Genomic DNA, 57,671 nt, shown 5'->3' with positions numbered 1-57,671 from the left:
TCCTTTAAGTATTATTTTCTTTTTTATATTTAAAATAACATTCTCCGCATAAAGACTGATATTGAACATTATCAACTTCATCTATAGCAATTTGTTCGCCTTTAAATACAAATTTACCATTCACTTTTCTTCCATTAAATATAGCTTTTTTCCCACATGTACATATTGTCTTCATCTCTTCAATTGAATGAGCTATAAGTAGAAGTCTTTCACTTCCTTCAAATCCATTCATTAAAAAGTCTGTCCTTAAACCATAGCATATAACTGGAATATTCATTCCTACTGCTACATCAAACAATTCATCAATATGATTTTTATTTAAAAACTGTACTTCATCTACTAATATACAATCTATTTTAGTATTATTCTCTCTAAGTTCTGAGATCAATACTAAAATATTATCTTCATCACTAATAAGTAAATCTACTTTTCTTTCTACCCCTAATCGTGAAATCAACTTTTCTCCTGCCTTCTTATCTTTTGAAGGCTTAATTATAAGTACTTCCATTCCTCTTTCCTCATAATTAAATGCAACCTGCATAAGATTTGTTGATTTACCTGAATTCATTGCACCATATCTAAAATAAAGCTTACTCATTGTTACTCTTCCCCTCATTTCTTCTGTTCAATTCGATTATAACATACCTTATGTCATTATAAAAATATAATTTTATTGACAAAAATACCTCAAAGTGATATATTCTAATAGTTACATTTGGTTACGTGTTACAATTAGTAAAATTGTATATATATGAAAGAGGTGAATTCGATGAGAGAAGGCATACATCCAGAATACAGCCATGAAGCAGTTGTTAAGTGTGCATGTGGAAATACTTTTACAACAGGTTCTGTTAAATCAGAATTAAAAGTAGAAATATGTTCAAAATGCCACCCATTCTTCACTGGAAAACAAAAGATTGTTGACGTTGGTGGAAGAGTTGATAAGTTCAATAAGAGATTCAATATTAACAAGTAATTTATATTATGGGAAAGACATTTGTCTTTCCCATTTTTCTTTTAACATATTAGGAAATATAGATTTTAATAAATACTAAATCTCAATATAATGCAAAAATCATATTACATGACATTGTCCAACTCTTAGTTGAAACTACTAAGAGCTTAACTGTGCCATGTAAATTCTTTGATGAATTATAACTATATACTTAATTTTCTATTAATTAATTTAGATATTTATTTACAATATATGAAAAAATGTTAAACTATAATATAGAAATCTTACTAAAAAGGCAAAGCGAGTGAATTAAATGAAAAAGGTTTTAATTTTAACAGCATCCACAGGGCAAGGTCATAACCAAGCAGCTAATTCTCTTAAAACGGTTTTTGAAAAGAAAGGCTGGAAAGTTGATAAATATGACTTTTTGAAGAAAAACTCTAATTTCCTAAACGCAGCAATAGTTGGAGGTTATGAATTTGCAGCTTCTAAAATCCCTTGGATATACGGCTGGTTTTATCACCTGACAGATAAGAAAATAACAAACAAACTTTTAAACATAGTTTTCTTTAATACTCAAAGAAAGTTTTTACGTTATATCGAAAATGAAAATCCCGATATAATAATAGGTACACACCCTATGTCTGTTAACTTGGTGACAACACTTAAAAGCCAAAATAAGATAAACATTCCTTTCATATCAATTGTCACTGATTTCAAGGTTCATTATGCATATATTAATAAATTTACAGATGCATATATTACTGCAAGTGATTATACAAAGGATTACTTAATTACAAGAGGAATTCCTGGAGAAATTATTTTTCCATATGGAATACCTATAAACCCTATATTTTTTGAAAATGATAAAGAAGTTAGTGCAACAAAAGATGATGATTATTTCAACATACTTCTTATGGGTGGAAGTATGGGACTTGAAAATATTTCTCATGTCCTAAAAAAATTAATCACAAACAAACATTTGCTACGCATAACTGTTGTATGTGGAAACAACGAAAATTTAAAAATGAGGTTACTTTCTGAATACTCGGCACCAATTCCAAATAAAAAACTTCACATTTTAGGTTTTACTAAAGATATATCTGCAATAATGGATTATTCAGATATAATAATCTCTAAACCAGGTGGGCTAACCGTTAGTGAATCAATAGCTAAAAAACTTCCAATAATAATCCCATTTGCCATTCCTGGTCAAGAATATGAAAATGTAGAATTTCTTACACAGGTAGGTTGTGCTAAGTATGTTGATCATATGGATGATATAAACTACATTGTAGATTCACTAATCTCAAACCCTTCTGAAATTGATACTATGAAGGATAACTTAGATAAACTTAGGAATAATTATTCAATAAATAAAATTTATGATTTATCAGAAAAACTTTCGACTGAAAATGCAATTATATCCAATTTCTCAATGGAGAATAAAAATGAACATATATAAAAAAAGGTATACCAGATTCAACTTTCTGGTATACCTTTTAATTTTTTTCCGTCTATTTATCAATTTCTGCTTTTGGGAATGCGTCAATAAATTCTTTATTATTTTTTGTTTTAGATAGTAAGTTTATTAGTTTTTCTGCTATGTTTTCGATATTACCATCTCTATACATTACTCTTCTTATTGCAAAGGCAACTTCTTTTTCTTCATTACTTAATAGTAAATCTTCTTTTCTTGTTCCTGATTTATATATATCAATTGCAGGGAATATTCTTCTTTCTTGAAGTCTTCTATCTAAATGAACTTCCATATTTCCTGTTCCCTTAAACTCTTCAAATATCATATCATCCATTCTACTTCCAGTTTCTATTAACGCAGTAGCTAGAATGGTAAGACTTCCACCTTCTTCAATCTTTCTTGCAGCTCCAAAAAATTTCTTAGGCATTATTAAAGCACCTGGATCTAGTCCACCCGAAAGTGTTCTTCCAGTAGGTGTAACAGTTAAATTATACGCTCTAGCTAATCTAGTTATACTATCAAGAAGAATAACCACATCTTTTCCTTGCTCAACCATTCTCTTAGCTCTTTCAAGTACCATTTGTGATACTTTCGCATGATTTTGTGGTTCTTCATCAAATGTAGAATATATAACTTCTCCATTGATACTTCTTTGCATATCTGTAACCTCTTCAGGTCTTTCATCAATTAAAAGCACAATAAGAGTAACTTCAGGATAATTTGCTGATATATTCTGAGCAACCTTTTTTAATAATGTTGTTTTTCCTGCTTTTGGAGGAGCAACAATTATACCTCTTTGTCCTTTTCCAATAGGTGAAATTAAATCCATTAGTCTAGAGCTTAAATCTCTAGAATTATTGGTTTCTAATCTTAATCTTTCTTGTGGATATATTGGTGTAAGTGTTTCAAATGATTTTCTCCCAACTGCTTTCTCAGGGTGATCACCATTAACTTTTTCAACATATATTAATGCTTTAAATTTTTCGCCTTCCTTAGCTTCTCTAACTTTTCCTTCAACTTCATCACCAGTTCTCAAATTAAATCTTCTTATTTGGGATGGTGATACATATACATCATCTTCACCTGTAAGATAGTTTTTACATCTCAAAAATCCGAAGTTATTATTCTCTAATATTTCAAGTACTCCTCTTGAAGATGTTGCTTCATTTATATTATCCTTTGTTCTTACAGTTCTTCTTTCTGATACATATGATTCTTTATTTAAAGATAAATTTTCAGTAGTTTCTTTAGATACATCGTTGTTTTTATCCTGTTCAACTATTCTTTCTGATGCATTCACCTTAGGAGTTATTTTTTCTCTTAAAAAAACTCCATCTTTTTCTATTGTATTTGGGGAACTTGCAATAATTTCTTCAATAATTTCCCCCTTCTTTTTCTTTGATAAGTTCTTTATCCCTAAATCTTTTGCTACTTCTTTCAACTCATTCAAAGTCATTTGTAAATATTTTTCTTTCGACAAAATCGGGCACCTCCGGATATTTTAAACTGCAATATAACTTAGTAACCTTAATTCATTCTATAAATTCAAACTTAGTATACAATGGAATACCTTAATTATACGCTTTAATATTTATATAATTTTTTAATACATTTCAATTTGGGAATTTTAAAGGTAAGATTAAACGAAATATTATAAAATGAAAATAGGATATGTTATAATTCATTCTCATTCTATTATTATAACACTTTTTTAAAAAAGTAAACATGATTTTTACTAATTATGGTACTATATCTTGTTTCGTCATCCCAGATCCCTTAAGAAACTTTTACACTGTTATAAATTAAATAGAACCTAGTATATCGTTGATATTCTAGGTTCTAAGTTTACTATTTATTAAGTGATGCTTTTATAAAATCTCTAAATAATGGATGTGGTCTATTAGGTCTTGATTTCAATTCTGGATGGAATTGAACTGCTACAAACCATGGATGATCTTTAACTTCAACCACTTCTACAAGTCTACCATCTGGACTTGTGCCTGTTATATTCATTCCCGCATCTATTATTGCTTTTCTATATTCATTATTAAATTCATATCTATGTCTATGTCTTTCATAAATTAATGAAGATTCATAAGCAGCTTTTGTAAATGTACCCTCTTCTACTTTACATGGATACAATCCTAATCTCATTGTTCCACCCATGTCTTCTACATCTTTTTGTTCTGGCATTAAATCAATTACTGGATATTCAGTTTCAGGATTAATTTCTGATGAATTAGCATCAGTGTAGCCTAACACATTTCTTGCAAATTCTATTACTGCACATTGCATTCCTAAACAAATTCCTAAGAAAGGTTTTTTGTTTTCTCTAGCCCATCTAATTGCTTCAATTTTTCCTTCAATTCCTCTATCACCAAATCCACCAGGAACTAAAACTCCATCTACACCAGCTAAAGCTTTATCAACATTATCCTTATTAATATCAACAGCATTTATCCACTCTATTTCAATATTGGCATCATTAAAATATCCACCATGATTAAGTGCTTCAACAACTGAAATATATGCATCATGTAATTCAACATATTTTCCTACTAATCCGATTTTAACAGTCTTTGATAAATTCTTTATCTTATCGACCATTGAAACCCATTCATTGTTATTAATTTCTCCAGTTGGTAAATGTAGTTTTTCACATACTACTGTATCCAAACCTTCTTTATGTAATAAAAGTGGAACTTCATATAGATTCTCTGCATCTAAATTTTGAATTACGCTTTTTCCTTCAACATTACAGAATAAACCTATTTTATTTTTAATTTCAGTAGAAAGTTCTTTTTCTGATCTGCATACTATAACATCTGGTTGAATTCCTATGCTTCTTAAATCTTTAACAGAGTGTTGAGTAGGTTTTGTTTTAAGTTCTCCAGCTTTTCCTAAGTACGGAACAAGTGTTACATGTATAAAGCATACATTTTCAAATCCTACTTCATATTTAATTTGTCTAATAGACTCTAAAAATGGAAGAGATTCTATATCACCTATTGTTCCGCCAATTTCAGTAATAACTACATCAACTTCTCTTTCCTTTGCAACTCTATAAACTCTATTCTTAATTTCATTTGTGATATGAGGTATTACTTGTACTGTTCCTCCAAGATATTCCCCTTTTCTTTCTTTTGATATAACTGACCAGTATACCTTACCTGTAGTTACATTTGAATTTTTAGTAAGATTCTCATCTATGAATCTTTCATAGTGCCCTAAATCCAAATCCGTTTCTGCTCCATCATCAGTTACAAAAACCTCTCCATGTTGATATGGGCTCATAGTGCCTGGATCTACATTTAAATATGGGTCAAACTTTTGAATTACTACGTTTAATCCTCTATTCTTTAACAATCTACCTAATGAAGCTGCTGTTATTCCTTTTCCTAAAGAAGAAACTACTCCACCGGTTACAAATACATACTTAGTAGCCATAAAAAAATCCTCCTAAAAAAATTAAAAAAATATATTGACATACAATTAACTCGATGATAAAATAGAAATTACCCTTCAATATTATGATGGGGTAACTATTTAATAACATAGATTATATATTATCATAAACTGAGTTTCTAATCCAGTCTTTTTTATATGTTTTAAATAATTTTTTTTATCTTTTCGTCTATTCTAAAATACCTTTCCCTAAAACTACTATTTATAAGTATCTTTTCTTCAGCTTTTTTTAATGTTGAATTTATATTCTTATTATGTTCTCCTAAAATCTCTTTAACTCTTTTATCATGTAAAAAATGATAATCTTTCATAATCAATATAAGCATATAAAGATTTTCTTTCTTTCTTAAAAAATCAACCATATCTTCTAAACTCATTCCATTAACACCCAAAACAAATTCCAATAAATCATCTAAAACATCCTGTTTCATCAATCTACTCTCCTCAATAATTTTCATATTTAAGTATTAACGCTTCAAGTAATTTTTAATCAAAAATGGTGAAGTAAATTAATAATAATTTTCTTCACCATTTAATTATCGTTTTTTACAAGAAACTTAACTTATTCTTACATAAATAAGTTACTAGTTAAACTTAAAACCCTATATAATTATGCTTTTATTTTTATCTTTAATTGAGTTCCTTGAGGTGGTTGTCCAGCAATGCTTATATTGTAGTCTATCTGAACTTCTCCCCCATTCTCATCCATATCAATTTTCAAATCTTTAGTATCAATCTTTAATTCCAGCATTCCGTATGGAGTATTGTATAGGGTAACTGAATTATTATCCTTTTTAAAATCCATTTTTGTTGAAGTTGTACCTTCTCTATATAATGTAATTTCATCTTTATATATCTCTAATTTTGTAGTAGTTCCTTCCATACCTGATATTTCAGTTTCTTCATATATAGCTTCATAACTACTTGCATCTTTTATATGAAATTCTCCAGGTGTTACTACTTCAATAACATCATCATCTTCATAATTTTGGTTTGATATAACAGAAATTACAGCCTTTTTCTTCATAACTATTAACCTCTTCATCTTAAAATTTAAATTCACTGTATAGTTTATAGGTTTTGAATAATTTAATCAAGATTTTATTTTTTAATCCACTTTTGAATCAATTCAAATATTTTGAATTTAATTTTCACATCATTATTAACTTCATCATATTCATTATCACTTAGCACTCTCTTCATTTGCTTTTCTGTTTCTTTCTCAGATACTTGTCCCCTTGTTTCATCTACAAAACACAAGGGAGGAAACATTACGCACCACCAATTTTTCCCTTCACCTGATCCTATTATAACTCTATATGCCTCATACTCACCCTGAGGCAATGTTATATTACCATAGCTTTTATCCGGGAAATTCTCTCTTCCCATTGTTGACTTAACACTATAATTATAACCATTATTTTTAATGATACTCGATGCAAGTTTTAGTATATCATCATTACAAGATTTAAGTATCTTTCTTGATTCATCAATACTTGGAGAATCCTTAAGTTTTGGGAAAATATAACTTATTATTGCATCCTTCACTTTTATTTTTAATTGCTGATCATTATCAGAATCACTGTTTGCAATAACATGAAATCTAATCAACTTAGTACTTATCTCTTGCACCAGGTTGTCCCTAGATTTGTCAGAAGCACTTTGGCTATTAAAATATACAAATGTATTTATGACAAGCAAGATAATTACTAGTAGTGAAATTACTTTTTTCATTTTATCAACCCCCTATAGGAGTATTGTTGACAAAATAAAAAAATCTTATACACATCTTTTAAATTGTTCTTGTAATAAATACATCATTATATTGTTTTTTCATTCTATCATAACAGCTTTGTGCTTTAAGCATATCGTCAAAGAATCCAAAAACGGTAGGACCACTGCCACTCATCATAGCCCCTAGCGCATCCATCTTAATCATTTCCTCTTTAATATCAATAATTTTTCTATGTTTTCTTAATGTCACATTTTCCAAATGATTTTTCATATTTTTTGCTACAAAATCTAAATTATCACTTTCCATAGCATCCATTATTTCTTCAATTTTAACTTTTTTGTAGATTTTACTTATATCTAAATCACCATAAACCTCTTTAGTAGAAACACCAAAAGATGGTTTTACTAGAACTAATATTTTGTCTTTAAATTCCTTTAACGGTGTTACTTTCTCACCAATACCTTCACATAAAGCTGTCTTTCCTTTAATGCAATAAGGTACATCTGCGCCAAGTTTTAATCCCAACTCCATAAGTTCTTCATCCGAAGCCCCTATATTAAATATTGAATTCAATCCCATGAGCACAGCAGCTCCATCAGTGCTTCCTCCAGCTAATCCTGCTGCTACAGGAATATTCTTTCTAATATCTATATGTACTCCTTTATCTATGTTATAAGTATCCAAAAAGAGCCTTGCAGCTTTATAAGCTAAATTTCTTTCATCCCTAGGAACATATGGCTTATTACAAGTAATTTCTATTCCATTTATTTTTTCCTGTATTTCAATCAAATCATAAAGATCTATTCTCTGCATTATCATTCTTAGCAGATGATATCCATCATTTCTTTTTCCTACTACCTCTAAAGCAATATTAATCTTGCCATAAGCTTTAATCTTCATATAATCTTCCTCTCAAATAAATAATACTATTATATTATCATTTATTTAAAGGTATTTATGCAAGAATTAATTTATGTAAAATTCAAGTCGGGAAAAAATTCATAAGCTTAAAATAAACTTCTTTTTAATTCTTCACCCGACTTATACAATTAATTAAATTAATTTAAATTAATTAATCCTTCCTATATACTATTTAATTCTCTTTCCACCAATTCTCTTTCTTTAACATTATTAATATAATCTACTAGTGGTTTGAATTTTTCATAAAATACAATTACAATGTCACCGGAAAGAGCCATATCCAACGCTTCTTTCAACGCCTCTACTTCATCCAAAACAATTTTACTCTTTTTATTATCTTTTACTTTTTTAATTACACCTTTACTTATTCTATTGCAGATGTCTCCTTTTTCTCTTCCTCTTCTGTCTTTATCTTCTTTTATGAATACATAGTCTAAATTTTCTCCTGCAATCTCGCCTATCCTCTCTGCAACATCATCACTTCTATCACCTGGAATCCCTATAACTCCAATTAGCTTATTATATTCCATTGTTTTTAGGGATTCTAAAACAACTCTATACCCCTCAAGATTATGACCATAATCTAATATAACTCTAACTCCATTAATGTCATATTCGTTAAATCTTCCCTTATTTAGTTTTTCATTATTCTTAAATTCTTTTAACCCCTTAGCTATAATACAATAATCTACACCTTGAGATATTAACGCTGCTGTTGCTGCCATTGCATTAGCAATATTATACTTCAATATACCATTCATAGAAATTCCTATATCACTTACACTACAAATATTGTAATGTCTTCCATTATTAAATGCCATTAATCTATCTTCATCAATATAAACAGCCATATTATCTTTAAGAAAAGCATTTTTAATATATGGATTTTCTTTATCATATGAAAAGAATACAATTTTAGACTTAATTCTTGGTAATACTTTTAAAGACCATGGATCATCAGCATTAATAACAGCATACCCATTCTCTTTTACTTCTTCTGCAACAATAGATTTAACAAATGCCAATTCTTCCAAAGTATTTATTCCATCTAAACCTAAATGATCTTCCGTTATATTGGTAATTACCCCCACATCTGCTAAGTCATAAGCCAATCCTTTTTTTACAATACCACCTCTTGCTGTTTCTAGAACTGCAATATCAACATCCTTATTCATTAAGACTGTTTTCGCACTTTGAACTCCAGTATCATCACCAGAATGTATACACTTTTCACCTAGAAATATGCCATCAGTTGATGTCATTCCCACATTATATCCAATCAATGAATATATATAAGAAATCATTCTAGTAGTTGTAGTTTTTCCATTCGTTCCAGTAACTGAAATCAGCGGAATATTTCTCGGATTATTATTATATAGCATATTAACTATTTCTTTTCCAACATTCCTTGCATTACCTTCATAAGGATAACAATGCATTCTTATTCCAGGTGCAGTATTAACCTCCATAACAACCCCCTGAGACTCAAGAGGTTCCATAATATCACTAGTACATAAATCAATTCCACATATATCTAAACCTATGGTTTTAGCTACCCTAACACATAGTTCCTTATTTTCTTGAGATATGGTATCTGTACAATCTATAGCCACTCCACCAGTAGAAATATTGGCATTTTCCCTCAAATATATCTTTCTATCCTTTTCAAGAACTGATTCCAAACTTAAATCTTCCCTTGAAATACATGCCATTACTTCTTCATCAATTTTAACTTTTGTTAAAGGTTTTTCGTGATCATCACCTCTATTATTATCTGCATTAAGCTTCTTAATTAAATTAAGTATTGTATCTTCACCATTTCCTATAATATATGGTGGTATCCTTAGTGCAACTGCAATCACTTTATCCTTAACAACTAAAACTCTATAATCTTTTCCTTTTATAAATTCTTCTAAGATAACATCCTTATAGCTTTTCTTTATTTTGTTGAATGCTTCTATCAGCTGTTTTTCACTTTTAATATTTAAAATTACACCTTTCCCTTTGTTACCATATTGAGGCTTTAAAACTAGTGGGTAACCTAATTCCTTACTGTATTTTATGAGCTCGATGATATTATTAACTTTATATCCATCAGCCACAGGAATACACTGATATTTTAGTAATTTCTTTGTTAATAACTTATCACAGGATATATCTGCTGCTACACAAGATGTATTATTCCCTATGGTAGCTTCAATAACTCTTGCAGCCTTTCCATATCCAATCTGATAAATACCACTGTTACTATATTTAATTACAGGTAACCCCATTTCTTTTGCAGCATCAATAATGGCTCTAGTACTAGGACCATCAATTTCATATTTCAACATATCTTTAATTATTAGAATCCTCTCATCAAAATTTATACTCTTTTGACTTATCAATGAATTTATTAAATCTACCACTAAATCAACTATTCTTAATGCTGTTAGTTCATACTCATATTGAACTATTATATAATAGTGGTCATCTTTAACTTCCCTAGCCTTGCCATATGCAACTTCAATATCCAACATATTTTGAATCGCAATTATACAATGCTCACATATATGTGCCAGATATGTCCCTTCATTTAAGCGCTTTACAAATCCATGTTCTTCATCAATTCCACATCTATGTTTATATAGTTCTGGTAATATTCTAGTTAAATTAAAATTAAAGTTAGGTATATCTTTACTTGGAGTCTCACAATATCCTTCTAAGTCTAAATCTACCCTTAAGCATTTTTTATGGGAATAGATATTTTTACCTTCAAAGACTCGTTTACTTATTATTTTCATTTTTAGTATTTTCCTCCTCAAAAGGTGTTCTCTTTTGCAAATGAAATAAGTTACCATTTGTTAATACATGCATTTTAACATTGTACATACTCAATATTTCCTCTTGATGTTTTTCTGATACATTCGAAAAAGTTATTTGTTCTCCATCTAAAAAATATACCGCACCATTTCCAATTACTCTTATTACATTATTCTCCACAACTATTGCTGTATCTTCATCAATTCCTACCCCTAACATCTCTGGATTTTGTGCAATTCCAGCTAAAAGTCTTCCAATTCTTCCTCGTTGTGCAAAATGCTGATCAATGATTACATTTTTAATAAATCCAAATCCAGGAGCCATCTTCAAAGTACATTTTCTTGGAGATTCTTCATCATCTCCCTTTACTATCATTGTACTACTCATTACAGATGCTCCAGCAGATGTCCCTACTAATATGCATCCATTCATAAATACATTTCTTAGTTCTTGAAAAATAGGGGTACCTCCTACTAAACTAGTAATACGAAGTTGATCTCCTCCTGTAAAAAAAATTACTGATGACTTTTTAATAGTCTCTATACTTACAGGATTAAATGAATCTTTTCTTTCGCTTACGTCTAAAACATTCATTTTTTTAATACCTAGCCCTGAAAACACCTTCTTATACTTATCCCAAGCTGAACTAGGATATTCAGTTGCAATTGTTGCAATTGTTAATTCTCCATTATTTTTCATAGATTCTTCTGCAACATATTTAAGTATTTCTTTTTCTCCTTCTTTATCTTCAGCTCCTCCAATAATAATAAGTTTCCCTTTGCAACAGTTCTCCAAAATATCACCTCAAATCATGCATTTTTATTGTAACCATGATTTTACATAATTATTCATAAATTCGTCACAATTGATACTGAATAAATGCTAGTAAATACATATACTGCCAATGCAATATGTATGATTTCCCTCTCTTTAAATGGCTTAAAGTATTCTATAAAATGCAAAAGCTGTCTCATTATATTGTGAGACAGCTTTTAAAAAAATATTCTTACTAACTTTATTAACTTTTTGTAATACTTGGCATTTATTATTATTACATGATTCTTTTTAATTCAAATGACGAAAATTTATATAACCGCTCTTCCTGGAATCAATAATTTTGTTCCAACCTTCAAATTTTCATCTGCTTCAAGATTGTTTAACTTCACAAGTGCATCCATTGTTGTTGCATATTTTTTTGCTAAAGACCATATTGTATCACCTAATTGAACTACGTATATTATAATACTAGCTTTTTTGCCTTTTGCTTCACCTTCTTTTGTCTCTAAAGATGATACCCATTTCTTTAACGCATTTGATATTGATTTAACCTCAACTGAAACTATAGCTTTTATAGCTATTGTTGATCCTTCAATCACACCTTGAATACTTTCTATAATACTCTTTGCAATGCATTTCGCATCTTCCTCAGAATTAGGTAAATCTACTGTTACATTAAATGGAATTTCAGAATTCATTTTACCTACTTCTTTCTCTCCACCTTCAGCCATATAGATTACTTCAACATTTAACACTCCATCAATCAAAGCTTTGCCATACATTATTTTTTTCTCTATTATTGTTGCGTTACCTGTAGTCGATAGTATTTTACTTGGCATTGCTGAAGAATCCGTAACTTGTAAGTTTTCTTTAATAACTGCTTCTGCATTACCTTTATCATTAACAATTCCAACATTTGTATCTTGTTGTTTAACATCAATATTCATAGATGGCGAATATACATCATCTATGAAATCCATATGACTTTTATCCATAATCTTAAAATCTGATCTAGCTTGAACATCTATTTCTATCTTTCTAGCTTCTCCCAAGTCATCTTCTCTAACTTTCAAGTCATAATTTGTAAGGCAAAAGTTTCCTAGTGAAGTCATATTCGATGATACTCCTATAACTTCCTCATCCTTACTAATAAATATATCCTCTTCAGCAAGTATAACCTCCCTAGTTTCTGAAGCTCTATATAATAATTCTACCTTGCAGAAACATGAAACTGTAACTCTGTCCTCATTTAACTTAATATCCTCTTTATGAATATTCAATGATGTCTTTATTATCTTACCAACTTGAGGCTTATCCATACCAATAATAATTGTGCCAGTTCCACTGAAATCAATTTCCTTTTTAGCTACTAACTTGTCTATCATTTCAGGCTTTCTTAATACTTGAATGTCTTTTACTCCAACTATATCTTTCAAAAAATCAATTTGAGAATTTTTATAGCATTCAGTGCTTATATTTAATACCCCTTCAATTGATATTTTTCTTTCATTTATTATTTTTCCTTCAATATGTTCAATTTTTGCTAAAGCCTCACATGAGATCCTATGTTCTGCTTCTAACCCCTCAATATAGTTTGAGAACTTATCATTATAAGAAACACTATTAAGTACAAGACCTTCTTCTTCTCTTGCTAGATATAAAACAACGTATTCTATGTTTCCTTCAAGCAGTATTCTGTCGCCAAGACTTTCTTTTCTGGTAAGGTTGGTTCTACCACTAACCGAAATAATCTCCTGTACATCTGGATGAGTATCAGGTATCAAAAATTCACCTTTAAGCATTTGATCTATAGAATCTTCTCTCACAAGTTGTTGGTAATCAACAGACTCTTTTATAGTATCTATTTCTGGCATTATATCCCTCCTACAAAATTCTTATTACTATTTATACTCAATTTTTTATGGAATATGAACTAAAATCTAAGTTTTGTAGGAGTAAATTAACGCATTTTTCTACATCGTTACGATTTTTTTGTCGAAAAAGATAATTTTTTTTGATTTTACTGTTGACATTGTTTCTGAAATATCGTATTATAATATTGGTTATTGACCATATAACCTCTCATAAATTCTCAATACCCTTTTATACCATAGTTGAAAGATGGATACCCACCATCTTTCTTTTTTGTCGTCTAAGTAAACGTTTTTTTGAGGATTAAAAAAAACTTCGATGCATAATCGAAGTTTTATCCAGCAAAATGTAATTGTACTGTCTTTGTCAAAACATCTGAATAACTATATGTCACTGTCCTTTGGGTGTCACTCTCTAATCTAATAACAAATATACTTGGATATAAACTTTCAAGTATTCCATTATTAACGAGAATTTTCTTCCTGCCTCCGTTGGCCTTTAATGTTACTTTTTCACCAACATGGCCTTCAAGGTCTCTTTTTATGGAAGCTAATGTTCTATTTTTTTCCATATTAAACACCCTCTTTCCATTATATATTTTACCCTAAATACTTACATATGTCAAATTAAAAATTTAATTTTATCACTATTTGTTTTAACTTGTCAATGTAAATTTTTAATAACATAACTTTCATATACTTATTTTCCTTAAAAATAACTTTTTTATTCCTATTTTCTGAGGTTTTGTTTAATTTTTCTCAAATATTAAGAAAATACTTCTTTTTCTAAAGATATACTGACTTTGGATATCCCTCTCTATACTTTCCTCTTGTTTGCAATCCCCCAATTCCTTTTATTCCAGTTATTGTATTTTCTATTACATCTGTTATAGAAACAACTGTGTCTATTCTTGTATAGGCTATTTTCTCACATACAAATACTGGATCTAAACAATGAATTAGTACCCTATTGGGAGATGATGCAAAGTTAGCTCCTGCATCTAAAATCCCTTCATAGCATGACTGACAAGCTCCTGCAAAAATAACTAGTTCATCATAACTTGAATTGTAATCTCTTAATGCCTTAACTGCCTCAATATAGTATCTAGAATTCCTATAGCTATCTAAATTCAAAAAATCCTTGGCATTTTTATGAACGCCATCATGGCCTGTCAAAACGACGATATCCGGCTTTATTTCCTTAACCATATCTACAACCTTAAGAGGCTGCTCTCTTTCAATTACAGACCGTCCTACGGCCTCTATATTTAATTGTTTATATACCTTTAAGCAATTTTCCATATATACTTCATCACCATCAATATGAAGAACCTTACCTGGCCTTCCAAACATAAGCTCTTTTTCAGGAATTATTTTAGGCGATTTTGTAATTCTAGTATAGGTTCCCCCTCTTGAACTAATTGCATTTTTTATAGCTTGACTAACTCTTGCATTTAAAATCTTATCTTTTTCTGCTATAAACTCTTTGTTTACAAGTTCCAAATCATCTCTGCTCGAATCAGCAATTATACGGATACTTATTCCTTTTAAAATATATATTACCTCGCCATTGTCCTCTTTAACATCAATAATCTTGAAAGTAATGTCCTTCCCATATGATTTTCTTACAACCACGTCACCTATTCCCATACTTTCTCTCCTAAAAAATTATCTATTTCATGATATGCAATTTACAAGAACAATGTGCAAATCTTTTTTTGCAAATAATAATTATCACTACTAAATAAAAAGTGAGTTATACAAAATAAAATGCACATTTTACTTTGTAATAGCTCACTATGGATACAAAAATAGTTAATAAATTTTAAACCTGACGATATTACTCTAAACTCCATATTCTTTTCTAAATTCTTCGATAAATTTCAAAAATGCTTCTTGTTCCTGGACTAATCCATCCAATTTATTTGCAAAAGTCCCCTGTCCCCAATTAACTTCATTGTAGTAATATCTGTTAGCCAACCTCCAGTATCTTTGTGGAAATAATAAATATGCAAAAATCACATTATATTCTCCTTTTTGTAATGGAGATACTGAATTATATGCATCTAGTATATCAACTGCAGAGCTTATATCCCAATCTACTCTTTTTAATACTTTAGTCATAAAGTTTGCTATATCATAAGCTCTTACTTCTCTCTTACAATAGTCAAAATCTATAATATTAACATTATTATTTTCATCTAAAATAATATTATGATAAGTATAATCATGATGACAAAAACTCTTCTCTACTTCGGTACGTTCACATAGTTCATAATAACTTGAGTTCTTAAGAATATCTAATGCACGTCTTCCAAGATCCTTATAAAATTCAACTGTCTTAATATAGTTTAAATCAAATGTTCCTTTATTTGACTTTTTTCTTGACATATCTCTCATTTTGTCTAGAGACTTTATTCTCTTATCCATCAAGCTTGGCCATCTTCCTAGATCGCTTTTAAGCTTACTATTTTCTGGTGGATCATATCCTTTACTCATTTCATGAAGTACCGCTAATTCTTTTGCTGCTATTCTAACCTCTTCAGTTTTATGGAAGTCACACTCTCTACCTGGTATCCATTCTGAAAGTGTGTATATATCTTCATTAACTAATGCATAAGGTTCTCCTTCAATATTTAATGAATACTTGTCAACTCTTGAATATCCTTTTTCAATTAAGAATTCTTTTGCACCATATACAAATAATAGTTTTTGAATTCCATAACTTATCTTCTTCAAACATTTTTCTCCCTTGTTTGTTCTAAGATGATATACACCTTTATTTGGCTTTATGTTTTCAATAATAATATCAAATTGTCTTTCAATCTCTGATTCCCTCATCATCGTTATGCACCCCCTAAATATTTATATGTTGTTCGAGTAACAATTATTAACAAATCACAAAATAACTTAATATAATAAACTATAACTATATTTGAAAGGATTTATCATGCGTATAGGAATTGACGGCAGAGCATCAAAATGGTACAGAGGTACTGGTATTGGAACCTATACCTATGAACTTATATACAACCTTAACTTGATTGATACAATAAATGACTATCTTTTATTTTTACCTGAGAATTCAAGTTTTACATCATTAAACAGAAATTTTACCAATAAAAAAGTCGATGAGAATCCTAATGAAAATTTTTGGGAAAATGTTTCTTTGCCTAATATAATTAAGAATAATGATTTAGACTTATATCACATACCGCAAAACGGAGTCGGATTACCTACTGAGCTATCTTGTAAGTCAGTTATAACTCTTCACGATATAATACCTCTCAGAATGCCTGAAACAGTAAGTGAACGATATAAATACATTTTTCATAACAATATTCCAAAAATTATAGATAAAGTTAGCGGAATTATAACTGTATCTGAATTTTCAAAGGAAGATATATCTAAAGAATTTAATTATCCCAAAAGTAGGATATATGTCACTCCCTTAGCTGCGGAGAATATATATAAGCCTTTAGATAGAAGCATATGTAAGAGCCTCTTAAATAAATATTATTCTATAGATAAAAATTTTATTCTTTATGTGGGAGGATTTAGTCCTAGAAAAAATATTATTGGACTACTAGAGGCTTTTTCTAAATTAAAAGAAAAATATAAGCTTCCCCTAAATCTTGTGATAACAGGCAAGCATGGAATCTCCTATGAAATATATAAAAATAAAGCCATATCTCTAAATATTGATAAAGATGTATTATTCCCAGGATTTATTCCAATGGAACATATGCCAATATTTTATAATTCTGCTGAGATGTTAGTGTACCCGTCTTTCTATGAAGGATTTGGATTACCTCCATTAGAATCCATGGCATGTGGAACACCAGTTATAGCTTCTAATAGCACCTCTATACCTGAAATACTACAAGACTCTGCTATACTAATTAATCCCCAAAATATAAATGAAATCATCGATGCAATGTATAATTTTTTAATAAACAATGATCTTAAAAATCAGTATATAGTTAAAGGGTTCTCTAAAAGTAGAGAATATAACTGGAAAAATACCGCCCTCAAAACTCTAAAAGCATATACTGAAATATATAATTCATAATTAATAATTAAAGAACAGGTATTCCTGTTCTTTAATTATATACCACCAACCATATTTTTCCAACAAATTCTTTTATGTTAATTTGCATAAGAACACTTGTTCGTGTATAATTTAAATATAATGAATGGATGGTGAGTTTATTATGGATTTAAGAGAAAAATTAAAAATACTTTCTGATGCTGCTAAATATGATGTTTCTTGTTCCTCTTCAGGTTCTAATAGAAAAGGCAAAAAAGGTTTTCTTGGTAATGCTATTGAAAGTGGTATATGTCATAGCTTTACTCCTGACGGAAGATGCATTTCTCTTCTCAAGATACTTTTAACTAATTACTGCGTTTATGATTGTGCTTATTGTATTAATAGACGTTCTAATGATTCATTAAGGGCAGCATTTACGCCTGAAGAAGTTTGCGAAATTACAATAAACTTTTATAGAAGGAACTATATTGAAGGACTTTTTTTAAGTTCAGCAGTTTTTAGAAATCCAAATTACACAATGGAACTATTATTAAAAACGTTAAAATTGTTACGTGAAGTGCATAAGTTTAATGGATATATTCATGTAAAGGCTATTCCTGGTGCCGATAAAGCACTTATTGAAAAACTTGGTCTATATGCTGATAGAATGAGTGTAAATATAGAATTGCCTTCAGCAAATTCATTAAAACTCTTAGCCCCTGAAAAATCAAAAGATAATATTTTAGAACCAATGAAGGTAATAAAAGCAGGAATCCAAAGTTATTCTGAAAATAAAAAAGTAATTAGAAGTACTCCTATTTTTGTTCCAGGAGGTCAAAGTACTCAACTTATTGTAGGAGCAACTGGTGAAACAGACTTACAGATTTTAAATTTAAGTGAAGGTTTATATAATAAGTATGATTTGAAAAGAGTTTATTACTCGGCATATGTCCCTATAACTTCTAGTAACAAGTATCTTTCAAACATAATAACTCCACCTTTAACCCGCGAACATAGATTATATCAAGCAGATTGGCTCCTACGTTATTATGGATTTAAGGCAAAGGAGCTCTTAGATACATCTAAGCCAAACTTTAATTTAAAACTAGATCCTAAAACCTGTTGGGCAGTAAACAATATGCATCTTTTCCCAATTGAAATAAATAGAGCTCCATATGAAATGTTATTGCGAATTCCTGGCGTTGGAGTTAAATCAGCTCAGAAAATTATAAGAACTCGTAAAGTTCATATTTTAAGCTATAATGATTTGAAAACCTTAGGAATAGTTTTAAAGAGAGCTCAATATTTTATATTATGTAATGGAAAATATTTTGGAGATATTCCATTTGCTTCTTCTCTTATAGAGGATAGGCTATCTGATAATATTATTAATAAAGGTTTTAATTCCAATATTCATCAGATTAGTTTCTTTGATAAGTTAGCTCTCCCTTCTATGGAAGATAGAATCACATCCTTAACTGGCGAACTTTAGGAGGTATTAATGATGGATGTATTGATATTTGATGGTACTTTTACTGGATTATTAACTTCTATTTATGAAGCTTATTACTCATTTCCTAATACCAGACTTATTTTATCTGAGACTAATTACTGCGATAATTTTGTCTATTCGAAGAATCTAGTAATAACAGATTTAGAAAAAGCTGAAAAGGTGCAAACTGCAATAGTAAAAAAAACTGGAATTTCAACACTCGAAAATGCTTATCTAGCATATTTGTCTGATAACCCTGATGTATATACTAAGATATTAATATATATAAAGTTTGCCTTTTCAATTGGCTTCAAAGTAAATGAACATTTATATGATAAAAGAGTCAAAAATATTATTGATATAAAAAATAAAATTACAAGAGAAGCTCATAGCTTCATAGGTTTTATTCGATTTACGTTAATAGACAATAAGTTTTTATATTCTCCTATTGAGCCAGATAACAATATATTAGAGCTCTTGTCATCGCATTTTAAAGATAGATTTCCTACTGAAAATTTTATTATTCATGATATTAAAAGAGGTATTGCGTTAAGATATATTTCTGATAAAAATGAGATTGACTTCATTGAGATGAATCCAGATGAGTACAAATTTTTAAAGAATTATAAAGACGAGTTTGAGGATTTATGGAAAACATATTTCAAATATACAACTATACTAGAAAGGCAAAACACTTCTATTCAAAAGGCCAAAATGCCTAAAAGATATTGGAAGTATATTACCGAAGTAAAAAATAACATAAATTAAGTTCCTATGTAAGGTGTAGATAATTCTATCTACACTTATTACTATCTATACAATATTAATTTATAAATATTTGCTTTTAAATAAATCTAAGAACTCTTTTTTATCCGCTTCTTCAACTGCTTTTCCTTTAAATTTTGATAGAAAAGCTTCGTAGCTCCATTTCTTTTTTTTGTAATAATAATTTGAAACTAAATTATAATAATCATTTGGAAATACCATCATTGAATAAAGCACATTAAGTTCTTCCTTATCTAACTTATTAATAGATTCATAACTATTAATTATCTCATTACATTTATCTAAATCATATCCAAAATTTTTAATAGATTTAATTATAAAATTGCATAAATCATGGACTCTTATATCAATAAGTGAATATTCAAAATCAATAAAATATGCTTTTTCTTTAGCTAAGATTATATTATGATACGCCAAATCATTATGACATAAGACTATCTTACTCTCATCATTACATGATTTTAAATATTCCGCGCTATTAATTCCAAATATTGCTTTATCAATATTAGCTATTTGCTCATTAATTGTGGATAAAAATAATTCATCAAAAGAATTCTTGTTTTTAAAAGTACTAACCATATCTTCAATATCTTTTAGTTCTTCTCTTGCTTTCCTAAAATAATCAGGCATCTTGAATAAATTATTTTTTACGTCTAAAGTCTCTATATTCCTTAAATGATTTAACAATCCCAATGATGCATTATGATATTTAGCTAAAGCTGTTGCCGCCATATTTACATCTAGTGGATTAGCACAACAACATTCCCTACCTTCTATTAATTCCATAACACAGTATATACCATCATTCCACTTCACATAGTAATTTCCGTCCCCAGCTTTTACAAAGTTAAGTATATCTGAAAAACCTTCTCTAATATAATCTAGTGATGTTGTAATAAATTTTATATCTTCTGTATTTTCTATTTTCTTTAATATTCTTTTGCCTTTATCTGTAATTAGCAAATATACACTTCTTAAAGGTACTAAATCTTCAACTCTTAAGTCAAATTTTTTAAACAGTTCCACATCTAAGTCATATTCGCAGAGATATTTCTCATCAGCATATCTAAGTTTGTTCATATAATCACCCTTCTATATCGTAATACTATTATCAAATTCACACGCCTTCATAAATTTATAATAGAAGGTCTCCTCATTCCACTGTTTCTTTCCTTCCTTATATTTTTGAAGTAATTTCATACTTTCTTGAGGGTATAAAATGTATCCCATTAGAAAAACCTTGGAGTTATCTTGGAGCTTTTCACTTTTAACTATATAGTCTATAAAATCTCCATAAGAAGTCACAACACTATACTTTCTAAGCTTCATAAGAAATTTTCCATAGTCACTTTCAATAATGTTATAGCATACTCCTTTCACAGAATTTATGATAATTTTTTCATTATACTTTAAATGTCTAAAATCACAATTTCCTAAAATTATCTCGCCATTATCCATTGCCCTTCTAAGAATTGATAAATAATTTGAATTATCAATATAGCCTATAGCTTTTTCAGCATTTAATAATACCTTATAAACTTCATCTTTTATATGTTCTGGATAGTAATCTTTCAATGCTGCCCTGCTTACTTTTCTATATAATACTTTAAATTCTTCAAAATCTTCACCAATTCTACTAGGAACTGTCGGAATAATATCATAAGGATACTCACTCAAGATTTTATGAATTTCATTTATAATATCTATCTGGCTATATATATCTTCTATTTTTAGTTTGGCGCTAGTACTATCAAATTCCTCTTTATTAATCAATACATCTCTATTATTTAAATATTGTTCTAATGTAAGGAATCTCATTGCTACCCCCTTTTATAAATGTTAAGACAAATCCAGTAGGAAATAGACTATAGATCTTTGATACCTTGTACATGATTTCAAAACTCTACCCTATTCCCTAACTTTTACACCCTAAAGTCTAATTCTTGAATTCGTAAACTCTTTAATAAACTCCTGTTTTTCCTCTCTATCTTCAATATACTTTTTTAATTTATCAACAAAAAATTCTTCTCCCCAAGGTTGCTGTTCCCAATAATACTGTATTCCTAATTGCCAGAATTGTTGCGGAAATTTAATAAATGTTCCTATTATTTTATTATCATCCTTAAATAATCTATTTACAGAATTATAGTTCTCTAATATTTCTATTGCTTTCTTATTATCCCATTTTCCATTTTTCATAGATCTAATAATAAGGGATGATAAATCATGTAATGAACTATCAAGAATGCAATAATCAAAGTCTATTACATACATTTCTCTATTACCTGTTACTAGTACATTATGATGAGCATAATCATGATGACAGAACCCTCTCTTAAATACTTCTTTATTCATTCTGTCAAAATAATTATATTTCTTTAAATCTGTAATTGTTTCTTCTATTTGCTTTAATTCATCTTCCATTACACTTAGATAAAGCTTATCAAATTCACTCTTATACATTTTTTGATTTATTCTCTTTTTGAAATCAAGTATTTCACTTTCTCTAGTTTGAAAATTATCTATCCATCTAAACCAAAATATCCTTGGTCTCATTTTTCTGTTTAAGCTAAACCCTTGACTTGATAAGTGAAGTTCAGCTAACTTCTTAGTTACTTCCATCAATTCAATCACATTGTCATAATTACTTTCCCTAGAGGTTATCCAAGGAGAAAGATAACAAAACTTATTATCAAAGGCTATATATTTTTTGCCCTTACGTGTCTCTATAATATCTGGTATATTTTCAAATCCTCTATTTTTCAGATGGAGAATTGCTGATAGAATAAAATAAAAATGAGGATAATCATATTTTATGGTTTTTAAACTATACTCCTTATCCCCAGATTTAATTAAATAAATATTTTTTTTATTTTCAATTTCATCTATATCTATTCCATAACTCTCCATCAATAAATCTTGTAAAGTCTCTAACCTCAATCGTCTTTCCTCCCATAGTAATTCTAAGTTATTATATGTATCAAAATAGATATTGGTGAATTTAATCACCTTTAAGACCATCAGTCATATTTATATATTATATATAACAGACATTTATATTTTTGGATGTCTCGCTTGTATTTAGTAATGTTCTAGGGAGTATTTTATGGATGTATGTATAGATGCTAGGGGATTAAATTGGTATAGAGGTACTGGAATTGGAACTTATACCTACAATTTACTGAAGAATATCCTTGGAATAAAATCAGATAACAAATATCATTTAATTTGGTCTGGAGATGGATATGAATCATTTATTAATGAAAAAATCAGTGTACTAATGGCTTCTAAAAAGCACCAAAGATTCTTTGAGAATTACTACATCCCATCATATATAGAAAAGAAGCATTTAGACATTTATCATGTTCCTCAAAATGGTATGGGCTTAGCTCAAGATATTTCTTGTAATAAAATAGTTACAATACATGATTTAATTCCATATATTCTACCCGAAACAGTCGGGGCAGGCTATTTAAAAAGATTTCTAATGGAAATGCCAAAAATAATTGATAACTCTCAAGGAATAATAACTGTTTCTGAGTATTCTAAAAAAGATATTTTAAGGTTTTTTCCACACTTTTCTGATGATGATATTTTCGTAACCCCATTAGCTGCCAACGAAGAATTTAGACCTCTTGACAAGGATAAATGCAAAAACTATTTAAGTGAAACCTATAATATTTCCACCCCATATTTCTTATATCTAGGTGGTTTTAGTTCTAGAAAAAATGTAAAAGGCTTAATACTTGCCTATGAAAAAGCTTTACTTAGCTTTAATAAACCAATATCTCTAGTTATAGTTGGTTCCTTAAGAGAAGAAGGTGAAGCATTAAAAAACTTAGTAGAAAGTAAACACTTAAATCAGTATATAAAATTTATTGGTTTTTGTCCTGATGAAGTTCTACCTATACTCTACAATGCATGTGAAGCCTTTGTATATCCTTCAACCTATGAAGGCTTTGGTTTACCACCCCTTGAGGCTATGTGCTGCAAAACTCCAGTTATAGCGTCAAATATAACTTCAATTCCTGAAGTTGTTCAAGATGCAGGAATATTAATAAATCCATATGATATATTGGATATTTCAAATTCTCTTGTTAATTTATCTCAAAATGATGCCTTGAGAATTGAACTAAGTGAAAAAGCTTATGAAAGAAGCAAGGATTTTTCTTGGGAAAAAACTGCTGAAATTACATTAAAAGCTTATAGCAAAATAAATGAAAAATACCTTTTATATAACACATAAATTAATTGGCGAAAAAACCTCAGAATACATTATAATCCTGAGGTTTTTCTTATTTATCCATTGATTCCTTTTTAACTTGCTCGTCTAACTTTTTATAATCATCTATTGTATAATTTCTATTACATATATTAGCCATTAAACTCCATACCTTGTCATTGTTAACCTTTGAAAATTCAGTATCTACAATTGAATTCTTATAAAATACTACTGAGCTAGGGAAAAAAGTATTTTCTTTCAAAAATTTTTCCATTAAACTTTGATTATTAATTGAATAAGTTATAAATCTAGTTGCTAATTCTTGTTTTTCATTTGTACTTTTAACAATTGCTAAATTTTCTCCATCAAGAGAAGCTGCTCTATTACCTCCAATTTCAAATGCAGGTAACATCACTGCTGTTAAAGTATCTTCATTGGAAGCATCTATTATATTATTATAATTATCCTTAGTTGCAATATATGCTATTGTAGTTCCTTTACCCATCAAGTCATTATTCTTAATAAAATCTAATGTCTCATTAATATTTTTATCTGTCCCTGCTTGATATAACATAATATTTCTTAAGGAATCTAAGGTTACATCACTATAATTAAGTAAGCTAATCTTGCCACTAGATTTGCTTTTTATATCTTTCGAAACATCCAGTAATTCTTTCCATGTTCTTATATCTTCAACTTTATACCCATATTGATCTAATATGTCTTTTCTTAGAAACATAAACACTGGGTTATTTTCAATAGGTATTGCTAAAAGATCATCTTGTACACTAATCTCATTTAGTCTCCAGCTATTAAAAGTCTTTCCATAGGAGTCTATTATATTATGTGCTGATGTAATTCCTTGCATTCCTTTATCAGATAAGTTTCTTAAATCCTTAGAATTAATTGAAACTACAGATGGCGCATCGTCACTACTAGAACCTTTTTCTATATAATTAATAATTTCATCCTTAGATTTTTCCTTAACAGTTATACTAACCTTCTTATTAGTCTCCATAAACTCTTTTGAAGATTCTTCTAAATATTTATAATTTTCTTTTGAAGCCCAAATTACAAAACTTCCTTTTAGTGGTTTCAAATTTATTACTTTGTTATTTGCATAAAAAAGGCCTACTACAATAAAAATACATAAAAATAATATGCTATATTTAATTTTATTTTTCATATTTGTTCTCCTTACTGTAAGTTATTATAAAAATATCATAAATAAATCAAGTTTTCAATGACAATTCTACATTATGTAATGTTTTCAATTGATAAAAATTATTGTTTGCAATATTAAATAATATTGTCTATAATTAATTTATTAATTTATTATGAATTTATTATTAACATGGAGGATAAAATGCATTTAGATAACTTACGATATTTTTATGATATCGCTACAACCAAAAATATATCTGATGTTGCAAAAAAATCACACATTTCTCAATCTGCTCTTTCTCAGCAACTTATAAAATTAGAGGACAAGCTAGATATGAAGCTGCTAGAAAGAAGTAATAAAGGCGTTGAACTAACTCCTGAAGGCGAAATCGTTCTAAAGTATTGTAGAGCTATTTTATCAAATTATGATAATATGATTGAGGAATTATCATCAAAAAAATACAATAAAAAATGTTTAAATATACATTCATGCTCATATATACAAAGTTTTATTCTTCCTAATATTATTATGGATATTAAAAACTCTTTTTCTGACTTAAAGATAAGCATAAACTCTGTTCATGCTTCATCTAACATTAATTTTTTAAATACAAGTACCTTTGATATTTTTATCTACTGCGAACAGATTGCTAATGATGCATTAATCTGTCAGGAGCTATTAGAAGATGAAATAATTGCAGTTTGTCCTAATGATTTTAATATAAAAGAAGAGTACACCTTTGATGAACTATCCTCTTTACCTTTAATACTTGTAAATAATTTTTGTACAATATGCAAAAGCTTTGAAGATAAAATTATAGAATTAAATATGAAAAAAGATAAGTTAAACATTGTACTTTCCACTGATTCTCCAGTAGTAGCCTTAAACACCTTATCTAGCACAAATGCTATATGCTTTATTCCAAAACTTGTTGCAAATAAATATCTTAGTAATTCTCAATTTAAACAAGTAAATATAAAAGATTTTAAATTTAATTACTCTCTCTATATATTAGTTAATAAAGCTTTCTATTCACAAGAAAAAAAGCTTATTGATACCTTAAAGAAAAAAATTAAAGGATTCTTAAAATAGAATCCTTTAATAATTTCTATATAATAACTTTTCAATAACTTCTCTAAGAATATCCTTGAATGTATTATCTGGAAGTCTTTCAATTCTTTTAAATGCTTTTTGTGAATATTTAAGCGCTAGTGCTTTTGACTTCTCTACACCATCATTTTTTCTAACTAAATCAATAATCGATTTAATGTCTTCTTCATCATAATGACCTTTATCGAAATACTCTTCAAATGCTTTTCTATTTTCTTTTACTGCATAAAGAAAAGGTAGTGTAAATATTCCTTGTTTTATATCATTTCCAGCAGATTTCTTGATGCTTTCATCAGTTCCAACATAATCTAAAATATCATCTATTATTTGAAATGCCATTCCTACATCATGCCCTATATTCCAAAACTCTCTTGAAAGTTTTTCAGAACAGCCGCTTTCTGCAGCTCCAATATAGAAAGATAATGAAAATAGCTCTGCTGTTTTTCCTGATATTCTTGATAAATATTCTTTAATAGATATTTTATTACTAAACTTTGAATTCATTTGATTAATTTCACCAAGACATATTCTTGACATAGATTTTGAATCAACCTTAATACTTTGAAGAGACCCCTCTGAAGCGAGTACTTTAAAGCATGCACAAAACAAATAGTCTCCTATATATACTGCATAATCTTTTCCATACTTTGATTGAATGGTTTCCTGACCTCTTCTCATTTTCGAATCATCAATTATATCATCATGCACTAGAGTAGCCATGTGCATCATCTCAACTACAGATGCTAATGAATTTATTTTTCCTATTTCCTCATCTTTGCCCCATTTTGATGCAATAATTACAAATGCAGGTCTAAGCATCTTTCCACCTGAATTAACTAATTCTAAAATGGAATTTTCTATGACTTTATCCTTACATCTTGAATTATCTTCTATTATTTTAAGTACCTGTTTTAATTGCTTTTTTATATCTGGGTACTGATTCCACATTTTATCCATAAGATCTCCTCAACTTTTTAAGAAATTTTATTAAAGTAAGGAAGTTTTGACATATGTTTAATTGCATAATTTGCAGTAATTCCAATAAATACTCCTGTTCCAATACCAACCAATGACAATACCGGAAGATATAGCATAACTCCTATATTTCTTACAATCATTGATGCAATTAGTAATTGGCCTAAGTTATGAAATACTCCACCACTGCAACTTACTCCTATAATACTAACTTTATCCTTACCAATTCCTTTAACTACTATCATCATCACAAAGCTCAATATAGCTCCAGCAAAGGAATACATAAAGGAAGATAAATTTCCTCCAAACATTGTTGCTAATGTAAGTCTTAGCAATATAATTATTAGTACATCTCTTTTTTTATCCAAAGTATATAAACCTATAACAGAAATAAGATTTGCTAATCCAAGCTTAGCCCCCGGTGTAGGCAATGGCATTGGAATCATACTCTCAAATATATGTAAAACTAATGCTTGAGCAACTAATAAAGATATATATACTAATTTGGCGGTCTTTCTCATGTTTTCACCTCTAATATGACAGAATTACTCCATCTTCTGAAGTTTCGCCTTTAACTTCCACCATTAATTTATGTGGTAAACATACTAGGTTTTCTCCAACACTATCTATGAAGCCTGGCTTCATACATATTTTATCTGGGCAATCAGCATCTATAATAGCAATCTTATTATCTTTGACTTCTACTATATTTAATCCATACTTTGTCTTTATCTCTATGGAATCCTGCCCCTTATGTGTTGAAAGGGGTATATTTTTATATACCTTTCCCTCAATTGTAATTTGAGCATATGTTTCCTTATAATCTTTTTTTAATATTACTCCGAATATTAATTCAGGAAGAAAGGATAATGTTACAAGCAGAATAATAATTATAATATCCCACTTCTTAATCATAATAGTATTCTCCATTCTTATATATAATTCTATAATGTTATATAACAACATTTTAATTCATTATATCATAAAACTATTACATAAAGTGATAAAAAAAGATGGTAAAAAGCTTTGTTAATGCAATATTTGAAGATCATTGCCTAGCCTTTTACCTTCTTTTAAAATGTTACCACATATATAAGTTCATTCTCTAATTAATTTTTAGAGAATGAACTATTAATACATTATATTTAAGTTCTATTTATTTTCCTTGTCTGTAAACAGGAACTCTTTTTCCAAGCCAGAAATTCCCGACTTTTTCACTTATCCATGGCATTACAAAGTAGTCTAAACCAAATGTTCTACCAGCACCTTGCATTAATGCAATTCCAGCAAATATATACCATAATGTATCCCAACCAGTCATAGCTGAAAGAACGAAATTACATACAAGGAATATTGATGCTCCTGATGCTAAGAATGTAAATAATCCAGCAATTAAGCATAATCCAATACCTAACTCAGTTATTACAACAATTCTTTGGAACCATACTGCAACTTCAGGAGTTGGTATGAATATCTTCATTATTGCTGCATAGAATGTTGGCACATGACTTAATATTGGTGTTACAGTTGCAGCTGCAGAATTAGCTGTATCTGAAGTAGCTTCTGAAGCACCTGATGTTGCTGCTGTATGTAACCAATCAAACGCCATTTTTACATTTCCATCTTTAAACCAAGAATCTGGTCCTAATCCATTAAATATTGATGAGATACCATTTTTAGCCCATGTATCTTCACCTATCATTTTCTTTAATGCTTCAAGTGTCCATAAAACACCAACATATAATCTAAGTGGTACTGTCCATAATCTATTTCCCTTAGAAGCTAATAAACCTCTAAACATATTTCTCTTATCTTCAATTCCAAAGAACTCATGATCTAAATAATGATAACAAGCATTTATTCCATTAACACCAAATAAATAATATAAGTTAACAATGTGCTTCATCATCATTGCAAAGAAACCTGAAAGTTTTACTCCTGCTAAGTTTGCTACGCAATACTTTCCTCCAATAGAAACCATAAATCCATGATAGTTAGATTTAAATTTAGTCATTTGACCATTTTCTATTGCTGCAACTATATTTTTAACAGCTGTATCTGCTGTTTGTTCTGCTGCTTCAACAATTTGAGGAGTTCCTTTTCCTGGTTCTTCTTCAAAGTATGTTAAGTCACCAACTACATATACGTCCTTCTTGCCAGTTGCTTGCATGTACTCATTTGTTTGTAGTCTTCCTGCTCTTGCAGTTTCAAGACCATATTCTTTAGTCTCATGATTTGCTTGAATTCCACAAGTCCATATTAAAGTATTAGTTTCAATTTCACTTCCATCTTTTAAAGTTACCTTATCTTCAGTTACTTCAACGATAGGTGAATTCTTTAATACTTCAACACCGTTCTTCTTCATGTAAGCTTCTGCTTTATCAGCTTGAGATCTATCTAACATGTTAAGTATAGTTCCCATAGCTTCTACAACTAATAATCTAATTTCTTTTTCATCTACATTATATTCTTTTGCTAATTTTGTTTTCCATTCTAATAGCTCTCCAGCCATTTCTATGCCTGTAAATCCAGATCCTGCTACAGCAAAAGTTAAAAGTCTTTTTCTAGCTTTTTCATTTCTTTCTTTTGATGCTTTTTCAAACATATTTTTAATATGTGCTCTAATTTCTAATGCATCTTCAAAAGACCATAATGTGAATCCATTTTCTTTTACTCCTGGAACTCCGAAGAATGCAGGTTCAGAACCAGTACCAACTATTAAATAGTCATATTCATAGGTTCCATGGGTTGTCTTAACAACTTTCTTTTCTGTATTTACGTCTTCTATATAATCTGTAACTAAATTAACTTTTGTTCTTGCAAATATTTTGCTTAATTCTATTTGCACAGACTCTGGATGAACTCTTCCACCAGCTACTTCGTGTAATTCAGTCATTAATGTGTGGAAAGTATTTTTATCAATTAATGTAATTTCCACATTATCATTCTTTTTGTACTTTTTCGCTAATTTCTTAGCGGCATGTACTCCACCGTATCCTGCTCCTAGAACAAGGATCTTTGTTTTATTTGACATTTTACCACCTCTTATGAATATTCTTACGTTAGTTTTTTATAATGTACATAATTTAATACATTAATATTTCAACTTACAAATATAAATCCATATTCATTCTATCCCTTTTTAACTTATGTGTCTATATGTACTAATCTCCAATTTAACATTCTAGTGAATTACTTAACAGTCATGTTTTAATTTTAACAACGCCCTAGCAAAGCCAAGTTAAACATTTACAAGAACTTTAAATTGATATAAGTAATACTAATATAGCATAAGTAAAAACTATTGTATACGTATAACAAAAGAGTGTATAATAAAGATGTTGTCAAAGAATGTATTTATTTGACAAGAATTTAACTAAACATAGATAAAGGGGGATTTTCTCATGAAAAAGAAATCTTTATTAAGCATAATTGCTGCTGGTATGGTAGCTGTTACTTTACTAGCTGGATGCGGCAAGAAGGAAGATACTAAACCTGCAGAAAGTACTACTAAAACAGAAACTGCTAAAGCAGATGCTACTACATCAGCTTCAGTTGTATCAGATGCTGCTGCATTTGAACAAGCTATTGGTACTAACGGAAAATGGATTATTGCAATCACAAAGGACGTTACTACTGATAAGGAATTAGTACTTGATGGTGAATTCAAGAACGGTAAAAAAGACGACAAAGGTAATGATGCTATACAACGTAAAATAGCACTTTACACTCAAGATGAAAATCGTAAGGTAACTGCTAGATTTACATTAACAGCTCCTAAGTTAACTATAAAGAGTCCAATGGCTAGTATTCAACACGGAACATTTAAAGGTGATGTTTATGTAAATGTTGATAACTTCCAATTAGTTGATGCTAAGGTTGATGGAAACATATACTTTGCAACTGATTCAGCTAAATCTACTTTCAAAATGGATGGTACAAGTAGTGTAACTGGAAAACAAGAAGTAAAGAAATAATTAAATATTTCTCATAATATAGAGGGCACTAATTAAGTACCCTCTATATTTGGGTAACCATATATTTAAAGGTTTATGAACGTATATAATCTAAAGGGATTTATAAAATTGTGAGTAATAAGTGCATCATTTAATTATGTACTTATTTATCAATAAATAACTAAAATAATATTTATTATTAAGGGGGAAATTCTCAATGAAAAAGAAAACTTTACTAAGCATCGTAGCTGCTGGTATGGTAGCTGTTACTCTACTAGCTGGATGCGGAAAAAAAGGACCTAAAGATGGAACTTATAAGGCAGAAGCTAAGGACTTTGATGATAAAGGATGGAAGCCTTTCGTTGAAGTTACTTACAAAGATGGAAAAATATCTGATGCTAAGTTTGATTACTCAAACAAAGCTGATGGACATTTAAAGAGTGGAGACCAAGCATATATTACTGCTATGTCTGCAAAATCTCCAACATCTCCAGACAAATATACTAAAGAATTAGCTAGCGCTTTAGTTGACAAGCAAGATATAGCTAAAGTTGACTCTGTTACAGGTGCTACTCACTCATCTGATAACTTCAAAGCATTAGTTAAAGCTGCTGTAGATAATGCTACAAACGGCAAAACTGATACTGCAACTGTAGAAATTAAATAATTATAACAAATTATTTAAGTATAGTTAAAGAGATGGCTCTTAAGCCATCTCTATTTTTTTACTTTTCTATTCTTACTAATTGTTCTTGGTAAACTTCTATCTTCAAATAAGCAACTATATTTTCCATTATCTTTCTAAATTTTACTGCTCTAAAGTTTTCATCTAAACATCCATTCTTACATGGTTTTTCTGGACAAGGTTTATGAGATTTTCTTTCTGGAACTAAGTCTAAATCTTCAATTACTCTCTTTTCTTCTTCGTCTTCATAACCCCATTCATAGTGTGGTTTTTCTTCCATAAGTTTTCCGTCCATAGCTTGGTCATTATCAAATATTCTTGCTTCAACTAATCTGCAGAAAGGTCTTTCAATATAAGCTACTTTATCTTCGAATTCTACTTCGCATCTTAATTTTCCAAGATCTTCGTGTCCACAACCACATTCAATTACTTTATTAAGCATGTTGCCACATTTATTATTTCCAAAGAAGTCTATTTCTTTACCAGTTTCTCTATATTCAACTACTGGTTTTTGAAGATATTCTATTTCTGTTGCACATCTAAATGGAACCTTAACTGTTGCATGTTTGATTGGTCCAACCATTATCTTTCCATATTCTTCTGGATGACAAGCTACTGCATATTCAATATTCTTTTCTATATATCCATTAATGAATAATTTTCCATATACTTTTTCTTTATTGCATGGATCCTTCTTGCCACAGTTTACCATTAATTTGCATTCTGTTAAGAATACATTCTTTTTAACTCTTTTAATTTCATATATATCATCGCATAGTTCAATACAAGCTTCCAAGTCAACTTGTATTTCCCTTACAGCTAATAGTACTGGTACCTTAACAAAGGCTACATCACAAGAAGCCTTTAAGCTACCATTAGTACTTGTACACACATGAATATCCTCAGAATATATCTTGTTCATTATTTTTTCCTCCTATATTCGTTAAATATAATATTATATATTACTTAATAACAGTATATTCTTACTAACAATCATTGTTACATCTTTCGACACTTTTTATATAATTATATGTAATAAAGAGTGTAAAGAATTTTAAATAACTAACCGATTTAAGGAGCTTTGCATATAATATATTTAAAGTACTCATAGGAGTGTTATATGGAGGAAAGTAAGATAAAGATTTCTGGATTTTTAACTCCAGAAGAATTAAATAATATTTCACTATCTCAAGGATCATTGTTTCAAGATAAGGATAACTTATTTCTATCTCAAAAATCCAATCCATTAAAAACTCTAACTCAAGTAAATATGTCGATGAAAATATTATCTTTTGAAACCATTGAATGTGCAAAGGAAAAACTCCTTTTCTTTGAAGGAATAAAAAAGTTTAAAATTGAATACAACGATATCCATGATGAACTTGTACAATTGAATAAGAGTGTATCTGTAAATGGTTGTATCAAGGTTCCACTTAATTTTTATGTCAATGCTCTATATTCGCGACTAATAAAAGGATACTTTTATATTGCAGATAGCTTTACAATTAATTATTACATTTGCTTTTTTGTTGGTTATTCTACATCAAGGAATGAATCTTTAAATAACCCTTCAATATATTCATCAAATAAAAAAAATAGTTTAAATGACGTTTTTAGATAAAATCAAATATAAAAAAGGATATCTATATTTAAAATAGATATCCCTTTTTATTAATATTTTTAATCTGCTAAACTCTCTTCTGCTTCTCTTGCTAGTTCTTTATCTGCAGCAACTACAAATGGTAGGTATATAAATGTTCCTACTGCTATTATAATTAATGCAACTAATCCACCTCTAATTGAAGCTGTAGACATTATCGCTCCTAATACTGGAGGCATTGTCCATGGAGCAAGTACCACTATCTTTGGTGCTACATGTAATGCTGTTAATGTATAAGCTATTATTGCAGAAATCATTGGAACTAAGATAAATGGTATAAAGTATACTGGATTTAAAACTATTGGCATACCGAAAATAACTGGTTCATTTATATTAAATAATCCTGGTGCAACTCCTAAATTAGCAATTGTTTTTTGAGCTTTATTTTTAGATACAATATATATAGCTATGATTAAACTTATTGTTGTACCTGATCCTCCCATGTTTACATAAGAATCTAGGAATTGTGAGTTTAAAATATTTGGTATATCCTTACCAGCATTAAATGCATCTATATTAGCATTTGTTAGTGGTAATAATAAAGTATTTATAACTGGAGCAAGTATATTTGATCCATGTAATCCAAAGAACCATAATAATTGTTGTAAGAATATTATTACTAGTACCCCTGGTAATGATCCTGCTATACCTGATAATGGCTTTTGAATAGTCCAAAATACAGATGCATGTATATCAGTTATATTCCAGATTCCAACAATGTGTTTAAATGCAGTTACAATTATAAGTATAATGATTGATGGTAATAATGCTGCGAAAGATTTAGCTACAGCTGGTGGAACCCCATCAGGCATTTTTATAACTAATTTTGGATTTCCTAAAAGTTTTACAAATATAGATGTAACAATAAGTGCTAATATTAATGAAACGAACAATCCTTGAGTTCCTAAGTATGCATATGGTATTGCCCAATCTAAAGTAGAACCCTTATAAATAATTAATAATGAAGCAAAAGATACAACTCCAGCTGCTAATCCATCAGACTCGTAGGATTTAGCTAAGCTATATGATGTAGTGAATACTAGTAGTAATGACATTATTGCAAATGTACCATTCCAGATGTCACCGCCAAAAGTTTTCCAACTCTCACCAAAAGTATTAAGCATAAAATTTTGAAAGAACTGAAGTGGTAAATTGTTTATTAGTACTGCAAAAGCTCCTGCCATAATAAGTGGCATAATAGCAACAAATCCATCACGTATTGCAACTAAATGTCTTTGTGCACCGATCTTACCTGCTATTGGAATAAAATGTTCTTCCATCCAGGCCATAAATTTTTTCATATATTATTCCTCCCTTTAAATATATTGTTTTTCCCAGCCATCCAAAGGTATTATTATATTATTTGATAATTTCTCATTTCCTTAAGATAGCTAGTACATTTCTTTAATCTGTAATCTGCTAGATTTTATTTTCTATCTAACAACTTTACACTATTATATATAGCAATAGTCGTGCCAAGTTTAAATACTAAGTTTTCATTGAAAAATGGCTTATTTCTTTACTTATTTAATGATAACTTTTACACAGTTATTTATACACAGTGTGTAACAGAGTGTTTTTTTGTGTAAGTCATGTAGTTATGCATCTCTTATGTATTTAAGTAGTGTAAACAAAAATGAACTCAATATACACTAAGTACATGAGTTCATATAAGTATACTATTCTTTTTCTTTAAATCCAAACTTTCCCCAAGGTTCAATATAGTCTAAAAGAAATCTCTCTTCAGGTATTATTTTTGCAACAACATTAGTTTTTCCACTATTCTTCATTTCCTTAATTGCAACTTGCAGTTCCCCTGCATATCTTGTATATAAATCTGATTCTATCAAGATATCTCCTGGTTCTATATCTGGAGTATTATGAGGTGGAAATGGTGTACCCTTATACTTAACTCTACTTTGAGTACTTCTAACTACATAATCTGAAACATCACCTCTACTGAAATGGAATTCTTCTAGAATTATCTTCTTCTCTATTTCAGATATTCCTTTAGTTAACTCTACTCTAAATTCTAGTTTGTCCCTATTAAGCTTACTTAGTGCTATTAATTCTTCCTCTGATGCAAAAGCATTAGCTATAATAACATCATCAATTAATCCTGTAGCCCATAAATGTTTTGCCTGAACTTCAATTGGTAAGTTTCTATGTTCTTCTAGCGTACATATTCCTTCATTTACAGGCCAAGGGCCATGGTCAGCATTATGCGAATTTACAAATGCTGCTGTTTTAATTCCTAATTCCTTAAACTGCTTTGAACATGCAATAAAGTGTTTGTAACTTAACCCAGTATACACATGTGGATAAAAGTTATGACAACCATAAAGATTAGTCATGTTAGGTTTATTACTTAAAATATTATCAACATATTTAGTTCCATTGCTCATATTAAGTTCTACTTTTAGTCCGTATTCATTGAATGTCATAACTGTTTCTTCAAAACCCGAAAAGCCCATATCAAGTCTTATTCCACTTAATCCCATTTCCTTAAATACTTTTAAATCTTGTATGCTTGCATTTAAATTCTTAAATACTGTAGGATCTAAATCTGCAATAACTTCCATTCCATGTTTATTTGCAACTTTTAGCATTTTTTTAAATTCGTCTACTACTTCTTCAGTAGATTTATCACTAGCAGAAATTAAGCACGTAAATATTCTGCTAAACCCATACTTTGCAGCTAATTCGATATACTCTATTATTTTTTCCATTGGAACATGATTGGGATATACTGAAATTCCTAATCTTCTCATCATTTTACCCTTCTTTCAAAAATTACTTTTCTTTAATATATAAATAATATGCACCTTTTGCAGGTGAAACCTCTTCATCTACAAAGGCTATAATATTTGCATTCTTATTTAAATACTCTTCGAATGTTTCTCTAAGTATTTTTGATTTTTTTAGCACTCCACCAACTATTCCTATACTTGCACTTTGAAATCCTAATTTTTTATATACCCTCTCAGTAGTTTTAGCTATTGCTACCCCTTCTGATTTTAAAATATCAATTGCAATCTTATCTCCTAAATCAGCCCTTTTAGAAACTATAGGAGTAATTGAAGCTACTTCATCTTTTGTATTTGAATATACAAAACCTATTATTTCATCAACCTTTTTCATCTCTAAACTTTCTAATATTTCTTTTGAAAGTTCGCTCATTTCTATTCCATAATCGTTTTCGTAAATCATATTTTTAAACGCTTCTATAGCTATTTTGTAAGCACTGCCTTCATCTCCTAGAAGGTTACCCCAGCCTCCACATCTAGCTTCTTTTCCGTTCTTTATGCCAAAAGCTACTGAACCAGTGCCCGCAATGGTAAGAACCCCATCTTCGCCTTTAAGTAAAGCTTTAAGCGCTAGCTCACCATCATTCATCACGGTAGATCCGATGCTTAACTCTTTTTTGATTCTCTCATATACGATTTTAGCATTATCATCTACCTCTGCTCCAGCTAAGCCTAAGTATAGTCCTTTTAACCCTTCTATGCCATAAGTCTCAACTACTTGCTTTATTGCATTAATTATATTATTTAACGCCTCTTCTTCCCCATTAAGTAAGTTACCGAAGCCAGTTACTGCACTTGTAATAGCTTCACCATTAAGATCATAGGCAACTGCTTCTGTTTTAGTTCCTCCGCCATCAATCCCAATTACATATTCCATAGTAATACCTCTTTTCTTCTAAATATAATCATTAACCCTAGATTATAAAAGTATTACTCTCATATAAAAACAATATAAGTTTCTTACTTTTATAGTCTAGTGTAAACTTCTATTATCTCATTAGCTAAATCTTTTAGTGTCATTGTTGTCATTAGATGATCTTGAGCGTGAATTAATAGTAGCGAAAATTCAGCTTTTTGTCCTGCTGCTTCTCCTTGAATTAAGCTTGTTTGAGCATTATGAGCATGTCCCAACTCTTCATTTGCTTTTACTATTAATTCATTTGCTTCTTCAAAATTTCCTTCTTTAGCTGCTTGAATAGCTTCCATTGAGTAACTTCTTGCTTCTCCACTATGCATAATTAAGTTTAATATTATTTCTTCCATTTTACTTCCATCCTTCCCTAATGTCTACTGTAAATATTTCTAACGAGATAAAGACGTCTGAAAGACGCCTTTATTAAATTTATTTAACTTAGTTTATCCAATGCAAATTTAAGAACTTTAGCACCATTCATAGTTCCATAATCAATAGTATTTATAACATCCACTGGAACTCCCTTTGGCTCCATCTTAGCCTTAAGTTTATTTAATAAAAATCTAACTTGAGGTCCTAATAATAATATATCTATTTGGTCTTCATAATTTCTAAGTTCTGATTCTGCCACTGCATTTATCCATACTTCAATACCTTGCTCTTTTGCAGCAGCTTGCATTTTTGAAACTAGTAGACTTGTTGACATACCTGCTGAACATATTAACAAAATTCTTTTCATGTCTTACTCCTCCTTATAAACTGTGATCTAAGATTCTATAAATTAATTACCATTACACAAATTATAAAGCAAGTTCCATGCCAAATATCTTCAAATTCAATTTCATAAAGAATATAGATATTCTGCCAGTTTAGAAGCTTTTTCAGTGTGTAAGATGGTTTACACACTGAAAAAGACATTAAATACACAGACTCATTCTAATACACAGTCTTAGTATTTTCTACAATCATTCTAACTATAAAAGCAATTTCTGAGTCAACAATATTTAAGTCATATTCTCTCTCAATATTCTTTAATGCTTGTTTAACTAATATAAATTCTTTACTAAATGAACTTCTGTATTTATTTAAATTAGGGAATTCTCTTTCTTTTCCACCATTTTTTATTGTATCGATAAGGAAACATATGTGCATTATCATACCTATCTTTACGTTATGTGGTATTTCTTTATTAAGTAATTCCTCCATCTCACTAAGTGAAAATCTAATATCTTCAACTAATTTTTTTCCTTCTATTTCAGGAATCTGTTCATCAATTGAGTCAGAAACCTTAATAAAATCCTCTTCTGCTTGAATTAATTCATCTAGTTTTTGAATTCCTTCACTAGTTAAAATATCAGGAGCAGAAATGAATGGAATATTATCTAATGTGAGATTTACAGTTCCTACTATTGCTAATGGCTCATATTTCTCTTTAAGCTCTGCAACATTATCATAAAATTCTTTTTTATCCAAAATATTTAAAGGTATTATCTTTAAGCTTGATCCATATTTCAATTTTTTCTTTAAGATTTCTTTAATCCTTTCAGCAGAACCTTCTCCTGTAAAGCATGTGGTTATTATTAACGGCATTTTTCTCTTAGGAGAATTTTCTATAGCTCCCTTAACTCCAAATCTACTCACTTCTACACATGAATCATAAACGGAATCTAAATCCCTTCCATTTAGTGCTTTTCTTCCTGCTTCAATTACAAGTAGAGTTGTTACCATGTCAATAGTCTTTATACTAATCCCAGTTTCTACTTTTATTATTTCGCCAAAATTAGTTAATGATCCCATGTCTACCAAGAGGAGAATTCCTTTTCCTTTATGCATGTTTTTTATCTTGCTTTTTGCAAGCTTAAGCATGTCTTCTGCCTTCATGCTTAATGGCATATCTAAAGCTTCTACATACTCCTCACCAATTAATGAATTAGCTACTTCAACCATTGAAGAGGCTGTAGAATGTCCATGCATAATTACTAAAACTCCTACTTTGCCTTCTTTTTTTATATCCACCTCATATGGTTTTGCTGCTAAGAACATTGTTAAGTATCCTATTTCATCTAAAGGAATTTGAATATCAAATGCATCATCTATAAATTTTGCCACTTCCATAGCAACTAAAAATTCATTGCCATATTGTGCTCTAATAAGATTTAATTTGGGATGATATATTTTTTTACCTTGCTTAACTCTCTCTATGCTTCCTTGCAGATGCAATGCTAACCCGAAATATACCTTCTCATCAAAATCTCTAGCGAGTTTTGCTGATGCTAAATTAATTATCTTTTCTACTAAGTCAACAATCTTTATATCTACTATTTTGCTTATTTCATCTTTTCTAAACTTTTCTGGCAAATCCATTATATATTTATTAAAATATCTCTCTATATCGATATTTAATATCTCATTTATTTGTTTTTCCTCTATACCTTTTTGTCTTAAAACTTCTAATTTATTCTCAATAATATCATAAAAAAATTCTCTTTTAGAAATGTCTGAATCATCTAGTTCAATAACAGGGAAGTTATCATCTTGATCCTTAAATGAAAATCTTAATACATCCCCAACATTTAAAAGAATGTCATCAATTTCATCACGATGCTCTTGTAATTTCATTAACCCTCTTTGAACTCTTTGTGGTATATCATTTTGTTCTACAATTATGTAGTTTCTTCCATTTGCTTTGTAATTTAGAAATGCTTTTGCACAGGACAACTGAATATCACTTCTTAGTTGACCAATGTTATTAGGACAATCATATAAGAAAAATGAGATTAAGGCATTTTTATTAAAATAAATACTCTTTCCTAATCTATTTGATTCGCCTTTAATAAAGTCTTGAAGTAAATAATATCTCTCTTTCAGACTTCTTTCCTTTAATGAAGGCAAGGTTATAGTCATAGGAATTCTTCTGGTAAATGTCTTTAATAAGTAGGATGCCGGATCTTCAGTAGTAGCCGCAATAATCTGCGCGTCTACATGTATTAAATTTTCCGTATCTCCTAAGGGTCTAAAGTATCCTTTATCAATATAAGTAAATAGCATTTCTTGTGCCTGAGGAGATAGTCTATGAATTTCATCTAAGAAAATCATTCCGCCATCCGCCTTCTTAAGAAGTCCTTCTCTATCTGATTCTGCTCCTGTATAAGCACCTTTCTTAACACCAAATATTTGTGCAATAACTAATTGTGGATTATCTGCATAATCAGCACAATTGAATCTTACAAATGGTGCATTGCTATCTAATGCTCCTGATTCCTTTGCAAATGTATACATCAATTCTGCAAACATTGACTTTCCTACTCCTGTTTCTCCTAAAATAAGAGTATGAAGCCCTCTTGGTGGGTATAAAATAGCTGCTTTAGCCTGCTGTATTGGAACTTGCAAGCTTAAATCTGCACCAACCATTGAGTCTAAGCTATTATTTACTATTTTTAATGTATCATTACTTTTTACTGAATCATCTTTTGTTTCCACTTCCCTATTTTCTTCAATTGCAGAATAAACAACTGGCCTTCCATCTATCTTCTTTACCTTTTTTTCTTTATAAAGCTGATTCAAATATCTACTTACATTAGCCCTGTCCAACTCCAAAAAATTACTTACATCATTGGCAGTAACTCCTTCAGCAAAACTTTTTTGCAATTCTACAATTGCATGATATACATCATCTAGTTTGCTCATTTTTTCCCTCCTCAGTTTAAGAATTTTAATATAATCTGAGAACTTATATAAACTAGAAACTATTTTCAACTAGCAACATAAATTATATTTCTACTAAAACTCTATAAGTAAATGATAACATAACGTTATTATACTATACTTATTAGTATAATAAAATAATCTGTAAAAAAATTAGAGGATAGCCATTTTTCAAAAATAAGCTATCCCCTGTTTTTTAGAATATCCCAACTTTTAGATTATTCATTGCTTTGAGCTTTCATTACAATTTGAAGAGTTAACTCTTTTCCATTTCTTACTACCACTACGTTAGCTTTATCTCCCTCTTTTAATTTAGCTTTCTCAGCATTAAGTTGTGCACTTGTTTTAACTGTTTTTCCATTAAAACCTGTAATTACATCTCCAATCTCTATTCCAGCAGTTTCTGCAGGTGATCCATTTTGTATTGCTTTAACTAAAATACCTTCTGGTAGTCCTTGTTGCTTGGCTGTATTCTTATCTAGGTCTTGAATTACTACTCCCAACATTAAACCTGAAGATGCGACACTTCCATTATTATTGTTATTCGAATTATTCTTATTTGATGGAGTACTTAATGCACCAAGTTTATCTTTTGCATCATTAATTGGTATTGAGAATCCTATACCTTCTACTCCATTTTCACTAATTTTTGCAGAATTAATACCAACTACCTCTCCCCTAGAGTTTATTAACGGGCCACCACTATTTCCTGGATTTATAGCTGCATCAGTTTGAATATATACAGATGTACTTCCATCTTGATTCTGAAGAGTTCTATTTGTAGCACTTACAATTCCCTTAGTTACGGTTCCTACAAATTCTTTTCCTAATGGGTTTCCTATAGCAATTACGTCTTCCCCAGCTTGAAGTTTGCTTGAATCTCCAAGTGTTGCTACTCCAGGCATGTCAACTTTATCTTGTAATCTTATTAATGCTAAATCTCTGCTTTCATCATAATTTACAACTTTAGCTTTATATTCTTTACCATTGTTGAAGGTTACTTTTACTTCAGTTGCTCCTTGAACTACATGGAAATTAGTTAATATATCTCCATCTTTATTAATTATGAATCCTGAACCAACGCCTTCTTGTTGTTGGCTGAAAAATCCATTATTTACGATACTCTTTGTAGATACACTAACAACTGCTGGAGCTACCTTCTTTACAGCATCTGTTACTGATAATGCATCTGAATTACTCGTAAATGAAGGTGGTGTATAAAAATTATATGGATCACTAGATGATGTTTTTAAGTTTCCACTTTCTATTTGATTTTTAACTAAAAAATATGTTGATGGTATCGAAACACCAAGTGCTACCGCAACAGATATTCCTCCTACTAAAATATACTTTCCTAACGAATTAAAGTTCTTATTTTTCTGCTTCTTTCTCTTCATCTTCTTTTCTTTGCCGTTAGAAACCATAACAAAGTCTGGGGTGTATATTTCTTCCTCTGCACTGTTCTTCACTCCTGAGTTATCAATAGCCTCTACTTCATTATTATTAACTTCTGAGTTTGAAACTGAACTTACATCACTTTCTATATTTTCTTCATTTTTAATTTCGTCATTATTTACTATTTCAGAATTATTTTCTCTATTTACTTCATATGAATTATTTTCATTAATATTATCATCTCTAAAATCACTCATTAAAATCAAACCTCCCAAAGAAAAATTCATTTTTTATTATATCCATAGTCCTAATATAAAATATCAATGTGTCATGTAAATGACAAAATAAACTTTTTTCTCTATTTTCAAAAATCAAAGAAAAAACAGAGTGTTATCCCTGTTTTCTTTTGTAATGATGAATACTTTTAATTTTTATTACTAATACTATAAAATAATTAATACTATATCTTGCTTAATATAGTGATTACAATTTATTTCTTTGCATTCACCTTTGCTTTTTCTAATACATAGTTTATTGCTTCTAAAGTTTTTTCTTTATCAGATATCGGTATATATTGCCCTTTGCTATTAGTTGATATCTGAGTAATATATCTTGATTTTGACAAAGTTAATAAATTCTTATCTTTATCCATATTTTCTTCTCTAGATACTATTGCTAGAGGGTTTTCCCCCAACATTCCTTCTATTTGAGAAGAACTCTCTCCATTCTCTAGATTTATAATTTCATTGTAAATAGCTTGGGAATACTTACTTCTTATTCTATTAGACATATATTCACTTGCCAATTCTTCATCATCTGCAGAAAACACATCTTCAGGTTCTTTTAGTAATCCTAATTTTTCCCTAAAATATGATACTCCAAAATAAGCGCTTATATATTCTGCTTTATATTTAAATTTACTACCTGCAAAATTTTTGATATACTCCTTGTCCTTTATATATTTTTCATTTATGGGATTGATAAGCACAACCCCTTTTACTATATCAGGATATGTATTAGCAAAGTTAGTCATGACTAATGACCCATATCCAGAACCCACTAATATATATGGACCTGTTATATTTGCCTTCTTTAGTGTCAATCTCAAATCATCTGCCTGCTTTTTTAAATCGACTCTATTTCCTCCATCATTATATCCATAACCTAATCTATTATACTGAAAAGTTTTAATATTATATTTTTCTTTGAAACTTTTTTCTATGGAATTCCATTCATTTAAATCTAATCCCAAATCCGAGTCAAATACTATTGTAAGTTCGCCTGATCCTAAATCATTATAAAATACTTTTTTCTCATCTATTCTTGTATATTTAAACCTTGACTTAAACTTCTCATTGTATACTTTTCCTAAAACAAATTGAAATACAGCCAAAGATAATAATATAAGAATAATTACATAAACTGTAATCTTAATGACTCTTGGAATATTTGTGCTTTTCTTATACTTAAGTCTATTTATACCATTAGAATGACGAAGCATATTCATTTCTTTTTACTTCTCCCCCAGTTTTAAATTTGGCTTTGCATTTAAATCCAACCCACTTGAATAACCTTTAATCAATTGAAAATAAGCTGCACTTCCAATCATAGCTGCATTATCAGTGCATAACACTAGAGAAGGAAATAGAATCTCAACCCCTATTTTATTTCCTTCTTTAATTAAATTATTTCTCAAATAGCTGTTAGATGCAACCCCTCCAGCAATAGCAATTTTATTAATTTTTCTTTTTTCACATGTTGCTAAAACATTTTCTGTAAGCACTTCCACTACTGATTTTTGGAATGATGCTGCTACATCTGCTCTATTTATTTCTTCACCCTGCATGTTTTTCTTATTAATATAATTTAATACTGCAGATTTTAATCCTGAAAAAGAAAAGTCTAAAGTATCTTCATGGAATTTAGCTTTTGGAAATTTAATTGCATCTGCATTGCCTTCTTTTGATATTTTATCAATCTTAGGACCACCTGGATAACCTAATCCTATTGCCCTAGCTACCTTATCAAAAGCTTCACCAGCTGCATCATCTCTAGTTTCACCTAGTATCTCATATTCTCCATAATCCTTAACATGAACTATGAATGTATTTCCACCTGAAACAACTAATGATACAAATGGAGGCACTAAGTCTTTATGATCAATAAAATTAGCACAAATATGTCCTTCAATATGGTTAACTCCTATTAGGGGTAACTTTAAAGAATATGCTAATCCCTTAGCATATTGCAAGCCTACTAAAAGTGCCCCCACTAGTCCCGGCCCATATGTCACCGCAACTGCATCTATATCTTCTAATGTTACATTTGCTTCCTTTAATGCTTCTTCAACCACCCAGTTTACTGCTTCAATATGTTTTCTAGAAGCTACTTCTGGAACAACTCCACCAAATTTTTCATGTATATCTATTTGAGATGCTATAATATTTGATAAAACTTCTCTTCCATTTATTACAATGGCAGCTGATGTTTCATCACAAGAGCTCTCAATGGATAAAATAATTTTTTTCTCCATAATACTACCTCATATATCAAATTCATTCATATTGTATTATACTTTATAGAGAATATATTATCAATTTAAAGAGTCTTACAATTTTATAACAAGGAGAATATATATGAATAAATCTTATGCTAAGGTTATTGTGAAGGGGTCTCCAATATCTAAATCTAATTTTAAATTATTTAATACAAATGGAAGGGCAATTCTCCCCTATAACTCTGGCAAATATCATGATAGATACGCACTTTACGAAGAAGAAATTTCTTATGAAGCGAGAGTACAGAATCCAAACATTGTTCTAGAAGAGGGTTTAATAGCAATACTTAAAGTTTATTATAAAAGTTCTAAACGCCATCCTGATACTAACAATATAACAAAAAGTATTTTTGATGGCATTGAAAAAAGTGGCCTTATTGTTAATGATGCTCAAATTAAAATAATTTATATAGAAGAATATTATGACAAAGAAAATCCTCGTTTTGAGCTAGAGTTATTTGGTGAAAGTGAATATGAAATAGAATACACTATAAGACCTAAAGATATCAAAAGTGAAAAGTTAATTTACTCTCCAGCCTCAAATGGGAAAAAGCTTATTAAGAATACCACTTCCAAAACTTCAGAAAATAATAATTTATTAATTTGTGAGTTTTGTAATAAACCTATTAAGTCAAATGATTATATAAAAGCAAATAAAGGTAAAACCTTAGTTTGTAAAAACTGTTTTAACAAGTTGTTTTGAGGTGAAAAATGGATATAGTTTTTTTAGGTGATAGTCTTACTTTTGGATATGGTGTACATAAGGAGGACTCCTGGGTAAATAGATTATGTGCAAATTGTAATTTATCTTATTTAAATAAAGGTGTAAATGGGGATACAACTGTAGGAATGCTTTCGAGAGTTTGGAAGGATGTAATAAATATTGAACCACGGTTTTGTTTCATTCTTGCTGGTACAAATGATTTTTTAATGGATAGGCCTTATAAAACTATATTAGAAAATATTGTTTTATTGCATAAGGAATGCGAAGATAACAACATTAAAACCACCATCTTGATTCCACCTTTTATAGATAAGAATAAATCAATCAACCTTTGGAGTTCCTATCCTGATTATAATCAGATAAACAAATCAATAATTAATCTAAAGAACGAATTATTAAATATATTTGATAAGATAAAAATAATCGATTTATACTCAATTACTGAAAAAGCTTACTTTAGTGGTGAAGATATCTATATTGACGGCATTCATTTAAATGAAAAAGGACACATGATAATAGCAGAGTATATAATAAACAAATTGAAGCAGAAATCATAGATTTCTGCTTCAATTATTAGAATTATATAGAATTTTAAGTGTAACTAATAGCTTATTAATGTAAAAATAAATTAAGTTTCCTATAAAAAAACTATACAATTCTAAGCCTTACTAGTTAAACGAATAAGCTTAGAAACCTCTTCCCCAGCTTTTTCTCCTTGAATAATAGCATCATCAGCCCAATATCTTGGATTTAATACTGATCCTACAGCAAATACACCTTTTTGTGATGTCATATATTTATCATTTACGTAAACTGTTTCATTATTATCAATTAACTCTACTTTTGCTTTCTTTAATAGATCTGTTTCAGATTTCCATGCTACCGTAAGTAGTAAGCTATCACAAAACAACTCTGTTTGTTCCTTAGAGATTACATTTTCAATTACCAGTCCTGTTATTCTTTCCTTTCCAAAAACATCCTTTATTTTTGAATTAAAACAAATTGGAATATTATACAAATCTATAATCTCCCTATTTTCCTTAACCCTTGCCCTAATTTCATTACTGCTTTCAATTAATGCTTTAACACTCGCCCCTTCTGTAATAAGTCTTCTAGCGATAATAAGCGCTCTATCATTAGTACCAAAAATTATTATAGACTTTCCTGGCAAATATCCCTGTAAATTAACAAACTTATGTGCTGTCCCCAACGTATAAATACCAGAATAACTTTTTGTAGCTATTTCTATATTTCCTGTATACTTTTCTCTTGCCCCAGTTGCAAATATGATATTTTTACTTTTAATTGATACTACTCCATCATTAGAATTTACATATGTTATTATCTTGTCCTTTGTAACATCTAAAACTAAGGAAGATAGACTACACTCAATTCTGCTTTTCTCAACTTTATCAACAAGATACTGCATTAATTCTGTACCTGTTACTTTTTTATTTAAGATCTTCTCACCAAATCCATAATGAATGCAAGGCATAAGTGCTCCACCTAAATATTCTTCTCTTTCTATAATAAGAACATTATCTATTCCATTTTCCTTCGCTTTTAACGCTGAAGACATTCCGGCAGGTCCCCCACCAATAATTACCAAATCATAAACTCTCATCATAAGACTCAATTCCTTTCCAGGTGAGAATAGTTTTATTAAATACCTAATTACATATATATTTTATCATAGGGAATTTATTTTTTAAAATAAATTTGTTTCTACTAAAGGGTTTTAAGCTCAACTAATAACTTATTTATGTAAGAATAAATTAAGCTTCCTATAAAAAACCCTATAAATCCTAATAGTTTCTTTAAAACTGTATAAACTAAGTAGGAACATTTTTATGTAATAAGGAGGTGCAGCGATGGCAAAAAAAGATAATACTAAATCAAATAATAAAAAGCATATTGACCATGATCCTCGTACAGAAAGTGCTAAAGCCACTTTTTCAAGCGAAAAGCATAAATGTAATTAAATTATTTTATAATATAAATAAAACTTGGATATACCAAGTTTTATTTACATATATAATATTATTTATCATAAGGTTTTAAACTCAACTAATAACTTATTTATGTAAGGATAAATTAAGTTTTCTATAAAAAAATCCTATATCTTAAAGATTTCTTTAATGGTTCTTTGATAATTTCTACTTACTGGAACCTTTTCCTCTGTCCCTTTCATTTTTAATATGTATGTTCCACTTGCCCAGGGAATAATATTTTCTATTAAATCTAAATTTACTAAATACTTTCTGTGACATTTAATAAAATTAAAATCAACTAATCTTGATTCCATTGAATTTAGAGGCTCTTCTGATATAAACGAACCATTTGAAGTTATTACTTCCACATTACCTTCACTTGCTGAGCAATAAATTATACTTTCAATATCTAATAAACTCAACTTATCATTATACTTAATAGGTATTTTTTTTACTAATTTAGGCTTTACAACAGAATAGTTATCATAAATTTTAGCCCTAAGCCTATTCATAGTATTTTCTATTCTTCTTGGATGAAATGGTTTTAACACATAGTCCCTTGCATCAATCTCAAATGCTTTAATAGCATAGTCTCCATGAGCAGTGATAAAAACTATCTCAATATTTCGGCGTACTTTCTTAATCTCTTCAGCAACCATGAATCCATTTATTTCTGGCATAGAAACATCTAAGAAAACCACATCTGGTTCTAATTCCTTGATTTCTTTAATCGCCTGATGAGGGTCTGTATATTTGCCAATGATTTTTACGTCGTTTTCTTTTAAAAGTAAATACTCCAATTCTTCTAATGCAATATTCTCATCATCAACCAAAGCTATTTTTAACATTCTCCTACTCCTTAAGGTTATTTTTCGCCATTACTATTCTTAATATTACACCATTATCATTTCTGGTTGTTTTAATTTCATATCCATATTTTCTATGGAAATTCATACTGAATTCATCGATATTTTGAGGAAATTTTCCAAAGTAATTGATTTCTAATAGTAAATGGTCTTTTTCAATGATATCGATAATGTCAATTCTTCCTGACCCCTTACTTTTTATTATTCCTTCCCTTAGCAAAAAGTAACACAAATCTATTACAGAATTCTTAAATATAATAAATTCACTGTCACTTTCCTCAATAGAATAATCAAATTTTTCTTGAAATCTAGCCTTCTGTATTGAAAGATATGCATCTAATACATCTAATTCATCTTTTAACTTTACAGTGATATTTCTATTTTCAAGAAAGTATCTAAGGTATCCACTTAGATCTAGCAGTAATCGTCGTGCAATGTTTGCGTCTGCCCTACAATAATAGATGATAGTATTAATAGCGTTAAATAAAAAATGAGTATCTAATGTTATTTCTCTACCTTCAACTTGAAACTTACTACTAGTTAATATAGTGAAAATTATGCAACTTAATAAAATAATTATTAACCAATATTCAGGAAGAAATTTAATCAATAAACCTTGTGTAACTATAATTATTGTAAACAAAATTCTTTTTTTATTCATAGTTTTTATATCGTAATTATATTCCATTAACTTTACACATAATAAAATATTAATTATTAGGAATAATCATATCTAATTTTGAAGGAAGTATTAGAAATTCAACCTCTTTCCCTCTTACTATTTCCCCATCAATGTTTATAGTAAATTCATTTTTAGATTTCGCCTTAATGTTTTGAATTTTTGAATACTTTACTTCCTTAATTCCATAACTATGTACTCCTTTTAAAACTTTAGGAATTTCTTTAATTAATTTAAATATTGATATTGCTTTAATTAAATATAACTCTAATGCCCCATCTGTTATATTAGCAAAAGGAGCGATTTTTATTCCTCCTCCATAATATTTACCATTAGCTACTGCCATTAAAAATATCTTATCATTTATGGGCTGTCCATCCAGTTCAAACTCAATTTCAACACCTTTAAATCTTAATGCAGTTATAAAAATACTTATAAAATATGCAAATGGTCCACTTATAAACTTATACTTTTTATATTTCCTCGCATTATATACTACTTCAGCATCAAATCCTATTGATGATATATTTATGAAATATTTATTATTTACTTTTGCTAAATCAATTTTTTTAAAATCACCTCTTATAGTTTTTATTAACAGTTCATCATCCTGTTCGTTCCATATACTCCTTATGAAATCATTTCCTGATCCTGCTGGTATTACGCCTAGTATACTGTCCGTTCCTACTAGCCCATTAACCACCTCATTTAATGTTCCGTCTCCACCTATTGCATAAACCCTATATCTATTTCTAGATGTAAATTCTCTTACTACCTCTGTAGCATGTCCAACTCTTTCTGTAATAATAATTTCATATTCTTCATTTATTTTAGAAAATATCTTTTCTATCTTATCTTTATATTCCAATGCTCTTCCTTTACCAGCTTCAGGATTAATTATAAATAAATGTTTCATTTTACCTCCAAGATACCTTTATTAATTTCCTATATATCATCATTGTACATGCTTATTATCATTGCTACAACAACTCTATTATTATCTACGTTCTTACATATCTAACAATTTACATTTAGATATTATTTTGTTATTTGATTTATATATACAGTTAGGATATAATTTTTAGGTAAACGCTACATTCAGGAGGGGAAAAATGAATTTAACTAATTTAAAAGTTTCTATAATAGAAAAATTGAAAGTACAATTAACAAGGAACACAATTCTTAGAATAGTTTTCTATTTACTACTAGTAATTTCAATAACATTAAAGGGAATTTATTTTCAAGGATTTGTTGGAAGTAAAACACCTTATAATTTTAGTTTTGGGACAGGCTATGGTTCTGTTTCTCCATTTATGAATTACTATATTGCCTTTGCAGTAGTATTCTTAAGTTTTACACTTTTATTTAAAGGAAAAGGAAAATGGATATTTCCATTAATAATAAATGCTCTACTTACATTTCTATTTGTATTAGATTTGTGGTATTTTCGTGGTTTCCAGACAGTTCCTTCTGTAATTGTTGCAACACAAACTGCCAACTTAGATAATATGTCTGGCTCAATTTTATCGCTTACTACAAAACTTGATTTTATATTTGTTATAGACTTTTTAGTATTAATTCCATATATAATTGTTTTTAGAAAGAGTTTCAAAAAAGTAAAAAGTAATTTCAAAGGCTTTGCAGCTGCTTTTTTAATTTCAATTATATACATTGGTTACGTTCCTTTTAATATAAATGTTTTAGGAAATAAAGATGTTAAAAATTCATATTTATTTTCTAACTATGATGCAACTAATACTGCTAGATACTTTTCTTCTATCGGATATCACTTATTTGATGTTTATAATACATATAAAGATTTAAAGCCATATAAATTAACTGCAGATGAACAAAAAGAAATTAAAGACTTTTATGCGAAAAAAAATGAAAACTTACCTGATAATAGCTACAAAGGATTATTTAACGGTAAAAATCTTTTAATAATTCAAGTTGAGTCTTTAGAGAACTTTGTAATTGGGCAAAAAGCCGATGGTCAAGAAATAACTCCAAATTTAAATAAACTTTTGAATAACTCAATCTACTTTCCTCATGTTTTTGAGCAAGTAAATGAAGGTACAAGTTCTGATTCAGATTTAATGGTTAATACTGGCATGCTTCCTTTAAGAAAAGGTAGTACTTTCTTTAGATATCCAAATAGAGATTATATATCACTTCCTAAACTTTTAGGGGAAAAGGGATATGAATCTACTGCGATACATCCTGATAAGGGAAGTTTCTGGAACTATGCTGACGGGCTAAAGGGAATTGGTTTCAATAACTTTATAGACTACTATTCTTTTAATCCTGATGAAGTTATAGGCCTTGGATTAAGTGATGAAACCTATTTTAAACAAGTAGTTCCTATGATAAAGAAAATGAAACAACCTTTTTATACTTTTACAGTAACATTAACAAACCATGGTCCTTTTGAATTACCTGATAAATATAAAGAATTAAATTTAACTGGTGAATTAAAAGATTCTTTATTAGGAAACTCATTCCAAACAGTACATTATACAGATAAACAAATAGGAATGTTCTTAAATGAATTGGATAAAAATGGATTGCTAGATAATACAGTTGTTGTAATTGAGGGTGACCACACTGGAGTCCACAAATATTATAACGATAAAGTTAATGAAATGAAAAACCCAGAAAATTGGTGGTTAGATAATAATATTTCATCAGTTCCATATATCGTTTATCAAAAGAACTACAATAATCCTGTAAAAATCGAAACTTATGGTGGACAAGTTGATATGATGCCGACTATATCATATTTAATGGGTGTTGATGAAAGTAAATATATTAATAGTGCTTTAGGTAGAAACTTATTAAAAACAAATAAATCCTTTGCTTATTTAACTAATGGAACCCTAAGAGGAACATTAGGCAAAGAAGACCAAGATTTATATAAACAAGTTTTTGATATTTCAGATAAAATGATTAAGAGTGATTATTTTAAGAATTACACAGATAAATAAAATAAGACCAGATAAAACTCATAATTGAGATTTTATCTGGTCTCTATTTTTAGAACGAATTAATTATCAATTAGCGTTGCATTTTTAATAAATACATTTTTCCATGCCTTCACAAAATCACCATCAGCCCATTCAGCCATTATCACTGATTCATCCTTATCTTTATTTATTATCTTAATCGGTTGTCCTTTTAAGCTTCCATCTTCTACTTCATAAACTAATATTTTATCGTCTAATACTAAAAGTGCTAGCTTACCATTTGGTGATGTATAAATATCTTTAACTAATGGATTTTCTGCTTTTATTATACTCCACTTCACTGATAGATCATCAAAATTTACAAGCTTCTTTGTATTTACAGTTCTTATATCAAAGTCAATAGGTTTATCCCCTTTTCTTAAAACCCTTCCTTCTAGAATCCATCTGCCACTTTTTCTCACTAATGATATATCTGTGGTATCTAACTTAATTTGTTCTTCCTCTTCATTATTATTTAATGCTACATCTGCTGCATTTTTAAAAGCTTCATATCCATCAATACCATTTAACAACTCAATTGATACTCCTCTATCAGCATATATATTATCCACAGGAATTATTTTAAATCTACCACTTTCATCTGAATACCTATCATTAAATTCTTCAGTTGAAATATAGTTATTCCCTATAAAAAGTAAATTTACAAGTTTACTCCCTGATTCAATACCATACCTAGCATTTTCTCCTTCAAGCTGTGCTTTATCAAGCAATGCTTCAGATGATTTTACTTTTGTATCACTTTTACTATTAATTGGGTATGTGTCAAAGAATTCAAACCTTACTCCATTTTTAACATAACTATTAGGTACTAACTCCCAAAATCCTTTAAGCCTAGGATATAATATGTTTTCTCTTTGATATACCGGTAAAACCTGTCCAGTCGAATAGGATATCCAAAGTGTCCTATATTTTTCAGCTCCTATAGTTCCATCTTCATTTACTTGTCTTGCCTTTTTCAGTCCTAAATATACACCTATTGGTTTATTATTACTATCTTTCAGACTAACGCTATTAGTTGTATTTAAATCACTATTCTTTACTGGATAATCATCTATGCTTTCAGATACCTTTTTTAACTTATATATATAATCTTCATTTATTGCTAGAATATTATCGTCATCTACTTTAATTATTTCAGAAACTAGCCCATTATTTTTGAGTATACTTATTACATCAACATCTCTATCTTCGTCAGATACTATTTCCTTATCTATTTTATATTCAAAAGTTAAATACTGTTTCAAATTTACAACTCTAAGCTTATATTCTATTCCCTCATAGGAACTATTTTCTACGAAGGCTTTTTCTGCTCCAAAATAATAATACTCTTTTTCTACACTTTTATTTGTATTGTCTTTCATATTATAAGCAGATATCTTCTGCCACTTACCATCTAAGTGAATACTTTGAGATGTAGGAGGTATAAGTCTTTTAAAATCATTTCCTGATACTTTGAATTTCGAAAATATCAATACAAATGTGAGAATACTTAAAAGTACTATCATTAATTTAATTTCTTTTTTCATTCTTCCTCCTTTTAATCTCTAAAGGCAGTAGGAAGCATTATTACTACCTCTGTTCCAACTGATAACTCGCTATATATCTCTAAGCTTCCTCCATGTTGTGAAATAATTTCATCACAAATAGATAATCCAATTCCATTTTGAGATCTTGAATTTTTTCCTTTAACGAATTTTTCCTTAATCTTAGGTAATATATCCTCTTCAATTCCGCACCCATTATCTTTAAGTTTGATTAGAATTTGACTACTATTTTTTTCCTTGCTTATTGATAATTCTACTCTTCCGCCAGGCTCAGTAAAATTAAAAGCATTGTCTATTATATTAATAAAAACTTGCTTCATTCTATCTCCATCTGCCCATATTTCTGGAAGACTTTCTTGTATATTAATTATGAACTCTATGTTATCTCTATTGGCTCTAGGTGTCATATATATTCCAATATAATCTACTATATCTTTTATCGATATCATTTCTTTTTTAAGAGCTATTTTTCCAGAAATGAGCCTTGAGAAATCTAGTAACTCTTCAACCATATTGGATAGACGTTCTGTTTCTTTTTCTATAATTCCCAATCCCATTTTTAAAACTTCTTCATCAGAATAATCACCATTTATGGTAATCACCCATCCTTTTATTGCAGTTAACGGAGTTCTAAGCTCATGTGACACTGAAGATATAAAATCATTTTTTAGTTTTTCTCTTTTTGATAATTCTTCAGCCATATAATTAAGTGTTGAAGATAGTTTTCCAATCTCATCTTGAGAATTATTAAGACTCCTTATATTTAAATCTCCTGATGCCATAGTTTCAGCAACAGTAGTTAACTCTTTTATTGGATTAATTATTCCTTTTGCTAAAATCAAACTAATAATTGCTCCTATTGCTAGTACGATTAATGAAATAGTTATAAAAAATATTGCAATTCCTTTTATTGAGTTATTTACTTCCTTAAGAGATATGACGTACCTAAGTACACCTTTAATCTCTCCTGAAGATTTAAGTGGATAAGATATGGCCATCACTTCATCATCATAATAACTTACTTTTCCTATCCATCTTTCATAATCCCCTTTAGCAGCCTTTTTAACATCTGAAGTATCTATAACATTCTTATCTTTTACTCCCATAGAATCCATAAGAAGTTTACCATTCGTATCTAATATTTGTACTTCAGCATTACTTTCACTCCAAAAAACATCAATATTGTTATATATATTTTCTTCAAGAGATGTATAAGAGAAATATTTATTATAAAAATCAGCTGATGTTTTTATTTCACTCTTTAGTACCTGTTCAGTGCTATCATAATAATATCTTTTTATATAATTTATCATTAGAATATTTAAAATCAAAACTATAAAAAATATAACCAAAATGAAGTATTTAACCATTTTGGTTCTAACACTTTTATTCATGTACATTTTTATTCCTTCCATCTATACCCCGTTCCCCAGACTGTCTCTATATGATCTGGAACTGAAGGATTGTCTTCAATCTTTGATCTAAGTCTTCTTATGTTAACATCAACTATTTTTGAATCACCAAAAAAGTTATAATCCCATACTAAATTCAATAATTCATCTCTTGTAAATGCCTTTCCTGGATTCTCCATAAAAATCTTAAGCATCATATACTCCTTTGGAGTTAAATCGATTTCCACATTATTCTTATATACTTTTTGTGAATAGACATCTATAAGGAATTCACCACTTTCAATCTTATCTGTATCTTTATCTTCAATATCCAATCTCCTCAATAGCGATTTTACTCTCAATGTTAACTCAATTGGATTAAATGGTTTCACAACATAGTCATCGGCACCATATTCTAGTCCCATAATTTTATCTATGTCCTGTCCCTTGGCAGTAAGCATTATTATTCCCATTTTAGGATGTTCTTTTCTTAACACTTCACAAACTTTATACCCATCTATACCTGGAAGCATCAAATCTAGAAGTGTTACATCAGGTTTTTCGAGTAACGCCTTTTGTATTCCTTCTTCTCCATTTGCAGCTTCGATAACTTCAAAATCATTTCTCTTAAAGTTTATATTTAAAAAACCTCTTATGCTATCCTCGTCTTCAACAATCAGTATCTTATACATTATTTCACCTCAAAAAAAGTAATAGTAAAATAGAGAAGTATCTACTTCTCTATAAATTATACCATGTTTTCATAAAGTTAATCTTATTTTATTGTATCAAATTGGTATCCTTCTCTTCTCAAATCATCTATTATTTCTGGTAGGACGTTAGCTGTTTCCTCTTTACCATAAGAATCATGCATTAATATAACCAGATCATTATCTTTTTTAACTAAATTTTGAGTATCTTTGAATCTCTTAAAAAGTCCATCCTTTGTCTTTTTCTTGCTTTCTGCATCACCAATAATGCAGTTCCAATCAATATAATAAAGGCCTTTAGAAAGAAGCTGCTTGTCCACTTCATCTTCTCCTTTCCATGACATATGTCCACCTGGATATCTTATTGCTTTGGGAATATATTTTTCCCCTAAAATAGAATTTATAGAGTTATTTGTTCTATCTATTTCCTGCATGAAAGCATCTGTATCTACTACTCCATGTGGATATAAAACATTAAATTTATGTGTATATGTATGATTACCTATAGAATTACCTTCCTCTGCTATCCTCTTTAGTATTTTCTTTGATCCTTCTGATTTATCAATAAGTTCTCCTAATACAAAAAATGTGGCTTTTATATTGTTTTGCTTTAATATATCTAGTATCTTAGGTGTAACTGTTGTAGAAGGACCATCATCAAATGTAAGATACGCTACTTTTCTATCTTTATGTAAATTTGTATGATTTATTAACATATTATGTACGCCTATTACATTACTTCCTTCTTTTTCTTTTGATATATCTTCTACACGTTGTTTATCTTCTTCAGTTATATTGGGTACTTGATTATCTTTTTCTGCATCAATTGCTGATATTACCTTTTGTTGTTTGTTACCTATTGCTGATGTTTTTATTGTTTCACTCCTACTATTTAATACTTTATAAAATATAATCGCAGATAAACTACTTACTATAACTGTACTAACTAATAATTTAAAAAATAAAGTTACTCTCCAGCCTCTCTTCTTCATAATACTCCCCCTATATATATATTATTATTATCGTACAAACACTGTGTAACAAATATATTAATTTGTATTACAAATTAATTAATTTAAATATCACATATATAAGGGAAGTTTGTGAAAAATCTATTTTATCTATTGCTCACCTTTTTTTATAATAAATTTTTGAAAATAAAAAAATCCAGCTTTCGCTGAATTTAGTTACTACTTATTTAAATTATGGCTCCGCGAAGAGGGCTCGAACCTCCAACCTATCGGTTAACAGCCGAGTGCTCCACCATTGAGCTATCGCG

The 57,671-nt window shown here is 29.3% G+C and carries 53 protein-coding genes; 14 read left to right on the top strand and 39 right to left on the bottom strand.

Annotated features, from left to right (window positions below; translation table 11 throughout):
- Positions 1-4: 4 nt before the first annotated feature.
- On the bottom strand, positions 5-598 hold the full coding sequence (locus tag L1S47_RS18070; RefSeq protein ID WP_238885751.1) for a thymidine kinase: 594 nt from the start codon (positions 596-598) through the stop codon (positions 5-7).
- Positions 599-769: 171 nt separating this feature from the next.
- On the opposite strand from L1S47_RS18070, the gene rpmE reads away from it, so the two are divergent.
- Together rpmE and L1S47_RS18060 are read left to right on the top strand one after the other, a co-directional pair.
- Entirely contained in the window at positions 770-976 is a 207-nt protein-coding gene (gene rpmE, locus L1S47_RS18065) for a 50S ribosomal protein L31 (protein WP_202768131.1), read from the top strand.
- Between the two features lie 292 nt (positions 977-1,268).
- Positions 1,269-2,420 (top strand): glycosyltransferase, encoded by a 1,152-nt coding sequence (locus L1S47_RS18060; protein WP_238885749.1) that lies wholly within the window; start codon positions 1,269-1,271, stop codon positions 2,418-2,420.
- Positions 2,421-2,472: 52 nt separating this feature from the next.
- Here the strand turns inward: L1S47_RS18060 and rho are convergent, their stop codons facing one another.
- The 12 genes from rho to L1S47_RS18000 all read right to left on the bottom strand — a co-directional run bounded on the left by rho (position 2,473) and on the right by L1S47_RS18000 (position 16,850).
- Positions 2,473-3,891 (bottom strand): transcription termination factor Rho, encoded by a 1,419-nt coding sequence (rho, locus tag L1S47_RS18055; RefSeq protein WP_373689119.1) that lies wholly within the window; start codon positions 3,889-3,891, stop codon positions 2,473-2,475.
- A gap of 392 nt (positions 3,892-4,283) precedes the next feature.
- A complete protein-coding gene (locus tag L1S47_RS18050) occupies positions 4,284-5,882 on the bottom strand; it encodes a CTP synthase (RefSeq protein ID WP_238885742.1) in 1,599 nt (532 codons plus the stop codon).
- Positions 5,883-6,043: 161 nt separating this feature from the next.
- On the bottom strand, positions 6,044-6,331 hold the full coding sequence (locus L1S47_RS18045) for a hypothetical protein (RefSeq protein WP_238885736.1): 288 nt from the start codon (positions 6,329-6,331) through the stop codon (positions 6,044-6,046).
- A gap of 179 nt (positions 6,332-6,510) precedes the next feature.
- Positions 6,511-6,927 (bottom strand): DUF1934 domain-containing protein, encoded by a 417-nt coding sequence (locus tag L1S47_RS18040; protein WP_238885732.1) that lies wholly within the window; start codon positions 6,925-6,927, stop codon positions 6,511-6,513.
- A gap of 74 nt (positions 6,928-7,001) precedes the next feature.
- Entirely contained in the window at positions 7,002-7,634 is a 633-nt protein-coding gene (gene spoIIR / locus L1S47_RS18035; protein ID WP_238885728.1) for a stage II sporulation protein R, read from the bottom strand.
- Positions 7,635-7,692: 58 nt separating this feature from the next.
- On the bottom strand, positions 7,693-8,535 hold the full coding sequence (gene ispE / locus L1S47_RS18030; RefSeq protein ID WP_238885725.1) for a 4-(cytidine 5'-diphospho)-2-C-methyl-D-erythritol kinase: 843 nt from the start codon (positions 8,533-8,535) through the stop codon (positions 7,693-7,695).
- 182 nt (positions 8,536-8,717) lie between these two features.
- Positions 8,718-11,339, bottom strand: coding sequence for a cyanophycin synthetase (cphA, locus tag L1S47_RS18025; RefSeq protein ID WP_238885722.1), 2,622 nt, complete (start codon positions 11,337-11,339; stop codon positions 8,718-8,720).
- Complete coding sequence (locus tag L1S47_RS18020; protein ID WP_238885720.1) at positions 11,323-12,153, bottom strand: cyanophycinase; 831 nt, start codon at positions 12,151-12,153, stop codon at positions 11,323-11,325. Before L1S47_RS18020 ends, cphA begins: the two co-directional genes overlap by 17 nt.
- A 290-nt stretch (positions 12,154-12,443) precedes the next feature.
- Positions 12,444-14,009 (bottom strand): SPOCS domain-containing protein, encoded by a 1,566-nt coding sequence (locus L1S47_RS18015; RefSeq protein WP_238885710.1) that lies wholly within the window; start codon positions 14,007-14,009, stop codon positions 12,444-12,446.
- Positions 14,010-14,341: 332 nt separating this feature from the next.
- Positions 14,342-14,578 (bottom strand): Veg family protein, encoded by a 237-nt coding sequence (locus L1S47_RS18010; protein WP_202768048.1) that lies wholly within the window; start codon positions 14,576-14,578, stop codon positions 14,342-14,344.
- A 214-nt stretch (positions 14,579-14,792) separates the two neighbouring features.
- Positions 14,793-15,656: a sporulation peptidase YabG gene (yabG, locus tag L1S47_RS18005; protein WP_202768049.1), complete on the bottom strand. Its 864-nt coding sequence runs from the start codon at positions 15,654-15,656 to the stop codon at positions 14,793-14,795.
- Positions 15,657-15,851: 195 nt separating this feature from the next.
- Positions 15,852-16,850: a CotS family spore coat protein gene (locus L1S47_RS18000; RefSeq protein WP_238885700.1), complete on the bottom strand. Its 999-nt coding sequence runs from the start codon at positions 16,848-16,850 to the stop codon at positions 15,852-15,854.
- Between the two features lie 106 nt (positions 16,851-16,956).
- Here L1S47_RS18000 and L1S47_RS17995 point away from each other — a divergent pair, with 106 nt between their 5' ends.
- The 3 genes from L1S47_RS17995 to L1S47_RS17985 all read left to right on the top strand — a co-directional run bounded on the left by L1S47_RS17995 (position 16,957) and on the right by L1S47_RS17985 (position 20,296).
- The gene (locus tag L1S47_RS17995; RefSeq protein ID WP_238885698.1) at positions 16,957-18,078 is read left to right on the top strand and encodes a glycosyltransferase family 1 protein; all 1,122 of its coding nucleotides are present in this window, start codon (positions 16,957-16,959) and stop codon (positions 18,076-18,078) included.
- Positions 18,079-18,220: 142 nt separating this feature from the next.
- Positions 18,221-19,528 (top strand): putative DNA modification/repair radical SAM protein, encoded by a 1,308-nt coding sequence (locus tag L1S47_RS17990; protein WP_238885695.1) that lies wholly within the window; start codon positions 18,221-18,223, stop codon positions 19,526-19,528.
- A gap of 9 nt (positions 19,529-19,537) precedes the next feature.
- Positions 19,538-20,296, top strand: coding sequence for a TIGR03915 family putative DNA repair protein (locus L1S47_RS17985; protein ID WP_238885692.1), 759 nt, complete (start codon positions 19,538-19,540; stop codon positions 20,294-20,296).
- Positions 20,297-20,356: 60 nt separating this feature from the next.
- Here L1S47_RS17985 and L1S47_RS17980 read toward each other — a convergent pair whose 3' ends face one another.
- The 3 genes from L1S47_RS17980 to L1S47_RS17970 all read right to left on the bottom strand — a co-directional run bounded on the left by L1S47_RS17980 (position 20,357) and on the right by L1S47_RS17970 (position 23,254).
- Positions 20,357-21,394, bottom strand: coding sequence for a CotS family spore coat protein (locus L1S47_RS17980; RefSeq protein ID WP_238885688.1), 1,038 nt, complete (start codon positions 21,392-21,394; stop codon positions 20,357-20,359).
- 12 nt (positions 21,395-21,406) lie between these two features.
- Complete coding sequence (locus L1S47_RS17975; protein ID WP_238885676.1) at positions 21,407-22,132, bottom strand: hypothetical protein; 726 nt, start codon at positions 22,130-22,132, stop codon at positions 21,407-21,409.
- A gap of 111 nt (positions 22,133-22,243) precedes the next feature.
- Positions 22,244-23,254 (bottom strand): CotS family spore coat protein, encoded by a 1,011-nt coding sequence (locus tag L1S47_RS17970; RefSeq protein WP_238885668.1) that lies wholly within the window; start codon positions 23,252-23,254, stop codon positions 22,244-22,246.
- Between the two features lie 166 nt (positions 23,255-23,420).
- Between L1S47_RS17970 and L1S47_RS17965 the strand changes: the two genes are divergently transcribed.
- Positions 23,421-24,560, top strand: a complete 1,140-nt coding sequence (locus L1S47_RS17965; protein WP_238885659.1) for a glycosyltransferase family 1 protein — start codon at positions 23,421-23,423, stop codon at positions 24,558-24,560.
- A gap of 49 nt (positions 24,561-24,609) precedes the next feature.
- On the opposite strand, the gene L1S47_RS17960 is transcribed toward L1S47_RS17965, so the two are convergent.
- On the bottom strand, positions 24,610-25,722 hold the full coding sequence (locus tag L1S47_RS17960; RefSeq protein ID WP_238885646.1) for an ABC transporter substrate-binding protein: 1,113 nt from the start codon (positions 25,720-25,722) through the stop codon (positions 24,610-24,612).
- Between the two features lie 180 nt (positions 25,723-25,902).
- On the opposite strand from L1S47_RS17960, the gene L1S47_RS17955 reads away from it, so the two are divergent.
- Complete coding sequence (locus tag L1S47_RS17955) at positions 25,903-26,793, top strand: LysR family transcriptional regulator (RefSeq protein ID WP_238885644.1); 891 nt, start codon at positions 25,903-25,905, stop codon at positions 26,791-26,793.
- A gap of 6 nt (positions 26,794-26,799) precedes the next feature.
- On the opposite strand, the gene L1S47_RS17950 is transcribed toward L1S47_RS17955, so the two are convergent.
- The 4 genes from L1S47_RS17950 to L1S47_RS17935 form a co-directional block, all read right to left on the bottom strand.
- Positions 26,800-27,768, bottom strand: a complete 969-nt coding sequence (locus tag L1S47_RS17950) for a polyprenyl synthetase family protein (protein ID WP_238885642.1) — start codon at positions 27,766-27,768, stop codon at positions 26,800-26,802.
- A gap of 17 nt (positions 27,769-27,785) precedes the next feature.
- Entirely contained in the window at positions 27,786-28,307 is a 522-nt protein-coding gene (locus tag L1S47_RS17945; RefSeq protein ID WP_202768061.1) for a Gx transporter family protein, read from the bottom strand.
- Positions 28,308-28,317: 10 nt separating this feature from the next.
- Entirely contained in the window at positions 28,318-28,701 is a 384-nt protein-coding gene (locus L1S47_RS17940; protein ID WP_238885639.1) for a NusG domain II-containing protein, read from the bottom strand.
- A 241-nt stretch (positions 28,702-28,942) separates the two neighbouring features.
- Entirely contained in the window at positions 28,943-30,820 is a 1,878-nt protein-coding gene (locus tag L1S47_RS17935; RefSeq protein WP_238885635.1) for an NAD(P)/FAD-dependent oxidoreductase, read from the bottom strand.
- Positions 30,821-31,190: 370 nt separating this feature from the next.
- Between L1S47_RS17935 and L1S47_RS17930 the strand changes: the two genes are divergently transcribed.
- On the top strand, positions 31,191-31,763 hold the full coding sequence (locus L1S47_RS17930) for a hypothetical protein (protein ID WP_202768064.1): 573 nt from the start codon (positions 31,191-31,193) through the stop codon (positions 31,761-31,763).
- A gap of 196 nt (positions 31,764-31,959) precedes the next feature.
- The gene (locus L1S47_RS17925; protein WP_202768065.1) at positions 31,960-32,409 is read left to right on the top strand and encodes an FMN-binding protein; all 450 of its coding nucleotides are present in this window, start codon (positions 31,960-31,962) and stop codon (positions 32,407-32,409) included.
- 58 nt (positions 32,410-32,467) lie between these two features.
- On the opposite strand, the gene L1S47_RS17920 is transcribed toward L1S47_RS17925, so the two are convergent.
- Positions 32,468-33,349, bottom strand: coding sequence for a CsxC family protein (locus tag L1S47_RS17920; RefSeq protein WP_238885633.1), 882 nt, complete (start codon positions 33,347-33,349; stop codon positions 32,468-32,470).
- Between the two features lie 198 nt (positions 33,350-33,547).
- Here L1S47_RS17920 and L1S47_RS17915 point away from each other — a divergent pair, with 198 nt between their 5' ends.
- A complete protein-coding gene (locus L1S47_RS17915) occupies positions 33,548-34,048 on the top strand; it encodes a hypothetical protein (RefSeq protein WP_238885630.1) in 501 nt (166 codons plus the stop codon).
- Between the two features lie 59 nt (positions 34,049-34,107).
- On the opposite strand, the gene L1S47_RS17910 is transcribed toward L1S47_RS17915, so the two are convergent.
- From L1S47_RS17910 to tsaD, 9 genes are all read right to left on the bottom strand, one after another.
- On the bottom strand, positions 34,108-35,388 hold the full coding sequence (locus L1S47_RS17910) for a PTS sugar transporter subunit IIC (protein WP_238885627.1): 1,281 nt from the start codon (positions 35,386-35,388) through the stop codon (positions 34,108-34,110).
- Between the two features lie 378 nt (positions 35,389-35,766).
- Positions 35,767-36,858, bottom strand: a complete 1,092-nt coding sequence (locus L1S47_RS17905; RefSeq protein ID WP_238885833.1) for a DUF871 domain-containing protein — start codon at positions 36,856-36,858, stop codon at positions 35,767-35,769.
- Positions 36,859-36,880: 22 nt separating this feature from the next.
- Positions 36,881-37,771, bottom strand: a complete 891-nt coding sequence (locus L1S47_RS17900) for an N-acetylglucosamine kinase (RefSeq protein ID WP_238885624.1) — start codon at positions 37,769-37,771, stop codon at positions 36,881-36,883.
- Positions 37,772-37,860: 89 nt separating this feature from the next.
- A complete protein-coding gene (locus tag L1S47_RS17895; protein WP_202768071.1) occupies positions 37,861-38,157 on the bottom strand; it encodes a PTS lactose/cellobiose transporter subunit IIA in 297 nt (98 codons plus the stop codon).
- Positions 38,158-38,240: 83 nt separating this feature from the next.
- On the bottom strand, positions 38,241-38,546 hold the full coding sequence (locus L1S47_RS17890; RefSeq protein ID WP_202768072.1) for a PTS sugar transporter subunit IIB: 306 nt from the start codon (positions 38,544-38,546) through the stop codon (positions 38,241-38,243).
- Between the two features lie 197 nt (positions 38,547-38,743).
- Positions 38,744-41,494 (bottom strand): sigma-54-dependent transcriptional regulator, encoded by a 2,751-nt coding sequence (locus tag L1S47_RS17885; RefSeq protein WP_238885621.1) that lies wholly within the window; start codon positions 41,492-41,494, stop codon positions 38,744-38,746.
- A gap of 236 nt (positions 41,495-41,730) precedes the next feature.
- Positions 41,731-43,164 carry a S1C family serine protease gene (locus L1S47_RS17880; RefSeq protein WP_238885618.1) on the bottom strand — a complete coding sequence of 478 codons (1,434 nt, stop codon included), beginning with the start codon at positions 43,162-43,164 and terminating at the stop codon, positions 41,731-41,733.
- Positions 43,165-43,397: 233 nt separating this feature from the next.
- A complete protein-coding gene (locus L1S47_RS17875; RefSeq protein ID WP_238885616.1) occupies positions 43,398-44,414 on the bottom strand; it encodes an alpha/beta fold hydrolase in 1,017 nt (338 codons plus the stop codon).
- Between the two features lie 6 nt (positions 44,415-44,420).
- Positions 44,421-45,440, bottom strand: coding sequence for a tRNA (adenosine(37)-N6)-threonylcarbamoyltransferase complex transferase subunit TsaD (tsaD, locus tag L1S47_RS17870; protein ID WP_238885613.1), 1,020 nt, complete (start codon positions 45,438-45,440; stop codon positions 44,421-44,423).
- A 103-nt stretch (positions 45,441-45,543) separates the two neighbouring features.
- On the opposite strand from tsaD, the gene L1S47_RS17865 reads away from it, so the two are divergent.
- Together L1S47_RS17865 and L1S47_RS17860 are read left to right on the top strand one after the other, a co-directional pair.
- Complete coding sequence (locus tag L1S47_RS17865; RefSeq protein WP_238885604.1) at positions 45,544-46,167, top strand: RusA family crossover junction endodeoxyribonuclease; 624 nt, start codon at positions 45,544-45,546, stop codon at positions 46,165-46,167.
- Between the two features lie 8 nt (positions 46,168-46,175).
- Positions 46,176-46,745, top strand: a complete 570-nt coding sequence (locus L1S47_RS17860; protein WP_238885600.1) for a GDSL-type esterase/lipase family protein — start codon at positions 46,176-46,178, stop codon at positions 46,743-46,745.
- Between the two features lie 101 nt (positions 46,746-46,846).
- Here L1S47_RS17860 and L1S47_RS17855 read toward each other — a convergent pair whose 3' ends face one another.
- Positions 46,847-47,815: an NAD(P)/FAD-dependent oxidoreductase gene (locus tag L1S47_RS17855; RefSeq protein WP_238885597.1), complete on the bottom strand. Its 969-nt coding sequence runs from the start codon at positions 47,813-47,815 to the stop codon at positions 46,847-46,849.
- A gap of 244 nt (positions 47,816-48,059) precedes the next feature.
- On the opposite strand from L1S47_RS17855, the gene L1S47_RS20665 reads away from it, so the two are divergent.
- Complete coding sequence (locus tag L1S47_RS20665; protein ID WP_274225798.1) at positions 48,060-48,170, top strand: CPC_1213 family protein; 111 nt, start codon at positions 48,060-48,062, stop codon at positions 48,168-48,170.
- A 134-nt stretch (positions 48,171-48,304) separates the two neighbouring features.
- On the opposite strand, the gene L1S47_RS17850 is transcribed toward L1S47_RS20665, so the two are convergent.
- Genes L1S47_RS17850 through L1S47_RS17840 form a run of 3 tightly spaced genes read right to left on the bottom strand, consistent with a single transcriptional unit; the run spans position 48,305 to position 50,640 of the window.
- A complete protein-coding gene (locus tag L1S47_RS17850) occupies positions 48,305-49,027 on the bottom strand; it encodes a LytTR family DNA-binding domain-containing protein (RefSeq protein ID WP_238885595.1) in 723 nt (240 codons plus the stop codon).
- Positions 49,028-49,031: 4 nt separating this feature from the next.
- The gene (locus L1S47_RS17845) at positions 49,032-49,706 is read right to left on the bottom strand and encodes a histidine kinase (protein ID WP_238885593.1); all 675 of its coding nucleotides are present in this window, start codon (positions 49,704-49,706) and stop codon (positions 49,032-49,034) included.
- A gap of 49 nt (positions 49,707-49,755) precedes the next feature.
- Positions 49,756-50,640 carry a diacylglycerol kinase family protein gene (locus L1S47_RS17840; protein WP_238885590.1) on the bottom strand — a complete coding sequence of 295 codons (885 nt, stop codon included), beginning with the start codon at positions 50,638-50,640 and terminating at the stop codon, positions 49,756-49,758.
- A gap of 196 nt (positions 50,641-50,836) precedes the next feature.
- Here L1S47_RS17840 and L1S47_RS17835 point away from each other — a divergent pair, with 196 nt between their 5' ends.
- Positions 50,837-52,708 (top strand): LTA synthase family protein, encoded by a 1,872-nt coding sequence (locus L1S47_RS17835; RefSeq protein ID WP_238885587.1) that lies wholly within the window; start codon positions 50,837-50,839, stop codon positions 52,706-52,708.
- Between the two features lie 59 nt (positions 52,709-52,767).
- Here the strand turns inward: L1S47_RS17835 and L1S47_RS17830 are convergent, their stop codons facing one another.
- From L1S47_RS17830 to L1S47_RS17815, 4 genes are all read right to left on the bottom strand, one after another.
- Positions 52,768-54,273: a hypothetical protein gene (locus tag L1S47_RS17830; protein WP_238885573.1), complete on the bottom strand. Its 1,506-nt coding sequence runs from the start codon at positions 54,271-54,273 to the stop codon at positions 52,768-52,770.
- Positions 54,274-54,284: 11 nt separating this feature from the next.
- Positions 54,285-55,706, bottom strand: a complete 1,422-nt coding sequence (locus L1S47_RS17825) for a sensor histidine kinase (RefSeq protein ID WP_373689115.1) — start codon at positions 55,704-55,706, stop codon at positions 54,285-54,287.
- Positions 55,694-56,374, bottom strand: a complete 681-nt coding sequence (locus L1S47_RS17820) for a response regulator transcription factor (RefSeq protein WP_202768085.1) — start codon at positions 56,372-56,374, stop codon at positions 55,694-55,696. The genes L1S47_RS17825 and L1S47_RS17820 overlap by 13 nt, the downstream gene beginning before the upstream one ends.
- 83 nt (positions 56,375-56,457) lie before the next feature.
- On the bottom strand, positions 56,458-57,384 hold the full coding sequence (locus L1S47_RS17815) for a polysaccharide deacetylase family protein (protein WP_238885572.1): 927 nt from the start codon (positions 57,382-57,384) through the stop codon (positions 56,458-56,460).
- Between the last annotated feature and the right edge of the window lie 287 nt (positions 57,385-57,671).

Origin of the sequence: Clostridium sp. YIM B02551 (assembly GCF_022324735.1) — a bacterium.
Lineage (GTDB): Bacteria > Bacillota > Clostridia > Clostridiales > Clostridiaceae > Clostridium_T > Clostridium_T paridis.
Note: the sequence above shows the minus strand (reverse complement) of the source record. Positions and strands in the feature narration are given on the sequence as shown.

Coding starts and splice junctions, on each gene's coding strand:
- L1S47_RS17950 (WP_238885642.1), bottom strand. CDS start 27,768: ATGGATAAAATGTGGAATCAGTACCCAGATATAAAAAAGCAATTAAAA.
- L1S47_RS17825 (WP_373689115.1), bottom strand. CDS start 55,706: ATGGAAGGAATAAAAATGTACATGAATAAAAGTGTTAGAACCAAAATG.
- L1S47_RS17875 (WP_238885616.1), bottom strand. CDS start 44,414: ATGAATATGCTTCGTCATTCTAATGGTATAAATAGACTTAAGTATAAG.
- L1S47_RS18060 (WP_238885749.1), top strand. CDS start 1,269: ATGAAAAAGGTTTTAATTTTAACAGCATCCACAGGGCAAGGTCATAAC.
- L1S47_RS18070 (WP_238885751.1), bottom strand. CDS start 598: ATGAGTAAGCTTTATTTTAGATATGGTGCAATGAATTCAGGTAAATCA.
- L1S47_RS17815 (WP_238885572.1), bottom strand. CDS start 57,384: ATGAAGAAGAGAGGCTGGAGAGTAACTTTATTTTTTAAATTATTAGTT.
- L1S47_RS17850 (WP_238885595.1), bottom strand. CDS start 49,027: ATGTTAAAAATAGCTTTGGTTGATGATGAGAATATTGCATTAGAAGAA.
- yabG (WP_202768049.1), bottom strand. CDS start 15,656: ATGGGAATAGGTGACGTGGTTGTAAGAAAATCATATGGGAAGGACATT.
- L1S47_RS17945 (WP_202768061.1), bottom strand. CDS start 28,307: ATGAGAAAGACCGCCAAATTAGTATATATATCTTTATTAGTTGCTCAA.
- L1S47_RS17855 (WP_238885597.1), bottom strand. CDS start 47,815: ATGATGAGAGTTTATGATTTGGTAATTATTGGTGGGGGACCTGCCGGA.
- rho (WP_373689119.1), bottom strand. CDS start 3,891: ATGACTTTGAATGAGTTGAAAGAAGTAGCAAAAGATTTAGGGATAAAG.
- L1S47_RS18000 (WP_238885700.1), bottom strand. CDS start 16,850: ATGATGAGGGAATCAGAGATTGAAAGACAATTTGATATTATTATTGAA.
- L1S47_RS18015 (WP_238885710.1), bottom strand. CDS start 14,009: ATGCCAGAAATAGATACTATAAAAGAGTCTGTTGATTACCAACAACTT.
- L1S47_RS17880 (WP_238885618.1), bottom strand. CDS start 43,164: ATGAGTGATTTTAGAGATGATAATATTAATGAAAATAATTCATATGAA.
- L1S47_RS17895 (WP_202768071.1), bottom strand. CDS start 38,157: ATGGAAGAAATAATATTAAACTTAATTATGCATAGTGGAGAAGCAAGA.
- L1S47_RS17995 (WP_238885698.1), top strand. CDS start 16,957: ATGCGTATAGGAATTGACGGCAGAGCATCAAAATGGTACAGAGGTACT.
- L1S47_RS17920 (WP_238885633.1), bottom strand. CDS start 33,349: ATGAACAAGATATATTCTGAGGATATTCATGTGTGTACAAGTACTAAT.
- L1S47_RS17915 (WP_238885630.1), top strand. CDS start 33,548: ATGGAGGAAAGTAAGATAAAGATTTCTGGATTTTTAACTCCAGAAGAA.
- L1S47_RS17885 (WP_238885621.1), bottom strand. CDS start 41,494: ATGAGCAAACTAGATGATGTATATCATGCAATTGTAGAATTGCAAAAA.
- L1S47_RS17940 (WP_238885639.1), bottom strand. CDS start 28,701: ATGATTAAGAAGTGGGATATTATAATTATTATTCTGCTTGTAACATTA.
- cphA (WP_238885722.1), bottom strand. CDS start 11,339: ATGAAAATAATAAGTAAACGAGTCTTTGAAGGTAAAAATATCTATTCC.
- L1S47_RS18010 (WP_202768048.1), bottom strand. CDS start 14,578: ATGGAAAAAAATAGAACATTAGCTTCCATAAAAAGAGACCTTGAAGGC.
- L1S47_RS17965 (WP_238885659.1), top strand. CDS start 23,421: ATGGATGTATGTATAGATGCTAGGGGATTAAATTGGTATAGAGGTACT.
- L1S47_RS17840 (WP_238885590.1), bottom strand. CDS start 50,640: ATGAAACATTTATTTATAATTAATCCTGAAGCTGGTAAAGGAAGAGCA.
- L1S47_RS17845 (WP_238885593.1), bottom strand. CDS start 49,706: ATGAATAAAAAAAGAATTTTGTTTACAATAATTATAGTTACACAAGGT.
- L1S47_RS17905 (WP_238885833.1), bottom strand. CDS start 36,858: ATGAGAAGATTAGGAATTTCAGTATATCCCAATCATGTTCCAATGGAA.
- L1S47_RS17925 (WP_202768065.1), top strand. CDS start 31,960: ATGAAAAAGAAAACTTTACTAAGCATCGTAGCTGCTGGTATGGTAGCT.
- tsaD (WP_238885613.1), bottom strand. CDS start 45,440: ATGGAGAAAAAAATTATTTTATCCATTGAGAGCTCTTGTGATGAAACA.
- L1S47_RS17890 (WP_202768072.1), bottom strand. CDS start 38,546: ATGAAAAGAATTTTGTTAATATGTTCAGCAGGTATGTCAACAAGTCTA.
- L1S47_RS20665 (WP_274225798.1), top strand. CDS start 48,060: ATGGCAAAAAAAGATAATACTAAATCAAATAATAAAAAGCATATTGAC.
- L1S47_RS17975 (WP_238885676.1), bottom strand. CDS start 22,132: ATGAGATTCCTTACATTAGAACAATATTTAAATAATAGAGATGTATTG.
- L1S47_RS18045 (WP_238885736.1), bottom strand. CDS start 6,331: ATGAAACAGGATGTTTTAGATGATTTATTGGAATTTGTTTTGGGTGTT.
- L1S47_RS17935 (WP_238885635.1), bottom strand. CDS start 30,820: ATGTCAAATAAAACAAAGATCCTTGTTCTAGGAGCAGGATACGGTGGA.
- L1S47_RS17980 (WP_238885688.1), bottom strand. CDS start 21,394: ATGAACAAACTTAGATATGCTGATGAGAAATATCTCTGCGAATATGAC.
- L1S47_RS17900 (WP_238885624.1), bottom strand. CDS start 37,771: ATGGAATATGTAATTGGGATTGATGGCGGAGGAACTAAAACAGAAGCA.
- L1S47_RS17990 (WP_238885695.1), top strand. CDS start 18,221: ATGGATTTAAGAGAAAAATTAAAAATACTTTCTGATGCTGCTAAATAT.
- L1S47_RS17865 (WP_238885604.1), top strand. CDS start 45,544: ATGAATAAATCTTATGCTAAGGTTATTGTGAAGGGGTCTCCAATATCT.
- L1S47_RS17985 (WP_238885692.1), top strand. CDS start 19,538: ATGATGGATGTATTGATATTTGATGGTACTTTTACTGGATTATTAACT.
- L1S47_RS18040 (WP_238885732.1), bottom strand. CDS start 6,927: ATGAAGAAAAAGGCTGTAATTTCTGTTATATCAAACCAAAATTATGAA.
- L1S47_RS17830 (WP_238885573.1), bottom strand. CDS start 54,273: ATGAAAAAAGAAATTAAATTAATGATAGTACTTTTAAGTATTCTCACA.
- L1S47_RS17860 (WP_238885600.1), top strand. CDS start 46,176: ATGGATATAGTTTTTTTAGGTGATAGTCTTACTTTTGGATATGGTGTA.
- L1S47_RS17960 (WP_238885646.1), bottom strand. CDS start 25,722: ATGAAAAATAAAATTAAATATAGCATATTATTTTTATGTATTTTTATT.
- L1S47_RS17910 (WP_238885627.1), bottom strand. CDS start 35,388: ATGAAAAAATTTATGGCCTGGATGGAAGAACATTTTATTCCAATAGCA.
- L1S47_RS17835 (WP_238885587.1), top strand. CDS start 50,837: ATGAATTTAACTAATTTAAAAGTTTCTATAATAGAAAAATTGAAAGTA.
- L1S47_RS17930 (WP_202768064.1), top strand. CDS start 31,191: ATGAAAAAGAAATCTTTATTAAGCATAATTGCTGCTGGTATGGTAGCT.
- spoIIR (WP_238885728.1), bottom strand. CDS start 7,634: ATGAAAAAAGTAATTTCACTACTAGTAATTATCTTGCTTGTCATAAAT.
- L1S47_RS17820 (WP_202768085.1), bottom strand. CDS start 56,374: ATGTATAAGATACTGATTGTTGAAGACGAGGATAGCATAAGAGGTTTT.
- L1S47_RS18050 (WP_238885742.1), bottom strand. CDS start 5,882: ATGGCTACTAAGTATGTATTTGTAACCGGTGGAGTAGTTTCTTCTTTA.
- L1S47_RS17955 (WP_238885644.1), top strand. CDS start 25,903: ATGCATTTAGATAACTTACGATATTTTTATGATATCGCTACAACCAAA.
- ispE (WP_238885725.1), bottom strand. CDS start 8,535: ATGAAGATTAAAGCTTATGGCAAGATTAATATTGCTTTAGAGGTAGTA.
- rpmE (WP_202768131.1), top strand. CDS start 770: ATGAGAGAAGGCATACATCCAGAATACAGCCATGAAGCAGTTGTTAAG.